The organism is Burkholderia sp. MR1-5-21 (assembly GCF_053427715.1).
Genome location: NZ_JBSAXD010000047.1, coordinates 1 through 50,818, shown reverse-complemented (window position 1 = coordinate 50,818; position 50,818 = coordinate 1). Strand labels below are relative to the sequence as shown.

At 67.2% G+C, this 50,818-nt stretch carries 47 protein-coding genes and 1 other RNA gene; 35 read left to right on the top strand and 13 right to left on the bottom strand.

Translation table 11 applies throughout. From position 1 onward, the window contains the following. Nucleotides 1–51: 51 nt before the first annotated feature. The gene (locus ACV229_RS37735) at nt 52–483 is read right to left on the bottom strand and encodes a YidB family protein (RefSeq protein ID WP_448088134.1); all 432 of its coding nucleotides are present in this window, start codon (nt 481–483) and stop codon (nt 52–54) included. An 82-nt stretch (nt 484–565) separates the two neighbouring features. Beyond that, nucleotides 566–1,180 carry a ComEA family DNA-binding protein gene (locus ACV229_RS37730; RefSeq protein WP_448088133.1) on the bottom strand — a complete coding sequence of 205 codons (615 nt, stop codon included), beginning with the start codon at nt 1,178–1,180 and terminating at the stop codon, nt 566–568. 274 nt (nt 1,181–1,454) lie between these two features. On the opposite strand from ACV229_RS37730, the gene ACV229_RS37725 reads away from it, so the two are divergent. Both ACV229_RS37725 and ACV229_RS37720 read left to right on the top strand, forming a co-directional pair. Then, on the top strand, nt 1,455–1,943 hold the full coding sequence (locus ACV229_RS37725; RefSeq protein ID WP_448088132.1) for a MerR family transcriptional regulator: 489 nt from the start codon (nt 1,455–1,457) through the stop codon (nt 1,941–1,943). Beyond that, on the top strand, nt 1,895–2,302 hold the full coding sequence (locus ACV229_RS37720) for a carboxymuconolactone decarboxylase family protein (protein WP_448088131.1): 408 nt from the start codon (nt 1,895–1,897) through the stop codon (nt 2,300–2,302). The genes ACV229_RS37725 and ACV229_RS37720 overlap by 49 nt, the downstream gene beginning before the upstream one ends. 28 nt (nt 2,303–2,330) lie before the next feature. Here ACV229_RS37720 and ACV229_RS37715 read toward each other — a convergent pair whose 3' ends face one another. Then, a complete protein-coding gene (locus ACV229_RS37715; protein WP_448088130.1) occupies nt 2,331–4,247 on the bottom strand; it encodes a sigma-54-dependent Fis family transcriptional regulator in 1,917 nt (638 codons plus the stop codon). Between the two features lie 578 nt (nt 4,248–4,825). Here ACV229_RS37715 and ACV229_RS37710 point away from each other — a divergent pair. From ACV229_RS37710 to lipA, 5 genes are all read left to right on the top strand, one after another. Beyond that, nucleotides 4,826–5,884, top strand: coding sequence for an ATP-NAD kinase family protein (locus tag ACV229_RS37710; protein WP_448088129.1), 1,059 nt, complete (start codon nt 4,826–4,828; stop codon nt 5,882–5,884). Nucleotides 5,885–5,941: 57 nt separating this feature from the next. Then, nucleotides 5,942–6,925 carry a thiamine pyrophosphate-dependent dehydrogenase E1 component subunit alpha gene (locus tag ACV229_RS37705; RefSeq protein ID WP_448088128.1) on the top strand — a complete coding sequence of 328 codons (984 nt, stop codon included), beginning with the start codon at nt 5,942–5,944 and terminating at the stop codon, nt 6,923–6,925. 96 nt (nt 6,926–7,021) lie between these two features. After that, nucleotides 7,022–8,026 (top strand): alpha-ketoacid dehydrogenase subunit beta, encoded by a 1,005-nt coding sequence (locus ACV229_RS37700; protein WP_448088127.1) that lies wholly within the window; start codon nt 7,022–7,024, stop codon nt 8,024–8,026. Between the two features lie 4 nt (nt 8,027–8,030). Then, nucleotides 8,031–9,146, top strand: coding sequence for an acetoin dehydrogenase dihydrolipoyllysine-residue acetyltransferase subunit (locus ACV229_RS37695; protein ID WP_448088126.1), 1,116 nt, complete (start codon nt 8,031–8,033; stop codon nt 9,144–9,146). A gap of 2 nt (nt 9,147–9,148) precedes the next feature. After that, the gene (lipA, locus tag ACV229_RS37690; protein WP_448088125.1) at nt 9,149–10,114 is read left to right on the top strand and encodes a lipoyl synthase; all 966 of its coding nucleotides are present in this window, start codon (nt 9,149–9,151) and stop codon (nt 10,112–10,114) included. Between the two features lie 20 nt (nt 10,115–10,134). Here lipA and ACV229_RS37685 read toward each other — a convergent pair whose 3' ends face one another. The 8 genes from ACV229_RS37685 to trxA form a co-directional block, all read right to left on the bottom strand. Beyond that, the gene (locus ACV229_RS37685) at nt 10,135–11,490 is read right to left on the bottom strand and encodes an MATE family efflux transporter (protein ID WP_448088124.1); all 1,356 of its coding nucleotides are present in this window, start codon (nt 11,488–11,490) and stop codon (nt 10,135–10,137) included. A gap of 2 nt (nt 11,491–11,492) precedes the next feature. Then, complete coding sequence (locus tag ACV229_RS37680; RefSeq protein ID WP_448088123.1) at nt 11,493–13,322, bottom strand: ArnT family glycosyltransferase; 1,830 nt, start codon at nt 13,320–13,322, stop codon at nt 11,493–11,495. A gap of 157 nt (nt 13,323–13,479) precedes the next feature. Further along, a complete protein-coding gene (locus ACV229_RS37675) occupies nt 13,480–13,743 on the bottom strand; it encodes a type B 50S ribosomal protein L31 (RefSeq protein ID WP_448088122.1) in 264 nt (87 codons plus the stop codon). Between the two features lie 157 nt (nt 13,744–13,900). Further along, nucleotides 13,901–14,734, bottom strand: coding sequence for a M90 family metallopeptidase (locus ACV229_RS37670; protein WP_448088121.1), 834 nt, complete (start codon nt 14,732–14,734; stop codon nt 13,901–13,903). A gap of 38 nt (nt 14,735–14,772) precedes the next feature. Beyond that, nucleotides 14,773–16,329, bottom strand: coding sequence for an MFS transporter (locus ACV229_RS37665; protein WP_448088120.1), 1,557 nt, complete (start codon nt 16,327–16,329; stop codon nt 14,773–14,775). Then, nucleotides 16,326–16,826 carry a MerR family transcriptional regulator gene (locus ACV229_RS37660; RefSeq protein ID WP_448088119.1) on the bottom strand — a complete coding sequence of 167 codons (501 nt, stop codon included), beginning with the start codon at nt 16,824–16,826 and terminating at the stop codon, nt 16,326–16,328. The genes ACV229_RS37665 and ACV229_RS37660 overlap by 4 nt, the downstream gene beginning before the upstream one ends. 137 nt (nt 16,827–16,963) lie before the next feature. Further along, the gene (rho, locus tag ACV229_RS37655; protein ID WP_006478662.1) at nt 16,964–18,226 is read right to left on the bottom strand and encodes a transcription termination factor Rho; all 1,263 of its coding nucleotides are present in this window, start codon (nt 18,224–18,226) and stop codon (nt 16,964–16,966) included. Between the two features lie 208 nt (nt 18,227–18,434). Continuing rightward, nucleotides 18,435–18,761: a thioredoxin TrxA gene (gene trxA, locus ACV229_RS37650; RefSeq protein ID WP_006402348.1), complete on the bottom strand. Its 327-nt coding sequence runs from the start codon at nt 18,759–18,761 to the stop codon at nt 18,435–18,437. A gap of 371 nt (nt 18,762–19,132) precedes the next feature. On the opposite strand from trxA, the gene ffs reads away from it, so the two are divergent. From ffs to ACV229_RS37600, 10 genes are all read left to right on the top strand, one after another. Continuing rightward, an RNA gene (ffs, locus tag ACV229_RS37645) (signal recognition particle sRNA small type) lies at nt 19,133–19,231 on the top strand. 126 nt (nt 19,232–19,357) lie between these two features. Beyond that, nucleotides 19,358–21,688 carry a DNA polymerase III subunit gamma/tau gene (dnaX, locus tag ACV229_RS37640; RefSeq protein WP_448088118.1) on the top strand — a complete coding sequence of 777 codons (2,331 nt, stop codon included), beginning with the start codon at nt 19,358–19,360 and terminating at the stop codon, nt 21,686–21,688. Nucleotides 21,689–21,782: 94 nt separating this feature from the next. Further along, entirely contained in the window at nt 21,783–22,109 is a 327-nt protein-coding gene (locus tag ACV229_RS37635) for a YbaB/EbfC family nucleoid-associated protein (RefSeq protein WP_017332240.1), read from the top strand. 31 nt (nt 22,110–22,140) lie between these two features. After that, nucleotides 22,141–22,737, top strand: a complete 597-nt coding sequence (gene recR, locus ACV229_RS37630; RefSeq protein ID WP_010092235.1) for a recombination mediator RecR — start codon at nt 22,141–22,143, stop codon at nt 22,735–22,737. Between the two features lie 49 nt (nt 22,738–22,786). Next, nucleotides 22,787–23,992 carry a CaiB/BaiF CoA transferase family protein gene (locus ACV229_RS37625; protein ID WP_448088117.1) on the top strand — a complete coding sequence of 402 codons (1,206 nt, stop codon included), beginning with the start codon at nt 22,787–22,789 and terminating at the stop codon, nt 23,990–23,992. Nucleotides 23,993–24,106: 114 nt separating this feature from the next. Then, on the top strand, nt 24,107–24,868 hold the full coding sequence (surE, locus tag ACV229_RS37620) for a 5'/3'-nucleotidase SurE (RefSeq protein ID WP_448088116.1): 762 nt from the start codon (nt 24,107–24,109) through the stop codon (nt 24,866–24,868). Then, entirely contained in the window at nt 24,865–25,848 is a 984-nt protein-coding gene (locus ACV229_RS37615; RefSeq protein ID WP_448088115.1) for a protein-L-isoaspartate(D-aspartate) O-methyltransferase, read from the top strand. The genes surE and ACV229_RS37615 overlap by 4 nt, the downstream gene beginning before the upstream one ends. 5 nt (nt 25,849–25,853) lie before the next feature. After that, nucleotides 25,854–26,732 (top strand): peptidoglycan DD-metalloendopeptidase family protein, encoded by an 879-nt coding sequence (locus ACV229_RS37610; protein WP_448088114.1) that lies wholly within the window; start codon nt 25,854–25,856, stop codon nt 26,730–26,732. A gap of 11 nt (nt 26,733–26,743) precedes the next feature. After that, the gene (gene rpoS / locus ACV229_RS37605; protein ID WP_448088113.1) at nt 26,744–27,823 is read left to right on the top strand and encodes an RNA polymerase sigma factor RpoS; all 1,080 of its coding nucleotides are present in this window, start codon (nt 26,744–26,746) and stop codon (nt 27,821–27,823) included. A gap of 3 nt (nt 27,824–27,826) precedes the next feature. Then, nucleotides 27,827–28,603 carry a 3'-5' exonuclease gene (locus tag ACV229_RS37600; protein WP_448088112.1) on the top strand — a complete coding sequence of 259 codons (777 nt, stop codon included), beginning with the start codon at nt 27,827–27,829 and terminating at the stop codon, nt 28,601–28,603. 15 nt (nt 28,604–28,618) lie between these two features. Here ACV229_RS37600 and ACV229_RS37595 read toward each other — a convergent pair whose 3' ends face one another. Beyond that, a complete protein-coding gene (locus tag ACV229_RS37595) occupies nt 28,619–29,473 on the bottom strand; it encodes an endonuclease/exonuclease/phosphatase family protein (protein WP_448088111.1) in 855 nt (284 codons plus the stop codon). A gap of 312 nt (nt 29,474–29,785) precedes the next feature. Here ACV229_RS37595 and rlmD point away from each other — a divergent pair, with 312 nt between their 5' ends. Next, the gene (gene rlmD / locus ACV229_RS37590) at nt 29,786–31,090 is read left to right on the top strand and encodes a 23S rRNA (uracil(1939)-C(5))-methyltransferase RlmD (protein WP_448088136.1); all 1,305 of its coding nucleotides are present in this window, start codon (nt 29,786–29,788) and stop codon (nt 31,088–31,090) included. 64 nt (nt 31,091–31,154) lie between these two features. On the opposite strand, the gene ACV229_RS37585 is transcribed toward rlmD, so the two are convergent. Beyond that, a complete protein-coding gene (locus ACV229_RS37585; protein WP_448076302.1) occupies nt 31,155–31,850 on the bottom strand; it encodes a Bax inhibitor-1/YccA family protein in 696 nt (231 codons plus the stop codon). Between the two features lie 249 nt (nt 31,851–32,099). On the opposite strand from ACV229_RS37585, the gene ndk reads away from it, so the two are divergent. From ndk to ACV229_RS37500, 17 genes are all read left to right on the top strand, one after another. Further along, nucleotides 32,100–32,525 (top strand): nucleoside-diphosphate kinase, encoded by a 426-nt coding sequence (gene ndk / locus ACV229_RS37580; protein WP_011352265.1) that lies wholly within the window; start codon nt 32,100–32,102, stop codon nt 32,523–32,525. Nucleotides 32,526–32,581: 56 nt separating this feature from the next. Further along, complete coding sequence (gene rlmN / locus ACV229_RS37575) at nt 32,582–33,721, top strand: 23S rRNA (adenine(2503)-C(2))-methyltransferase RlmN (protein ID WP_448088110.1); 1,140 nt, start codon at nt 32,582–32,584, stop codon at nt 33,719–33,721. Nucleotides 33,722–33,889: 168 nt separating this feature from the next. Further along, nucleotides 33,890–34,933, top strand: a complete 1,044-nt coding sequence (locus ACV229_RS37570; protein WP_448088109.1) for a helix-turn-helix domain-containing protein — start codon at nt 33,890–33,892, stop codon at nt 34,931–34,933. 76 nt (nt 34,934–35,009) lie between these two features. Beyond that, nucleotides 35,010–36,314, top strand: a complete 1,305-nt coding sequence (gene ispG / locus ACV229_RS37565) for a flavodoxin-dependent (E)-4-hydroxy-3-methylbut-2-enyl-diphosphate synthase (RefSeq protein ID WP_448088108.1) — start codon at nt 35,010–35,012, stop codon at nt 36,312–36,314. A gap of 16 nt (nt 36,315–36,330) precedes the next feature. Continuing rightward, nucleotides 36,331–37,671, top strand: coding sequence for a histidine--tRNA ligase (gene hisS, locus ACV229_RS37560; RefSeq protein WP_448088107.1), 1,341 nt, complete (start codon nt 36,331–36,333; stop codon nt 37,669–37,671). Nucleotides 37,672–37,726: 55 nt separating this feature from the next. Continuing rightward, on the top strand, nt 37,727–38,356 hold the full coding sequence (locus ACV229_RS37555) for a YfgM family protein (protein WP_448088106.1): 630 nt from the start codon (nt 37,727–37,729) through the stop codon (nt 38,354–38,356). 41 nt (nt 38,357–38,397) lie between these two features. Next, the gene (gene bamB, locus ACV229_RS37550; RefSeq protein ID WP_448088105.1) at nt 38,398–39,543 is read left to right on the top strand and encodes an outer membrane protein assembly factor BamB; all 1,146 of its coding nucleotides are present in this window, start codon (nt 38,398–38,400) and stop codon (nt 39,541–39,543) included. A gap of 245 nt (nt 39,544–39,788) precedes the next feature. Beyond that, nucleotides 39,789–41,126 carry a ribosome biogenesis GTPase Der gene (der, locus tag ACV229_RS37545; protein ID WP_448088104.1) on the top strand — a complete coding sequence of 446 codons (1,338 nt, stop codon included), beginning with the start codon at nt 39,789–39,791 and terminating at the stop codon, nt 41,124–41,126. A 142-nt stretch (nt 41,127–41,268) separates the two neighbouring features. Further along, a complete protein-coding gene (gene hfq, locus ACV229_RS37540; RefSeq protein WP_006399927.1) occupies nt 41,269–41,508 on the top strand; it encodes an RNA chaperone Hfq in 240 nt (79 codons plus the stop codon). A 72-nt stretch (nt 41,509–41,580) separates the two neighbouring features. Further along, a complete protein-coding gene (gene hflX / locus ACV229_RS37535; protein ID WP_448088135.1) occupies nt 41,581–42,744 on the top strand; it encodes a GTPase HflX in 1,164 nt (387 codons plus the stop codon). A gap of 47 nt (nt 42,745–42,791) precedes the next feature. After that, nucleotides 42,792–44,138, top strand: coding sequence for an FtsH protease activity modulator HflK (gene hflK / locus ACV229_RS37530; RefSeq protein ID WP_448088103.1), 1,347 nt, complete (start codon nt 42,792–42,794; stop codon nt 44,136–44,138). Between the two features lie 15 nt (nt 44,139–44,153). Further along, the gene (hflC, locus tag ACV229_RS37525) at nt 44,154–45,053 is read left to right on the top strand and encodes a protease modulator HflC (protein ID WP_448088102.1); all 900 of its coding nucleotides are present in this window, start codon (nt 44,154–44,156) and stop codon (nt 45,051–45,053) included. 36 nt (nt 45,054–45,089) lie between these two features. After that, nucleotides 45,090–45,281, top strand: coding sequence for a DUF2065 domain-containing protein (locus ACV229_RS37520; RefSeq protein ID WP_448076313.1), 192 nt, complete (start codon nt 45,090–45,092; stop codon nt 45,279–45,281). Nucleotides 45,282–45,378: 97 nt separating this feature from the next. Continuing rightward, on the top strand, nt 45,379–46,527 hold the full coding sequence (locus ACV229_RS37515; protein ID WP_448088101.1) for an ATP phosphoribosyltransferase regulatory subunit: 1,149 nt from the start codon (nt 45,379–45,381) through the stop codon (nt 46,525–46,527). A gap of 112 nt (nt 46,528–46,639) precedes the next feature. After that, nucleotides 46,640–47,986, top strand: a complete 1,347-nt coding sequence (locus ACV229_RS37510; RefSeq protein ID WP_448088100.1) for an adenylosuccinate synthase — start codon at nt 46,640–46,642, stop codon at nt 47,984–47,986. 6 nt (nt 47,987–47,992) lie between these two features. Beyond that, nucleotides 47,993–48,583 carry a phosphoribosyltransferase gene (locus ACV229_RS37505; RefSeq protein ID WP_448076316.1) on the top strand — a complete coding sequence of 197 codons (591 nt, stop codon included), beginning with the start codon at nt 47,993–47,995 and terminating at the stop codon, nt 48,581–48,583. Nucleotides 48,584–48,838: 255 nt separating this feature from the next. Next, nucleotides 48,839–50,758: a potassium transporter Kup gene (locus tag ACV229_RS37500; protein WP_448088099.1), complete on the top strand. Its 1,920-nt coding sequence runs from the start codon at nt 48,839–48,841 to the stop codon at nt 50,756–50,758. Nucleotides 50,759–50,818 lie beyond the last annotated feature (60 nt).

The following is a 50,818-nucleotide window of genomic DNA, read 5'->3' as shown; positions in this document are numbered from 1 at the left end:
CCGCCGATGGCGGGGTGTTTCTTTATGCGGCCCGGAAATGCCGAGTTGGGCTCAGCCCTGCTTGTTGCCGCCGAACAGGCCCGCGAGCTGCGTCAGCGTGCCGAGCACGTTCGACGTGTCGACCTGGCCGTCTGCCGGCACTTCGCCGTTCGGCGTCGCGTGGTTGACGACGTGCGGCAGCACCTGCGCGAGGATGCCCGACGCCTGCTGCGGGTCGATGCCGACCTTGCTCGCCAGCGCGCCGATCGCGTCCGAGCCGAGCACGTTCTGCAGCGTATCGGCCGAGATCGGCTGGTTCTCGCCGTTGCCGACCCACGAACCGATGACATCGCCGGCGCCGCCTGCGTTGAACTTCTCGATCAGGCCGTTCAGGCCGCCCGGCTGGTTGTTGATGAATTCGAGCGCCGCGGACAGCAGCGCGCTTTGCGAGTTGCCGCCGGCCTCGCCGCCGATCAGACCACCGACGATATCAAGTAGACCCATGATTCTTCACCTTCACTGAAACGGCGCCGCGATGGCGGCGCCCGTTGAACGAAGCCGCGCGCGCAGTCGCGCGCGGCGCGCATCAGGCGCCCGACGCCGCGGCGGCGGAGGCAGCCTTGTCCTTCTTGCTCTTCTTCTTCGAATCCTTCGTCGCCTTCGCGGACGACGCATCGGCCGGCGCTGCAGCCGCGGCGGTCGTCGCCGAAGCCGCCGCGGTCGTCACCGCAGCCGACGCCGCCTTGTCCTTCTTCGACGCACGCTTGGTCTTGGCCGGCTTGGCCGCCGCTTCCGGCGCGCTCGCGGCCGGTGCCGCGGTCGTTGCCGGGGCCGTCGTGGCAGCAGTGGCCGTCGTAGCAGCCGTGGTCGCCGGTTTCGTCGCCGGCGCCGTTGCGGCCGGCTTCGCTGCCTTCGCGCCCGTCGGCGGCGTCGACGAGCCGCCGATCGTCAGGCCGTTTTCCTCGAGGTGCGCAACCGATTTCGTGCCGAGACCCTTCACGCGGCTCGCGAGGTCGTCGGCGTCCTTGAACGGGCCGTTCCTGGTGCGTTCGTCGATGATCGCCTTGGACTTCACGGGCCCGAGACCCTTCACGGATTCGAGCGCGGCCTGGTCGGCCGTGTTGACTTCGACCGCCGCGGCAAAGGCCGCGGTCAGCGACAGCGATAGCGCGACGAACAGCAACAGCAGCTTCTTCAGCATGGCATAGGTTCCCTGGTTCCGGCGGATGAATGACTGTTGCAGCAGATGGCGGGCGACGCGCGGCCAAGCGTCGCCGTTAAGCATAGGACAAATGCGTGCCCTTTTTAAGACAGGCCGCCCGAATCTTGCTGAAGGCTTGCGCTGCTGTAAAGGCCGCACGGGCTGCAGGCCGGCGGTTTTGACGATTCTTTACGTAGTCGTCGTGCGCCGCAGCACTGGTTGCCGGACGGCGCTTGACTTAGAGTGCACTCTAACTCCTAACCTCGAGCGTGCCATGTCAATCACCGTATCGAAACCCTCCACTGCCGGTCCGCTGACGATCGGCCAGGTCGCCGACCGGATGGCCGTGTCGACGCACACGCTGCGCTACTACGAGCAGGCGGGCCTGCTGCGTGCGATTTCGCGCACGCCGGCCGGTCACCGGCTCTATGCGCCGGCCGATCTCGACTGGCTCGCTTTCGTGATGCGCCTGAAGGCGACCGGCATGCCGATCGCACAGATGCAGCAGTTCGCGGCATTGCGCGCCGAAGGCGAGCCGACGATCGGCGCGCGGCGCGCGTTGCTCGTCGCGCATCGCGACGCGGTGCGCGCGCATATCGCGGAGCTGCAGGCGAACCTCGACGCGATCGGCGACAAGATCGCGTACTACGAGGCGGCGGAGCGCGATGCGGGACGACGGGCAGACCCATCACAACCGGATCAAGGACACTCGCAATGGAACGACTCGTTGAAGACCGCTACACGCGCGGCTGGAACAAACTGAAGGAAATCGACGGCGAAGTGGGCGAACGCGTGATCGCGGCGCTCGAGCCGATCGCGCCGGACTTCGGGCGGCTGTTGATCGAGTTCGGCTTCGGCGATATCTACGGCCGGCCCCAACTCGACCTGCGCGCGCGAGAGATCGCGACGATCGCGGCGCTGGCCGCGCTCGGCAATGCGCAGCCGCAGCTCAAGGTGCACATCGAGGCGGCGCTGAACGTCGGCTGCACGCGCGACGAAATCGTCGAGGTATTCATGCAGATGGCGCTCTACGCGGGCTTTCCTGCTGCGCTGAATGCGCTGTTCGCCGCACACGAGGTGTTCCGGCAGCGCGACGGCGAGCCTGCGGCGCAGGCCGCATGATGCGAGACGCGCCAGATCGTCACACGCGTCACATGCGGTGCGGCGCGACGATCCGGTGTTTCGCGATGCGCCGGTACAGCGTCGCGCGCGAGATGCCGAGTGCCTGCGCGGCCGCGTCGGGCCGCCAGCGGTGCGCGGTGAGCGCGGCGACGATGCGGCTGCGCTCGTCGTCGGGCAGCGCGCCGGCCGTGCCCGGCGCAAGCTGCGCGGCCAGATCGGCGGGCAGGTCGCGCAGCGTTACACGCGTGCTGTCGCAAACCGCGCACGCATAGCGCAGCACGTTGCGCAATTGCCGGACATTGCCGGGCCACGGATACGCGGCAAGCTGTTCCGCCAGCGCGCCGTCGAGCGTCAGCACGTGGCCCGTCGCATGCGCTTCCTCGGCGAACACCGCGGCGATCACGTCGCGCACGTCCGCGCGTTCGCGCAATGGCGGCAGTTCGAACACCGCGCCGCTCAGCCGGTAATACAGGTCTTCGCGGAACGTGCCGGCCGCGACCATCCTGGCGAGATCGCGGTGTGTCGCGCAGATTACGTCGAGATCGACGCGCACCGGCGTGTCGGTGCCGAGCGGCACGACTTCGCCGTCGGCGAGCACGCGCAACAGGCGCGTCTGCAGCGCGACGGGCATGTCGCCGATTTCGTCGAGAAACAGCGTGCCGCCGTCGGCGAGCGAGATCTTGCCGCGCGCACCATGCTTGCGCGCGCCGGTGAACGCACCGGCCGCGTAGCCGAACAGCTCGCTTTCGATCAGCGCTTCCGGCAGCGCACCGCAATTGACCGCGACGAACGGCCGCGCGCGCCGCGCGCCCGCGTCGTGGATCGCCCGTGCATACACTTCCTTGCCCGCACCCGTCTCGCCGAGCACGAGGATCGGCAGCCGCTTGCTCGCGACCCGCAGCGCGAGTTCCGCCTGTTGCGCGATGCGCGCGTCGCTGCTGTGCAGGAATGGCGTGAGCGCGCCGACGTGACGCGCGGGTGCGCAGGGGCGGCGCGACGCGGTGCCCGGCTCGCGCGCGGGGCGCCGCAGCGGCGCGCGCAGCCGTGCGTACAGCGGTGCGCCGGTCGCGCGCACACGCAGCGCGACGATCGCGTCGATCCGTGCGGCGTCGCGCAGCGGCATGTCGGTGGAATCGAAGATTTCGTCGATGTGACGCGGCTCGCGCAACGCGGGCAGCGCATCGCGCGCCTGCCGGTTCGCGGCGACGATGTTGCCGCACTCGTCGAACGCGATCAGCCATTCGGGCTGCGCCTCGACGTAGTGACGGTTCGGATGACCGAACAATATCCAGTGCTGGGCCATGCTGTGCAGGAAATAGCCGTCCTCGATCAGCGACGCGCTTTGCCGCACGAGCTGATAGACGAGGCGCTGGCTGTCGCGGTTGTCGGGAGACTGCACGGCCGACGCGTCGAGCACGCCGATCAGTTCGCCCGCCGGCGCGAAGATCGGCGCCGCGCTGCAGGTGAGCGTCGTGAACGCGGCGCGGAAATGATCGGTCTTGTGCACGGTGATCGGCGCGAGATCGGTCAGCACGCTCGCGACGCCGCAAGTGCCTTCCTCGCTCTCCGACCAGCACGAGCCGATGTGGAGCCCCGCGTGGCGGAAATCGGTGCGGCGCTCGCGATCGATCCGGTAGTCGATCGTCACGCCGTGCGCGTCGGTCAGCATCACGCAGTAGTCGGCGACGCGGACCATGTCGTGCAGGCGCGTCAGGCACTGGCCGGACGCGCGCAGGAATGCCTCTTCCTTGTCGCGCACGTCGCGCAGTTCCGCGGCGGTCAGCACGCGCGGCCCGATCGACGACGCCGGGTCCAGCCGGTAGCGCTCGAGCGAGCGCTGCCACGACGATACGAGACGCGTCGAATCGGCGGGCGCGGGCAGGCGCCCGGCAAGCGCGCCGAGCACCCGGTCCGCGTGCTGGGTCTGGGGAACGACGTAGGGCATGGTCGGCTCCGGCTCAGGAGGACAGGGATGTCGACGTTCTTGTAGCACATCCGTTTCGCCCGATCACATTGCATCGCAGCACGAAACGCGCGTGAGACGTTCGTCTCACCGGGATCTCACGCCGCTGAGACGCGCGGCGGCGCGCTGCGCTATCCGGGTGCGGACGGGCCCGGGCCGCGCAGCGACTGAATGCGCGCGGGTTGGCGGGGGAGCGTTGCGCGGGGTGTGCGGACGACTCGGCCATCGCGATTCGGCGCCGAAGTCTGAGACGCACGGGCGATGTCCCGGTGTCTGACGGCGTCGCTTCGATCGGAACCCATTGCGCACAGGCCCGTCACGCCGGCGTTTGTGCGCAATCGAAGCGCGTTTCGAACACGGTGGCACGCGGCTTGCAGATATGTCGGGCAAGACCGGCAAATTCGTGCCGATGACAACGACGTAGGCGCCGAAGCGCCAACTGCGCTCGACCGCAAAGCATGGAACCGGAGCAAGCGCTATAGCGCCAACTCCGGCCGACCGCGAAGCATGGGGCCGGAGTAAGCGCTAAAGCGCTAACTCCGGCCGACAGGAGACAAGCTGTGGCAACGCCCGTAACCGTCGGCGTGATCGCGAATCCCGCATCGGGACGCGACATCCGCCGCCTCACCACGCATGCATCGGTGTTCCCGACCGCCGAGAAAGCGAACATGATCGTGCGCCTCCTGGCCGGCCTCGGCGCGATGGGCGTCGAGCGGGTACTGACGCTGCGCGACCGCACGGGGATCGCGACACTGCTGCTGCGCGCAATCGACGCGCATCGCGCGATCGCGCCGCACGAGCGCTGGCCGGCCGTCGAATTCGTCGATCTGCCGATCACCGACAGTGTCGCCGACACGCACGCCGGCGCCGCATACATGCGCCGGATGGAAGTCGCGCTGATCGCCGTGCTCGGCGGCGACGGCACCCATCGCGCGGTCGCCGCGCATTGCGGCACGACGCCGCTCGTCGCGCTGTCCACCGGCACCAACAACGCGTTTCCCGAACATCGCGAGGCGACCGTCGCCGGCGTCGCGGCAGGGCTCGCCGCAACGGGCGCGGTGCCGCCCGAGGTCGCGTTCACGCGCAACAAGCGGCTCGTCGTGCGCTGTGCCGACGGCCCGCAGCCAGGCCGTGAGGACATCGCGCTCGTCGACGTCTGCGCGGCACGGCAGCGCTTCGTCGGCGCGCGCGCGATCTCCGGCCCCGACGACATCGATGCGCTCTACCTGACCTTTGCCGAACCGGACGGCATCGGCCTGTCCGCGCTCGGCGGCGCATGGGCGCCGCTCGAGCGCAGCGCGCCGCACGGTCTCGCGATGCGCTTTGACGCGCAAGGCAAGTCGGCCGGCACGCCGCTCGTCGCGCCGATCGCGCCGGGGCGCGTCGACCGGGTCGTGATGCGCAGTTGCGAACGGCTCGAGCCGGGTGACTGGCAGCCGATTCCGTTCGAGCACGGGACGCTCGCGTTCGACGGCGAGCGCGAGATCGAAGTCGCGCGCGGCGACCGCTACGAGATCGCGCTCGACTGGCGCGGGCCGCTGACGCTCGACGTCGGCCGCACGCTGCGCTACGCGGCATCGCGCCAGCTGTTGCGCGATGCCGCGGCGCACCGGCGCTGACCCCATGCAGCACACCGCCGCGAGGCGGCATTTCAACGAGGAAACAAGGAGACACACATGACCGTTTCGACTCAGCTCAGCAGGGACACGCTGCTGGACGCGTATCGGCTGATGCGCACGATCCGCGAATTCGAGGAGCGCCTGCACGTCGAGTTCGCGACCGGCGAAATTCCCGGCTTCGTGCATCTGTATGCGGGCGAAGAAGCATCCGCCGTCGGCACGATGATGCATCTCGGCGTTGCCGACTACGTCGCGACCACGCACCGTGGCCACGGCCACTGCATCGCGAAGGGCGTCGACGTGCGCGGAATGATGGCCGAGATCTACGGCAAGAAGACGGGCGTCTGCCACGGCAAGGGCGGCTCGATGCACATCGCCGACCTGTCGATGGGGATGCTCGGCGCGAACGGGATCGTCGGCGCGGGCGGTCCGCTCGTGTGCGGTGCGGCGCTCGCCGCGAAGCACAGGAAAACGGGCGGCGTCGGCGTGTGCTTCTTCGGCGACGGCGCATCTAACCAGGGCGTGATCTTCGAATCGATGAACCTCGCATCGGTGTGGCGGTTGCCCGCGATCTTCGTCGCCGAGAACAACGGCTATGCGGAAGCGACGTCGTCGAGCTGGTCGGTCGCGACCGACAACATCGCCGACCGAGCGAACGGCTTCGGGATGCCCGGCGTGATCGTCGACGGCTTCGATTTCTTCGCGGTGCACGAGGCGCTGGGCGAAGCGGTCGAGCGGGCGCGCGGCGGCGGCGGGCCGACGCTCGTCGAAGTGAAGTTCTCGCGTTACTTCGGGCACTTCGAGGGCGACGCGCAGACCTATCGCGCGCCCGGCGAGGTGCAGAAGCTGCGCGACGAGAAGGATTGCCTGAAGCACTTCGAAGCGCGCGTCGTGCGCGCGGAGGTGCTCACGGTCGACGAATTGCGCGCGGTCGACGCGCAGGTGAGGCAGCTGATCGACGACGCGGTCGCGCAAGCAAAGGCGGCGCCGCTGCCCGATGCGGCCGACCTGCTGACCGACGTGTACGTGTCGTACGCGTGAGCGCGGGCCAGCCGAACCGAACGTAGCGGCGAGCCGTCGCCACAAGCAATAGCGGCAGGCCGTAGCGGCAAGCCGGAAAAATTCCAGGAGACAGACATGGCAAGAAAGATCACTTATTCGCAGGCGATCAACGAAGCGCTCGCGCAGGAGATGGCGCGCGACGACAGCGTGATCGTGATGGGCGAGGACAACGCGGGCGGCGCGGGTGCGCCGGGCGAGGACGACGCCTGGGGCGGCGTGCTCGGCGTGACGAAAGGGCTGTTCCACAAGTTCCCGGGCCGGGTGCTCGACACGCCGCTGTCCGAGGGCGGCTACATCGGCGCGGCGGTCGGCGCGGCCGCGTGCGGGATGCGGCCCGTCGCGGAGCTGATGTTCGTCGACTTCATGGGCGTGTGCTTCGACCAGATCTTCAACCAGGCCGCGAAGTTCCGCTACATGTTCGGCGGCAAGGCCGTCACGCCGGTCGTGATCCGCGCGATGTACGGCGCGGGCCTGCGCGCGGCCGCGCAGCATTCGCAGATGCTGACGTCGCTGTTTACGCACATCCCGGGGCTGAAGGTCGTGTGCCCGTCGACGCCGTATGACGCGAAAGGGCTGCTGATCCAGGCGATCCGCGACAACGATCCGGTGATCTTCCTCGAGCACAAGCTGCTGTACACGCGCGAGGGTGACGTGCCTGAGGAATCCTATGCAATCCCGTTCGGCGAGGCGAACCTCGTGCGCGACGGCGACGACGTGACGATCGTCACCTACGGACGCATGGTGCATCTCGCAATCGATGCGGCGGCGAAACTCGCGAAGGACGGCATCCAGGCCGACGTGATCGACCTGCGCACGACGTCGCCGCTCGACGAGGACACGATCCTCGAAAGCGCGGAGCGCACCGGGCGCGTGGTCGTCGTCGACGAGGCGAATCCGCGCTGCTCGATCGCGACCGACATCGCCGCGCTGGTCGCGCGGCGCGCGTTCCATTCGCTGAAGGCGCCGATCGAGCTCGTGACCGCGCCGCACACGCCGGCGCCGTTCGCGGGCGTGCTTGAGGACCTGTATATCCCGTCCGCCGACGCGATCGCGCTGGCGGTGCTGAAGACGAGGAGCTGACACGATGTCGATTCACATGATCACGATGCCCAAGTGGGGCCTGTCGATGGAGCAGGGGCAGGTCAACGGCTGGCTGAAGGCCGTCGGCGAGCGGGTGACGAAAGGCGACGAGGTGCTCGACGTCGAGACCGACAAGATCTCGTCGGGCGTCGAATGCGCGTTCGACGGCACGCTGCGCCGGCAGGTCGCACAGGAAGGCGACACGCTACCGGTCGGCGCGCTGCTCGGCGTCGTCGCGGCGACGGACGCGAGCGACGCGGACATCGACACGGCGATCGCCGAATTCCAGCGCGATTTCACGCCGAGCGCGGCTGCCGACGACGCGGCCGGCCCGCAGCCCGAAAAGGCGCAGATCGGCGGGCGCACGGTGCGCTTCCTCAAGCTCGGCGATGGCGCGGGCATACCGGCGGTGCTGATCCACGGCTTCGGCGGCGACCTGAACAACTGGCTGTTCAATCACGCGGAGCTGGCCGCGCACCGGCCCGTCTGGGCGCTCGACCTGCCGGGCCACGGCGAGTCGGCGAAGGCGGTCGAGACGGGCAGCCTCGACGAACTGGCCGACGCGGTGCTGGCGCTGCTCGACGCGCAGGGCATCGCGCGCGCGCACCTGGTCGGGCATTCGATGGGCGGCGCGGTCGCGATGACGGCGGCGGAGCGTGCGCCCGAGCGCGTTGCATCGCTGACGCTGATCGCGAGCGCGGGCCTCGGCAGCGACATCGACCGCGGCTACATCGACGGCTTCGTCGCCGGCAGCAGCCGCAACACGCTGAAGCCGCATCTCGGCAAGCTGTTCGCGGACAGCGCGCTCGTCACGCGGCAGCTGGTCGAGGATCTCGTCAAGTACAAGCGGCTCGAAGGCGTGCAGGCGACGCTCGAGAAGATCGCTTCGTCCGCGTTCGACGGCGCGACGCAGCGGCGCATCTTCCGCGAGCGGCTCCCGGCGCTTGCGCCGCGCACGCTCGTGATCTGGGGCGAGCGCGACCAGGTGATCCCCGCGCATCACGCGCAGGGGCTGCCTGCCGGCGTGCGCGCGGAAGTGCTCGCGGGCCGCGGGCACATGGTGCAGATGGAGGCGGCTGCCGACGTGAACCGCCTGATCGTCGCGTTCCTCGGAGACTGACGATGACGGCCGCGCTCGAACGACCCAGCCTGACGGCGCTCGGCCAGCCGGGTGCGCGCAGCCGCGACAAGCTCGCGCGCATTCCGGTGCGCGTCGAGCCCGCGGCCGGCGCGGCGCTGCCGAAGCCGGCATGGCTGCGCGCGCGGCCGATGATGAGCGACACCGTCGCCGCGATGGCGGCGGTGCTGCGCGATCATCGGCTGCATTCCGTCTGCGAGGAGGCGATGTGCCCGAACATCGGCGAGTGCTTCGCGCAGCGCACGGCGACGTTCATGATCATGGGCGGGCTGTGCACGCGGCGCTGCCCGTTCTGCGACGTCGCGCACGGACGGCCGGATCCGCTCGATCCCGACGAGCCCGCGCGGCTCGCAGACGCGGTCGCCGCGCTCGGGCTGCGCTACGTCGTGATCACGTCGGTCGACCGCGACGACCTGCGCGACGGCGGCGCCGCGCATTTCGCCGCGTGCATCGCGGCGGTGCGTGTGCGCGTGCCGGGCATCGGCGTCGAGGTGCTGACGCCGGATTTCCGCGGCCGCGTCGCGCGCGCGCTCAATGCGCTGTCGGCCGCATGGCCGGACGTGTTCAACCACAACATCGAGACCGTGCCGTCGCTGTACCGGGCGGCCCGGCCGGGCGCCGACTATCGCGGCTCGCTCGATCTGCTCGCGCGTGCAAAAGGCGCGCGGCCGTCGCTCGTGACGAAGTCGGGCCTGATGCTCGGGCTCGGCGAGCGCGACGACGAGGTGCGCGAGACGCTGCGCGACCTGCGTGCGCACGGTGTCGACGTGCTGACGCTCGGCCAGTATCTCGCGCCGTCCGTGCATCACCTGCCGGTGCGCCGTTATGTGAGTCCGGAAGCGTTCGCGGGATGGCGCGACGAGGGGTTGTCGCTCGGTTTCGCGGAGGTTGTCGCCGGTCCGCTCGTGCGTTCGTCGTATCACGCGGCGGAGGTGCTGCAGCCGGTGTGACGGGCGGCCGGCGCGGGGGCTCAGGCCGCGTCGGGCAGCGGCCCGCGGCTCACGTGCCGCAGGTAGAGCGCGAGTCCGGTGCCCGCGAGCATCAGGCTCGTCATGTTCGCGAACCAGAAGCCGCGCGCGCCGGTCAGCCACGCGGGTGCGAGCCCGCCGACGTCGAAGCCGAGCACGTAGCCGCCGCAGAGCCCGACGCCCCACAGCGCGACCGCGTAGATCACGGTCGGCACGACCGCGACCTTGTATGCGCGCAGCACGAACGCGGACGTGATCTGCAGCGCGTCGAAGAAGTGATAGCAGGTGACGATCGCGACGAGCGGCATTGCGGCCGCGGCGACCGCCGGATTCGGCGTATAGCCGCCGATGATCAGCGGGCGCAGCGCGAACACGAGCACGCCGTACAGCGCCGCGATCCCGCACGCAAGCATCACGCTGTGCCGGCCGAGCAGCCTCGCTTCGTCGAGGCGCCCGGCGCCGAGCGCGCGGGCGACGAGCGTCGACGCGGCGACGCCGATCGACAGCGGCGTCATGTACAGCACCGCGCCGATGTTGCCGGCGATCTGGTGCCCGGCGAGCGTCGTCGTGCCGAACTGCGCGATGAAGAGCGCCATGCAGGTGTACGACGTGACTTCGATCAGGTACGACAGGCCCATCGGCACGCCGAGCTTCAGGATCGCCTTCTGGCGTGCCCAGACCGGCCAGCAGAAGCGCGAGAAGATCGCGAGGGGCGCGAACACGTCGAGCTTCGCGAGCAGCGTGAAGCCGGTCAGCGCGAGCGCCCAGTTGATCAGCGTGCTCGCGAGCCCGCAGCCGGGGCCACCGAGCGCCGGCACGCCGACGCCGCCGAAGATGAACCACACGTTCAGCGGAAATTTGAGCGCGAGCGCGCCGACCTGCAGGATCATCGCGAGGCGCGGCTTGCCGGCGGCGTTGGTCAGCGCGTTGTAGATGCGGAATACGAGGCTTGCCGGCAGGCCGAACGACAGGATGCGCAGGTACGCGACGGTGCGGTCGTGCAGCGCGGCCGGCGCGTGCGCGACGCGCAACAGCGGCTCGGGAAAGTGCAGCAGCAGGAAGCCGGGGATGGCAAGCAGCACGGCGAGCCACAGCGCCTGGCGGACTTCCTCGCCGATCTCCGCATAGCGCCGCGCGCCGTAGAGCTGGCCCGTGATCGGCTGCAGCGCGGACAGGATGCCCGTGAGACCGATGAACACCGACACGTAGATCGACGAGCCGAGCCCGAGCGCGGCGAGGTCGACGGCGGAAAAGCGGCCGACCATCGCGGTGTCGATCACGCCGAACGCGATGATCGCGAGCTGGCCGACGAGCACCGGCCACGCGAGGCCGACGATCCGGCGGATGTCGGCGAACATCGTCAATCGTCCGTCTGTTGGCGCGGCTGGCGGCGCTTGACCGGCGTCTTCGGCCGCTCGATGCGTTCGTAGAGGCGGAAGCGCTCGTCGCGGTCGGCGACGCGGCGCCCTTCCCAGACGAGACGCCACACGTACTGCGACATCGAGCTTGGCTCGCCGAAATCGGCGCGGTCCTGGCGCAGGATCACGTCGCAGTCGCCGGAGAAGTCGAAATGCATGTTGCCGAAATACGCGAACGTCGCGATCTGCGCGTCGCCGAGCCGCACCGGCGAGATGCATTCGTAGTCGGCCGGCAGGTGCGTGGCGATCTGCTGCGCGACGTCGCGGTAGGTGCGGCCGTAGTTGACGATCGGCAGCCACAGCGTCATCAGCAGCACCCACATCAGCGTCGTGCCGGCGCCCGACAGCACGACGCTGCGCCACAGCACCTTCGGCTGCCGCGACACGCGCCATCTCGCGAGCATGAACCAGCAGACCGTGACCGCGACCGCGCAGACGAACGACAGCAGTTTGAAGTGCGGCTCGTAGCCGGGCACGAGCCGCGCGAGGTTGCGCGCGAGCGGATGCGGGAAGCCGGTGAGCGACGCGAGCCAGACGAGCCAGACGAAGCTGCCGAGGATCGTGAAGCTCAGCACCGCGAACCAGTCGATCGCGTTGATCGCGCCGCGCTTGAGCGTCGGCAGCGCGAACGTCGCGAGGACCGCGAGCGGCGGTAGCAGCAGCATGTACATGCGGTTCGACTGCTGGCTCTGCAGGATCACGAGCGCGACGAGCGGTACGGCGACCGACAGCGGGATCGCGACGTGCGCGCGCCGGCGCATGCCGGCCCAGCTCCACCACGCCCAGATCGCGAGGGGCCATGCGGGCCACGTGAAGAGCGGCAGGTTCTTCGCCGCGTACGCGAGCACGGCGGTCGGCGGGCCCGAGAAACGCATCAGGCTGCCGTGCACCCACTGGTTGAAGAACCACGCGGCGTCGTCGGGTGCCGCGACGAACGCGGCGAGCGGCCACAGCGCGAAGATCGCGGCGGCGACCAGCAGGCCGATCGCGGGCAGGCGCAGGTTGCGCATCTCCGGCGCGACGAGCCACAGCGCGGCGGTGCCGGCGATCAGCGCGACGACGAGCACCGGGTTGCCCGACAGCGCGACGAGGCCGATCGCGAGCCCCCACCACAGCGCGCCCTGCACGGGCTTGTCGATGCTGCGCACGATGCCGTACACGAGCATCGCGATCCACGCGAACTGCGCGAGCTGCGGCGTCGTTTCGTGTCCGCGTTCCGCGAGGCCGAAGCAGGCGAGCAGGATCAGCAGCGCGCCGTCGGCGAGCGTGCGGCCGTAGTCGCGCGGCTCGGGCTCGCCACCGAATGCATATTTGAACGGCTGGACCTCGGCGCGGCGGCCGAGCAGATACGCGGCATACCAGACGAATGCACACGCGACGCAGAACAGGATTCCCGTGTCGAGCCGCGACGCGTTGCTCGCGTCGACCCAAGGCCCAAGCGCGCGGATCCACAGCGCGCCGAGCCAGTATCCGAGCGGCCCGTCCGTCGTGATGAACTTGCCGACGAGATTCGGCAGCAGCCAGTCGTGCCAGCCGCCCGTGGCCATCGTCCACATCACGCCGAAGCCTGCCGCGTCCTCGTTCTTCCACGGATCGCGGCCGAACAGGCCGAACGCCGCGTATATGAGGCAGAGCGTGAGCAGCAGCCAGCGCGGCAGCGCGCGCGTGGCGGAGGCGGTGAGACGAACGACTGGCTTCATGCAGATCAGCGATTTGTTATGGGCGTGGCCCGCGCGATGCCGCGCGGCGAGCCGGTTTTGAGCATCCGGCATTGTAGACGTGCCGGCCGGTGCGCGTCAGCGGCGTCGTCCGACTGCTGGCCGTGGCGATCCGACGAGCAGAGACAAAAAGCGGAGACAAAAAAGGGCAGCCTGGGCTGCCCTTTGGTGCGGTACCGGTGCGATGCGACCACCGGATGCGGTGCGAAGCTTACTTCGCGACCTTGCCGCTGGCGCGTGCGCCGAACTTGTTCTTGAACTTCTCGACACGGCCGGCCGTGTCCATGATCTTCTGCTGGCCGGTGTAGAACGAGTGCGATTCCGACGACACTTCGATCTTGGCGAGCGGGTAGGTCTGGCCTTCGAATTCGATGGTTTCACGCGTCTGGATCGTCGAGCGCGTGATGAACTTGAAGCCGTTCGACATGTCTTGGAAGACGACTTCGCGGTAATTCGGGTGGATGCCTTCTTTCATGGTCTTTCCTTGGTGAGAGCGGTAGCCAACCCGCCGCTTGCCGCTCCGAATCGCGCGTTTTGCGCGAGTCGGCTGGCGTCAAGCCCGGCGCGAGCCACTTGCCTAAGGTCGAAAAACGGCGATTATGCCAGAAAATCAGACGGTTGGCGATTAATTTTCAGCTCGCGTCGAGCGCGCCGGTCCTGGCCGGATCCTGCCGGTAGTAGCGCGCGAGCAGCCGGTACAGCTCCGGAAATTCGGACTCGAATGCGCGCGGGCGCACGAACAGCGCCTCGCTGCAGACCGCGAAGAACTCGGACGGGTGGTCGGCCGCATACGGATCGATCAGCGAGTCCCGCTCGAAGCGCGCCCACGCCCGGTCCGGCACCGCATCGACGCGTGTGCAGAACTGGTCGTACGCGTTGTCGAACACGTCGGCCCATGCCTGCGCGTCGAGGTGCGGCGCATGCCAGCGGCGAAAAAGGGGCGGATAGCCGTCGGCCGCGCCGTTGATCATGTCGATCTTGTGCGCGAACTCGTGGATCACGACGTTGTACGCGTCGCGGCCGTCGGTCATCTGCGCGTCCTCCCACGACAGGATCACCGGGCCGCCTTCCCAGGCCTCGCCGCTCGCGTCCTGCTCGATCTCGTGGACGACGCCGTCCTCGTCCTGCACGGTCTTGCGGATCACGAACTCGCCCGGATACACGACGATGCCGACCCAGCCGTCGTACAGCGACAGGTCGAGATTGAGCACCGGGACGCAGGCCTGCACCGCGATGCCGACGATCATCGCGTCGGTCAGCTCGAGGCCGTGCGCGGTCGTGAACGACTTCTGCGCGAGGAACAGGCTCGTCAGCTCGCGCAGCCGGCCGAGTTCGTCCGGTGCCAGGTAGTCGAGGAACGGCAGCCGGTCGACCGTGTCGCGCCAAAGCGCATCGGGGATCGGGTGGCTGCGCAGCGCGCGGTCGCGGCGGCGGTGGTCGAGCCAGCGGGTCAGTTTCGAAAGCATGGAGGCGGCAAGCGGGAGCCCAAAGCCTGTCTTTTAACTCAATCGATGTCTTTTTGCCATGCCGCGAAGAGCCCGCCGCACACGGCGACGCCCGCGAGGAAATAGAATCCGTCGAGCGTCGCGAGGAACGACGCCTGTTGCGCGACCATCCGGGCGATCGACCCGATCGCGAGCGCGTGCGCATCTTGCAGCACGTGTCCGGCGGCCGCATAGCTGCGGGTCAGCGCGTCGACCGTCTGCTGGAACAGCGGATCGAACACGTTCGCACGCTCGACGAGGCGGGTCTGATGCACGGCAAGCCGATGCTGTTCGATGATGATCACCGACGCGGTCGCGAACGAGATCGTCAGCTGGCGCACGATGTTCTTGAGCCGGTAACCGTGCGTGTATTCGTCGAGCTCGAAGATCCGGAACGTCAGGTTCGCGACCGGCAGCACGATGAACAGCAACAGCAGGCCACGCAACAGCAGTGGCAGGATCAGTGCCGCTTCGCCGACCTGCGGCGTCATGCGCGTCATCCATAGCGCGGCGTACGCGGCGACCGCGAAGCCCGGCACGATGATCCACTTCTTGTGCGTGATCAGCTTCGCGTAGCGCAGGTACGCGAACAGCGCGGTCGCGGAGACGAGCGACATCGTGCCGACGAGGCGCCCGGCGTTCTCGACCGGGTAGCCGAGGCCCGTTTCGAGAAAGCGCGAGGTCAGGTAGCTGAAGCCTGTCGACTCGTAGTAATAGAACATGTAGAGCAGGAGGCCGACCTGGAAGGTGCGCTGGCGGAGCGCGTGCAGGCGCACGAGCGGCGTCGGGTGGTGCCACTGGTGATACGCGAACCACACGAGCGCGCCGAGGCCCGCGACCGTCAGCAGGATCAGCATCGGCGAGCCGCTGTAGAGCTGGTAGCGCACCTGCTGCATCACGACCTGCAGCGCACCCTGCGCGAGCGCGAACACGACGTATGGCCAGAAGTGTCCGGTGCCGCGTTCGTCGTCGGGCGTGTTGCCGGTGTCGGGCAGCGTGAGCAGCGCGAGGATCGCGAACGCGATGCCGGCGGGCGCCGTGCACGCGAACAGCGCGCGCCACGTCGAATGCGCGACGAGCAGGCCGCCGACGATCGGCGCGAGCGCGCTGCCGAGCAGGATCAGGATCAGGAACGCGCGCGTTGCGGGCGGCCGCTCCTGAGGCTTGAAGCTGACCTGGATCAGGATCCGGCACGCGCCCATCATCGGGCCGATGAAGTAACCCTGGAAGCCGCGCGCGAATGCGAGCTGCAGCGACGTATCGGCCAGTGCGGACGCAATCGCGCCGAACGAGAACATCAGCATGCAGCCGGCGACGTAACGGCGGTGCCCGAGTCGATCGATCCACCATTGCTGCTGCAGGATGCCGAGCACGGCTGCGACCGCATACGCGCTCGACGACCACACGAGCTCGTCGGGCGACGCGTTGATCCCGCCAGCGATGTAGCTTGCGAAGAACGAGAACGTCGCATTGTCGAAGTAATCGATGCCGGTGACGAGCGCGAGCGCCCACGGGAACAGGTCGGCGCGCAGGTTCGCGCGGCTCCACAGCGGCGTGCGGCCCGGCGGTGTATTCATGCGCGGCCCTTGCGCGAGCGGCGCCCGCTCGCTTCGGCCTGCCGCTGCGCGATCAGCGCATCCGCGTTTTCGCCGGTGAGGCGCCGCTCCACGTAGTCGATGTCGTGCTGCAGTTCCTTGCGCAGCGCGATCGCTTCCTTCAGTTCGCGCTCGACCGCCGCGATGCGCCGGTCGAGCGTGTCGACCTGCGCGGCGAGGCCGGTGCGGATATCCCGCAGCGATGCGTCGGAATAGCGGCGACGGCCGTCGCCCGTTTCTTCCAGCGGGCGCTTCAGCATTTCGGTGATGCCGTGCAGCGAGAAGCCGAGCGCGCGCAGCCGCAGGATGCGTGCGAAGCGTTCGAGGTCGGCTTCGTCGTAGAGCCGGTAGCGGCCCTCGCTGCGCGACGGCGTGACGAGCCCGCGCTCCTCGTAATACTTCAGCGTGCGCGGCGTGACGCCGAGCCGCGCGGCGGCGTCGCTTACGGTCAGCAGCGGGGCGGGGTTGTCGGTGGGCATCGGGGCAGTCGGTCAGTGGGGTTGTCTGTCGGTCGGGCGCATTGTAGATCAACGTGTACGTTCACGTTCAGGTTGGCGCGAAAAAACGGCCGCCGGCAAACTGCGCGGGCGGCCGTCGTATCCGCTGCGAGGGGCGATCAGCCGCCGCGGCGCATCAGGTCGAAGAACTCGGAATTGCTCTTCGTCTGGCGGATTTTGTCGAGCAGGAATTCCATCGCCTCGACTTCGTCCATGTCGTGGATGAATTTGCGCAGCACCCAGATCTTCTGCAGGATCTCGGGCTTGATCAGCATTTCTTCGCGGCGCGTGCCCGACTTGTTCAGGTTGATCGACGGGTACACGCGCTTTTCCGCGAGTCGGCGCTCGAGGTGCACTTCCATGTTGCCGGTGCCCTTGAACTCTTCGTAGATCACGTCGTCCATGCGGCTGCCGGTTTCGATCAGCGCGGTGCCGATGATCGTCAGCGAGCCGCCTTCCTCGATGTTGCGCGCCGCGCCGAAGAAGCGCTTCGGACGCTGCAGCGCGTTTGCGTCGACACCGCCCGTCAGCACCTTGCCCGATGCGGGGATCACGGTGTTGTACGCACGCGCGAGACGCGTGATCGAGTCGAGCAGGATCACGACATCGTGCTTCATCTCGACGAGGCGCTTGGCCTTCTCGATCACCATTTCGGCGACCTGCACGTGGCGCGTGGCCGGTTCGTCGAACGTCGACGCGATCACTTCGCCCGCAACCGAGCGCTGCATTTCGGTCACTTCTTCAGGACGCTCGTCGATCAGCAGCACGAACAGGATCACGTCCGGGTGGTTCTGCTTGATCGCGTGCGCGATGTGCTGGAGCATCACGGTCTTGCCCGACTTCGGCGACGCGACGAGCAGGCCGCGCTGGCCCTTGCCGATCGGCGCGATCATGTCGATGATGCGGCCCGTGACGTTTTCCTCGCCGCGCATCTCGCGTTCGAGCGAAAGCGGCTTGTTCGGGTGCAGCGGCGTGAGGTTCTCGAACATGATCTTGTGTTTCGAGGCCTCGGGCGGCTGCCCGTTGACTTTGTCGACCTTGACGAGTGCGAAGTAGCGCTCGCCGTCCTTCGGCGTGCGGACTTCACCTTCGATCGTGTCGCCGGTGTGCAGGTTAAAGCGGCGGATCTGCGACGGGCTGATGTAGATGTCGTCGGTGCTCGCGAGGTACGACATTTCCGGCGAGCGCAGGAAGCCGAAGCCGTCCGGCAGCACTTCGAGCGTACCGTCGCCGAAGATCGTCTCTCCCGTCTTGGCGCGCTTTTTGAGAATGGCGAACATCAACTCCTGCTTGCGCAGGCGGTTCGCGTTTTCGATCTCCAGGCCGTTGGCCATTTCGATCAATTCGGACACGTGCAGAGACTTGAGCTCGGATAAATGCATACGGAGATCCCGCCAGGGAGGAGAAGCGACGAAAGAAAAAAGGGAGGAGGGCGAGCGGAAGCGCTCTGAGGCTTAATGCGTCTTGTAGACGTTTTTTGATTCTAGCATACGCCGATTCGCGCTTGAGCGGCCGATCGGCGGCTTTGCGGCGGACGTGTTGCCGGTTGACAACACGTCCGCGAACTTGCCGGAATGGTCCTGGCCTGGATTACAGGTGGCTGTCCAGGAACGCGGTGAGCTGCGACTTCGACAGCGCGCCGACCTTCTGCGCAGCAGCGGCGCCGTTCTTGAACAGGATCAGCGTCGGGATGCCGCGCACGCCGAACTTCGCGGGCGTCGCCTGGTTGTCATCGACGTTGATCTTCGCGATCTGCAGCTTGTCGCCGTAATCCTTCGCGACTTCGTCGAGGATCGGGGCAATCATCTTGCACGGGCCGCACCATTCGGCCCAGAAATCGACGAGCACGGGCTTGTCGGATTTGACGACGTCCTGTTCGAACGATGCGTCGCTGATGTGTTTGATCTGTTCGCTCATTTGGTCAATACCTCTTTCGGTTCGGGGACTGCCTGCTTGGCGCCTTCCGGCGCGCCGGCCGCCCGGCGGGCTGCCGGCCGCTGCGGCAGGTAGCTCCGCACTCCGGAAAAGAAGGGCGTAAGCGCTGCGTACCGCGGCTCGCGGGTCATTCGGGCGTCATATTAGCCTAAATTGCTATCTGCTGCGGGCGGCGATAGTAGCCGCTATGCAAGTAGGGGTACGACGCGCCGACGACCGTTGCGCGATGCAGATGGAGGCCGCCACGCAAAATACAAGAGGGCGGGTGCGCCGGCAATCGCGTGTGCCGGTGTCCGCACATTCGTGCGAATAAACGGTCGCATTCGGCGGCGAGCGATGATAGAATGCGACGTGACGGGCCTCCTCGCATGGTGGGCCGGTGAACCTGGTCAGGTCGGGAACGAAGCAGCCACAGCCGTTTTCCGCCAGTGCCGAGGGTCGGGCTCGTCACCTTCCTTCTCGCCCCATTCGCCGGGCGTTTTTTATTTCCCGCCCATTCGCCTTCACTCGTTTCCGCATCCGTGTTCCGTACCGTTTCGCGTGTCGGCGCGACGCAGTGTTGCTGATACAATTTCCCGATGACCTATCAAGTTCTCGCACGCAAGTGGCGTCCGAAGGATTTCGCTTCGCTCGTCGGCCAGGAGCACGTCGTCAGAGCGCTCACGCACGCGCTCGACGGCGGGCGTCTGCATCACGCCTATCTGTTCACCGGGACCCGCGGCGTCGGCAAGACGACGCTGTCGCGGATCTTCGCGAAGGCGCTCAACTGTGAAACCGGCGTCACGTCGCAGCCGTGCGGCGTGTGCCGCGCGTGCCGCGAGATCGACGAAGGCCGCTTCGTCGATTACGTCGAAATGGACGCCGCGAGCAACCGCGGCGTCGACGAAATGGCCGCGCTGCTCGAGCGCGCGGTGTATGCGCCCGTCGATGCGCGCTTCAAGGTCTACATGATCGACGAAGTGCACATGCTGACGAACCACGCGTTCAACGCGATGCTGAAGACGCTCGAAGAGCCGCCGCCGCACGTCAAGTTCATTCTCGCGACGACCGATCCGCAGAAGATCCCGGTCACGGTGCTGTCGCGCTGCCTGCAGTTCAACCTGAAGCAGATGCCAGCCGGGCACATCGTGTCGCACCTCGAGCGCATTCTCGGCGAAGAGAAGATTGCATTCGAGCCGCAGGCGCTGCGCCTGCTCGCGCGCGCCGCGCAAGGCAGCATGCGCGACGCGCTGTCGCTGACCGACCAGGCGATCGCCTACTCGGCGAACGAGGTGACGGAGTCGGCCGTGTCGGGGATGCTCGGCGCGCTCGACCAGACCTACATGGTGCGCCTGCTCGACGCGCTCGCGGCCGGCGACGGCACCGAAGTCCTCGCGATCGCCGACGAGATGTCGCTGCGCAGCCTGTCGTTCTCGACCGCGCTGCAGGATCTCGCAAGCCTGTTGCACCGGATCGCATGGGCGCAGTTCGCACCGGGTTCGGTGCTCGATGAATGGCCGGAGGCGGCCGACCTGCGGCGTTTCGCGGACACGCTGAGTCCGGAGCAGGTGCAGCTGTTCTACCAGATCGCGACGGTCGGACGCGCGGAACTCGGCCTCGCGCCGGACGAATACGCGGGCTTCACGATGACGCTGCTGCGGATGCTCGCGTTCGAGCCGGCCGCGAGCGTCGGCAGCGCGCCGGTCGGCCAGCCGTCGGCGGCGCGCGCCGTGCCGGGGCCGCGGGCGGCAATGCCGGCCGCGGCTGTGAAGCCGGCTTCGGCCGCGCCGTCCGAGACGATGCGTGCGCCTGCCGCCGCTGCACCGGCCGTTACAGTTGCTCCTGCACCCGTCGCGCGTCCGGCTGCCGCGAGTTCGCCGCAACCGGACGACGGTGCCGGCAAGCCGCCAGCCACCACCCCGGCGGCCATGCCGGCTAGCGGAAGCGGTGCGCCGCAAGCCGTTGCCGGGATCGACGCTGCCGAAGGCGGCGCGCGAGCACCCGCCGTGCCCGTTGCCGCCAAGGATGACGAACCCGCGCCGCCGGCCGAGCCCGCGCCGCGTGCCGCGGCGGCAGAGCCCGCCGCGCGCGCCGCATCGCGCACGGGCGGTGCGGCCGCCGCGCTCGACGTGTTGCGCAACGCCGGCATGCGCGTATCGACCGATCGCGCGCGCGCGCCCGCGGCAGCAGCGAAACCGGCAGCGGCCCAGCCGGCTGCCGCGAAGCCTGCCGCGTCGCGCCCGGCCGTACAGGTGCCGACGCCGCGCGCCGCGGACCGCGCGCCGCAGGCCGACACGCGCCAGGCGCCGCCCCCATGGGAAGACATTCCGCCGGACGAGTACGTGCCGCTCAGCGCGGACGAGATGTTCGGCGGGCCGCCTGACGACGGTTTCGTCCCGGTGTTCGACAGCGGGCCGGACGACGTGCGCGTCGCGCCGAAGCCGGCGGAGTCGCGGCCGGCCGCGCCGGTCGACGCGCGTCCGCTGCCGCCCGCGATCACGCTCGATCCGATCGGCTTCGACGGCGAATGGCCGGCGCTCGCCGCGCGGCTGCCGCTCAAGGGCGTTGCATACCAGCTTGCTTTCAACAGCGAGCTGACGGCCGTCGACGCGACGACGCTCAAGCTGTCCGTGCCGGTGCCGCAGTATGCGGACGCCGCGCAGGTTGCGAAACTGAAGGCCGCGCTCGCGGATGCGCTCGGCAAGCCGGTCGACGTCGCCGTCGAAGTCGGGCCGGCGCGGCGCACGGCGGCGGCGCTCGACGCGGCTGCCCGCGCGGCGCGCCAGCGCGACGCGGAGCAGGAGATCCATGCGGATCCGTTCGTCCAGCAGCTCGTGCGCGAGTTCGGCGCGCGCATCGTCGAAGGCTCGGTGCGGCCGCTCGCGGATGCAGCCGCGCCGGCGGACGGCGTGCCGCCGACGCTGCATTGAACGGACCGCGTAGCGACACGCTCAACCCCATTCACCTACACAGGCCGGCACGCGCCGCGTGCCGGTGTTCACACGATCAAGAAGGAGTATTCCCATGTTGAAAGGCAACATCGCCGGACTGATGAAGCAAGCGCAGCAAATGCAGGAAAACATGAAGAAGATGCAGGAGCAGCTTGCGCAGATCGAGGTCGAAGGGCAGTCGGGCGCGGGCCTCGTCAAGGTCACGATGACCTGCCGCAACGAAGTGCGCCGCGTGTCGATCGACCCGAGCCTGCTCGCGGACGACAAGGACATGCTCGAGGATCTCGTCGCCGCCGCGGTCAACGATGCGGTGCGCAAGGCCGAAGCGACGTCGCAGGAAAAGATGAGCGGCATGACGGCCGGCCTGCCGCTGCCGCCGGGCTTCAAGCTGCCGTTCTGAGCGCAGCGCCCGTTTCCCCTTTCGTCGAAGTATGAAACAGCCGTCCGCCTTGTCCGCCCTCGTCGAAGCGCTGCGCGTGCTGCCCGGGGTCGGCCCGAAATCCGCGCAACGCATGGCGTACCACCTGATGCAGCACGATCGGGAGGGCGCGGAGCGGCTCGGCCGGTCGCTGCTGTTCGCGACCGAGCACCTGCAGCACTGCGAGAAGTGCAACACGTTCACGGAAGCCCAGATCTGCGAGGTCTGCAGCGACACGGAGCGTGACCCGACGCTGCTGTGCGTCGTCGAGACGCCCGCCGACCAGATCATGCTCGAGCAGACGATGACCTATCGCGGGCTATATTTCGTGCTGATGGGGCGGCTGAGCCCGCTCGACGGCATCGGCCCGAAGGAAATCCATTTCGACCGCCTGGTGCGGCGCGCGTCCGACGGCATCGTCAAGGAGGTCGTGCTCGCGACCAACTTCACGAACGAAGGCGAGGCCACCGCGCACTATCTCGGCCAGACGCTGAAGGCGCGCGGGCTCGCGGTCACGCGCCTCGCGCGCGGCGTGCCGGTCGGCGGCGAACTCGAATACGTCGACGCGGGCACGATCGCGCGCGCGATGCTCGACCGCCGCACGATGTAATGTCGGCCGCCGCCATGCCGGCGAGCCGTTCCTCATGCCAGGGAGACACATGAGCACCAGCCAGGGCCCGCTCGCGGGCGTCAAAGTGCTCGAATTCGGTACGCTGATCGCGGGGCCCTTCGCGTCGCGGCTCTTTGCCGAATTCGGCGCGGAAGTCATCAAGATCGAGGATCCGAAAGGCGGCGACCCGCTGCGCAAGTGGCGCAAGCTGCATCCGGAAACGGGCGGCACGTCGCTGTGGTGGTCGGTCCAGGCGCGCAACAAGAAATCCGTCACGCTGAACCTGAAATCGGACGCCGGCAAGACGATCGCGCGCCAGCTCGCGCGCGAGGCCGACATCGTGATCGAGAATTTCCGCCCGGGCCTGCTCGAGAAGCTCGGGCTCGGCTACGACGTGCTGTCGGCCGACAATCCGGGCCTCGTGATGGTGCGCCTGTCCGGCTACGGACAGACGGGCCCGTATCGCGACCGGCCGGGCTTCGGCGCGATCGCCGAGTCGATGGGCGGGCTGCGCCACATCACCGGCTATCCGGACCTCCCGCCGCCGCGCATCGGCATCTCGATCGGCGATTCGATCGCCGCACTGCACGGCGTGATCGGCGCGATGATGGCGCTGCATCACCGCAACGTGAACGGCGGCGCGGGGCAGGTGGTCGACGTCGCACTGTATGAAGCCGTGTTCAACATGATGGAAAGCGTCGTGCCGGAGTACGGCGTGTACGGGATGGTGCGCGAGCGTACCGGCGCGTCGCTGCCCGGCATCGTGCCGTCGAACACCTATGCGTGCCGCGACGGCAGCATCGTGATCGGCGGCAACAGCGACCCGATCTTCAAGCGGCTGATGAAGGCGATCGAACGCGACGACCTCGCCGACGATCCGGCGCTCGCGCACAACGACGGACGCGTGCCGCGCACGCGGGAAATCGACGACGCGATCGCCGCATGGCTCGCGCCGCGCACGATCGACGCCGCGCTCGAGGTGCTCAATGCGGCGGACGTGCCGGCCGGGCGGATCTACAGCGTGGCCGACATGTTCACCGATCCGCAGTTCGTCGCGCGGCAGATGATCCAGCGCTTCAAGCTCGCCGACGGCGCCGAGATCCCGCTGCCGAACATCACGCCGAAACTGTCCGGCACGCCGGGCGACACACGCTGGCTCGGCCCGGAACTCGGCGAGCATACCGACGAGGTGCTGCACGGTCTCGGCTACGACGCGCAGGCGATTGCAGCGCTGCGCGACGCGGGCGCGATCTGACCGGAAGGCCGCGGCACGCCGTCGCATTGTGCGGCGGCGCGCGGCGCGCGAATGCACGTTCCGGCACGCCGGACTGTCGCTCTCGCGCCATCTTTCCTCGGTTACAATCGCCGGATGCGAATCCTACTCAGCAACGACGACGGCTATCTCGCCCCCGGTCTCGCGGCGCTTCACGACGCGCTGCAGCCGCTGGCCGAGCTCACGGTGACGGCGCCCGAGCAGAATTGCAGCGCCGCATCGAACTCACTGACCTTGTCGCGGCCGCTGTCGGTTCAGCGCTCCGCGAGTACGGGTTTCTTCTATGTGAACGGCACGCCGACCGATTCCGTCCACATCGCGCTGACCGGCATGCTCGACGCGAAGCCGGATCTCGTCGTGTCGGGGATCAACAACGGCCAGAACATGGGCGAGGACACGCTCTATTCGGGGACAGTTGCGGCGGCGACCGAAGGCATCATGTTCGGCGTGCCCGCGATCGCGTTCTCGCTGGTCGACAAGGACTGGGCGTATCTCGCCGATGCGGCGCGCGTCGCCGCCGAGATCGTGCAGCACTATCTCGCGCATCCGCTGCCCGGTCATCCGTTGCTGAACGTCAATATTCCGAACCTGCCGTATGACGCGCTGAAAGGCTGGAAGGTCACGCGTCTCGGCAAGCGTCATCCGTCGCAGCCGGTAATCCGCCAGACCAACCCGCGCGGCGAGCCGATCTACTGGATCGGGCCGGCGGGCGCGGCGCTCGATGCGAGCGAAGGCACCGATTTTCATGCGGTCGCAAACGGTTTCGTATCGATCACGCCGCTGCAGCTCGATCTCACGCACACGCAAATGCTGTCCGCGACGCAAGACTGGGCGCGCGCCGGAGGGCGCGCTTCATGAGCGGCCAGCGCGCGAAGCGGTTCCCGCTCGCGCTCGAGGACCTCAAGCGAGCGCCGCGCAAGACCGAAGGACGGACAGGCGAGCGCCACGCGGCAGGCGAGAGCGCCCGCCAGCGTGTGTCCGCCGGTGCGCCGGCGAACGCGCAGGACGGTCGGCCGTCGCGCGGCGGCGTGGCGGTACTCGCGTCGACCGCGGACAAGTCGGGCGCGTCCAGGTCGACCGCGCCGACACCACTCGTGCCGAAACCGGTTGCATCGAAGCCGGCTGCAGGCGCATCGAAGTCCGCCGCGCCGAAGCCCGCCGCCGCGCCGAACGTCGCGCTCACGGGAACCTTCGCGCTGACGTCGGAACGCGTGCGCGAGCGGATGGTCGAACGACTGCGCGCGAACGGCGTGACCGACGCGCGCGTGCTGGAGGCAATGGCCGCGGTGCCGCGCCACATGTTCGTGGATCCGGGGCTCGCGACGCAGGCCTACGAAGATTCCGCGTTGCCGATCGGCCACCAGCAGACGATTTCGAAGCCGTCGGTCGTCGCGCGAATGATCGAGCTTGCGATGGCCGGCCGGACCCTCGAGCGCGTCCTGGAAATCGGCACGGGTTGCGGCTACCAGGCCGCCGTGCTGAGTCACGTGGCGCGCGACGTGTATTCGATTGAACGCATCAAGCCGCTCTACGAGCGCGCGAAGCTGAACCTGCGGCCGCTGCGTGTGCCGAACATCCGTCTGCATTACGGCGACGGGCGCGTGGGCCTGCCGTCTGCGGCGCCGTTCGACGCGATCGTGATTGCCGCGGCGGGGCTCGACGTGCCGCAAGCGCTGCTCGAGCAGTTGACGATCGGCGGGCGGCTCGTCGCGCCGGTCGGCGCGCAAAGTGGACAGCACCAGGTGCTCACGCTCGTCGAGCGCGTCGCGCACGCGCAATGGCGGGAGTCGCGGCTTGATCGCGTTTTCTTTGTCCCTTTAAAATCCGGAGTGATTTGAAACCGATGAGTATGTTGCGCGCGATGCAAAACAACCGTTCCAAGGAACCGCTCACGCTCGCCCAGCGCGCGATCTGTGTGGCTGCGTTCACCACGCTACTGGCCGCCTGTGCAACGCGGCTCGATAACGCGCCCGTCGTCGACCGCTCCGGTTCGCTCGGCACGACGCCGGCCGCGCAGCCGGCGGTGCCGCTCGGCCCGCCGCCTCCGGGTTATTACCGTGTGAAGCCGGGCGACACGCTGTACCGGATCGCCCTCGAGAACGGGCAGAACTACCGCGACATCGCCGCGTGGAACAATCTGGCGAATCCGAATCAGATCGAGGTCGATCAACTGCTGCGCGTCGCGCCGCCGGGCGGCGCGGCGGTCGCGGGTGCGCCGGCCACCGCGCCGGTGATGGGCGGCGCCGTCGCGACCGCGCCGCTCAGCAGCGGCCCGGCCACGCCGGCTGGCGCTTCGGCCGGCACGCCGCCGGCTGCCGCGGCTGCATCGAGCGACACGACGGCGGCACCGAGCGGCCCCGTGACGTTCGCGTGGCCCGCACGCGGCCCCGTGCTGAACAATTTCGACGACGCGAAGAACAAGGGCGTCAACATCGGCGGCTCCGCCGGCGAGTCCGTGAAGGCGGCCGCGGACGGCCGCGTCGTCTACGCGGGCAATGGCCTGCGCGGCTACGGCAACCTCATTATCATCAAACACGATGCAACTTACCTCACGGCATATGCACACAATCGCGCTTTGATGGTAAAAGAGGGGGACGCGGTGACGAAGGGGCAGAAGATCGCCGAAATGGGTAACAGCGATGCCGACCGCGTGATGCTGCATTTCGAGGTTCGCCGTCAGGGTAAACCTGTCGATCCGCTGAAGTACTTGCCGCCTCAATAACCGAGACGAACATGCCGAAATCGAAGCGCCACGATCCGCAAGCCGAGTCTGAGAAAGTCAGTCGCGCCACGCAGGTGGAGCGGGCTGGCGCTTCGACCGACGACGAAGACGACGTCGCGGACAACGAACGCGAATTCGAGGCGCGCGACGCCGATTCGGATGGCGACGACGAGCGCGAAGGCAACGCGACCGCGGCGCCCGATCTCGACGATTTTCGGGCGTTGCTGCAGGCGGAACTGACCGCCGACACGATCCAGCACTACCTGAACCGCATCAGCGTCAAGCCGCTCCTGACCGTCGAGGAAGAGCAGCGCTATTCCCGCCTGGCGAAGGCCGGCGAATTCGAGGCGCGGCAGGTGATGATCGAGCGCAATCTGCGGCTCGTCGTCAGCATCGCGAAGGGCTACCTGAATCGCGGCGTGCCGCTGCTCGACCTGATCGAGGAGGGCAATCTCGGGCTGATGCACGCAATCGAGAAGTTCGATCCGACGCGCGGCTTCCGCTTCTCGACCTACGCGACGTGGTGGATCCGGCAGAGCATCGAGCGGGCGATCATGAACCAGGCCCGCACCGTGCGCCTGCCGGTGCACGTGATCCGCGAACTGAACCAGGTGCTGCGCGCGAAGCGCCACCTCGAAAAGAACTCGATGTCGACGGGCGAGGCGGCCGAGCGCCGCGAAGCCAGCATCGACGACATCGCCTACCTCACCGGCAAGACCGCCGAGGAAGTCACCGACATCCTCGCGCTCAACGAACATACGGCGTCGCTCGACGCGCCGCTCGATCTCGACCCGGCGAGCAGTCTGCTCGATCTGCTGCCGGACGACCAGAGCCAGTCGCCGGACGCCGAAGTGCAGCACCGCGAGCTCGAGACGCTCACGCGCGCATGGCTGTCGCGTCTGTCCGACAAGCACCGTCACGTGATCGAGCGCCGCTTCGGCCTGAACCACATCGAGCCTGCAACGCTCGAGGAACTCGCCGACGAGATGGGATTGACGCGCGAGCGCGTGCGGCAGATCCAGCAGGAAGCGCTGGTGCGCCTCAAGCGGTTCTTCGCCTCCAACGGCGTTCGCAAGGACGCCGTCCTGTAACTGATGACTCCGATTCTTGTTTTTGACATCGAGACGATTCCCGATGTCGACGGCATTCGCCGTCTCGAAGATTTGCCTGCGACGCTCGACGATGCGGCGGTGGCCGAGCATGCGTTCGCCGCGCGCCGCGAGAAGACGGGCAGCGATTTCCTGCCGCACCACCTGCAGCGCGTCGCGGCGATCTCGTGCGTGTTTCGCGACAACAACGGCTTTCGCGTCCGCTCGCTCGGTACGCCGCAGGATGATGAAGCGACGCTGATCCAGTCGTTCTACCGCGTGATCGAGAAATACACGCCGCAGCTCGTGTCGTGGAACGGCGGCGGCTTCGACCTGCCGGTGCTCCATTACCGCGCGCTCGTGCACGGAATCACCGCGACCCGCTACTGGGATCTCGGCGAGGACGACCGCGACTTCAAGTGGAACAACTACATCTCGCGCTATCACTCGCGGCACACCGACCTGATGGACGTGCTCGCGATGTACCAGGCGCGCGCGAACGCGCCGCTCGACGCGCTCGCGAAGCTGTGCGGGTTTCCCGGCAAGCTCGGGATGGACGGCAGCCAGGTCTGGACGGCGTTCCGCGACGGGCGCATCGAAGAGATCTGCAACTACTGCGAAACCGACGTCGTCAACACGTACCTGCTCTATTGCCGGTTCCTGCTGATGCGCGGCGGCCTGACGCCGAGCGAATACGCGGACGAGATCCTGCTCGTCAAGAACGCACTCGCGCAGGAGCCCGCGGCGCACTGGGCCGAGTATCTGGCCGCATTCGACGCATAGCGCCGGTCAAGCCGGTCAATCCAGTTCGAGCACGATCGGCTGGTGATCGGACGCGCGCGTGTCGCCGTCGATCTCGCATCGCGTGACGCGTGGCAGCAGCGTGTCCGTGACGAACACGAAATCGCACGCGAGCGGCCCTTCGGACCATTGCACGGTGTCGTATACGCCGGCCGTCGGCGGCGGCGTGAGCCCCGGATGGCGCGCGGTCCACGCGTCGACGAAGCACGGCGCGTCGTCGAGCGGTTCGATGAGGCGCCGATATGCGTCGCTGCCGTATGCGCTGTTGAAGTCGCCGCAGACGATCGCATCGCGCGGCTGCGCGGTTCCGCTGAACGGGCCATTCTCATTCTCGGCCCGCGCGGGGCGATCGGCGTGCGCGCAGGCTTCGCGATGCCGGTCGCGAAGTGCGTCGACCTGTGCGCGCCGCTGCCGCGCGGAATAATATTCGAGATGGGTGGTCGTCACGCGCAGCGGGCCGGACGCGGTCGTCAGCTCGACCTCGAGCGCGACGCGCGGCATCGACGGTGTGGCATCGTCCGCCGGCCATGGCAGCAACTGGCGCATCACGCGTCCGACCGGCAGGCGGGCGGCGATGGCGTTGCCGAACTGGCGGCGCGGTGCGCCGGGCGCGGCGGGCGGCAAGTCGGCGCCGATCGCCTCGACGATCGTGTAGCCGGGCAGCAGCGCGGCGAGTTCCGCGAACTGGTCGGGGCCAGGGTGGCCGGCCAGCGCGCCGAATCCGCGGGTGACTTCCTGCAGGCACAGCACGTCGAAATCGCCGAGCTGGCGCGCGGCGGCGATCGTGCGGGGCAGGTCGACGGCGCCATCCGCGTCCCGACCCCATTGAATGTTCCAGTCGATCAGTCGCATGCTCGAATCTCCTGTGTCGATCGGAGTTGGCGCTTCAGCGCTTACTCCGATCCCATGCTTCGCGGTCGATCGGAGTCGGCGCTTCAGCGCTTACTCCGATTCATGCTTCGCGGTCGATCGGAGTTGGCGCTTCAGCGCTTACTCGGGTCCCATGCAGAGCCGGCGAGGCGGTCCATCGTCTACAATCTCGCCTTCTTCAACGTTTGTCAGGAAAAGCTGGTGTCTGAAGCCGCCCCCACTTCTGCGCGCAAGTTGAAAAGCGTGCCCGCCGCGCCCGATAGCGCCCCGGTTCTCGAGATCGAATCGCTCGACATGGAAGCGCGCGGTGTCGGCCGCGTGACGACCGAGGATGGCGAGCCGGGCAAGGTCATCTTCGTCGAGGGCGCGCTGCCCGGCGAACGCGTGACCTATTCGAGCTACCGCCGCAAGCCGAGCTACGAGCAGGCGCAGGTTGTGGATATCCTGCGCCCGAGCGTGATGCGCACGCAGCCGAAATGCAAGTTCTTCGGCACCTGCGGCGGCTGCTCGATGCAGCATCTCGACATGCGTGCGCAGGTGGCGATCAAGCAGCGCGTGCTCGAGGACAACCTGTGGCATCTCGCGAAGCTGCGGGCGGAGACGGTGTTCTCGCCGATCCACGGCCCGTCGTGGGGCTATCGCTACCGCGCGCGCCTCACGGTGCGCAACGTCGTGAAGAAGGGCGGCGTGCTGGTCGGCTTCCACGAGAAGAAGAGCAGCTACGTCGCCGACATGACGAGCTGCGAGGTGCTGCCGCCGCACGTGTCGGCGATGCTCGTGCCGCTGCGCCGGCTGGTCGAGGGGTTGTCGATTCGCGACCGGATGCCGCAGATCGAACTGGCGGTCGGCTCCCAGGTCACGGCGCTCGTGCTGCGCGTGCTGGAGCCGATCAACGCGGACGACGAAGCGCTGCTGCGTGCGTTTGCGGACGAGCACAATGTGCAGTTCTGGCTGCAGCCGAAGGGGCCGGACACGGTGACGCCGTTCTATCCGCTCGACGTGCCGCTCGACTACACGCTGCCCGAGTTCGGCATCCGCATGCCGTTCAAGCCGACCGACTTCACGCAGGTGAACCACCAGATCAACCGGGTGCTGGTCGGCCGCGCGCTGCGCCTGCTCGCGCCGTCGCGCGACGACCGCGTGCTCGACCTGTTCTGCGGGATCGGCAACTTCACATTGCCGCTCGCGCGTCTCGCGCGCGAGGTGATGGGCATCGAGGGCAGCGACACGCTGACGACGCGCGCGCTCGCGAATGCGCGCGAAAACGGCGTCGACGGCCACACGACGTTCGCTTGCCGGAACCTGTTCGAAGTGACGGCCGACGACATCCGTGCGCTCGGTGCGTTCGACAAGTTCCTGATCGATCCGCCGCGCGAGGGTGCGCTCGCGGTATCGAAGGCGCTGGCGGACATCGCGCAGAGCGGCGAAGGGCCGCTGCCGCGCCGGATCGTCTACGTATCGTGCAACCCGTCGACGCTCGCGCGCGATGCGGGCCTGCTCGTGCACGAGGCCGGCTACCGGCTGAAGGGCGCAGGCGTCGTCAACATGTTTCCGCATACGTCGCACGTCGAATCGATCGCGCTGTTCGAGCGCGACTGACCGCGCGGGCGGCGGGCATGAAAAAACCGGCCCTTGGGCCGGTTTTTTTGCAACGGAGGAAACGTCAGTTGCGGTTGCCGCCGAAGATGCCGAGCAGCGCGAGCAGGTTCGTGAACACGTTGTAGAGGTCGAGGTAGATTGCGAGCGTCGCGGTGATGTAGTTCGTCTCGCCGCCGTTCACGACGCGCTGGACGTCGAACAGCATGTACGCGGAGAAGATCGCGATCGCGAGCACCGACACGGTCAGCATCAGTGCGGGCAGCTGCAGGAAGATGTTCGCGACGGAAGCCAGCAGGATCACGATCACGCCCATGAACAGCCACTTGCCGAGCCCGGAGAAGTCGCGCTTGCTGACGGTGGCGATCGTCGCCATCGCGGCGAAGATGATGCCGGTGCCGCCGAACGCGAGCATGATCAGCGACGGGCCGTTCGAGAAACCGAGGATGAAGCTGAGCAGGCGCGACAGCATCAGGCCCATGAAGAACGTGAAGCCGAGCAGCACGAACACGCCGGCTGCGCTGTTCTTCGTGCGCTCGATCGCGAACATGAAGCCGAACGCGATCGCGAAGAACGCGAGGAGGCTCATCGTCGGGCTGGTGGCGGCGAACAGCGAGAAGCCGGTTGCGACGCCGACCCACGCGCCCAGCACCGTCGGCACCATCGATAGCGCGAGCAGCCAGTAGGTGTTCCGCAGCACGCGATTGCGAACCTCGACGGTGCTGACGGTACCGCCGCGGCCGAAATTGTACGAGTCGTTCATGGTTTCTCCTAACATTGAACGCGTGGGCGTCCGGGGCCGGTCTGGCGCGCGCGGTGTGCGGCGCAGCAAACCGGTGCAGCTATGGCTAAGATACGTTCCGCGCCGGGAGGTTTCAATGGTCGGCCGGCGCAAAACTTATGGATTTTGAACCTTTCATGCGTGTAAGGGTTCAATCGCAATGATACACGGGATCGTGCTACAATAGCGGATTCATTTGGAAGTGTAACTTCTTAATTTCTTGGAGTTTTTATGGCAATCGAGCGCACCCTGTCGATCATCAAGCCGGATGCGGTGGCAAAGAACGTGATCGGCCAGATCTACAGCCGTTTCGAAGGCGCCGGCCTGAAGATCGTCGCATCGCGCATGGCGCACCTGTCGCGTGCCGACGCTGAGAAGTTCTACGCGGTCCACGCAGCGCGTCCGTTCTTCAAGGACCTCGTCGATTTCATGATCTCGGGTCCGGTGATGATCCAGGTTCTGGAAGGCGAAGGCGCGATCCTGAAGAACCGCGACCTGATGGGCGCGACGGATCCGAAGAAGGCCGAAAAGGGCACGATCCGCGCAGACTTCGCCGACAGCATCGACGCAAACGCGGTGCACGGCTCGGACGCTGCGGAAACGGCAGCCGTCGAAGTCGCGTTCTTCTTCCCGGAAATGAACGTCTACTCGCGTTAAGCACTGACTGACATTCAGGCAGGCAGGATTCAGCGCACGCGGCAAGGCAGGGCACCATGACGAGCGAAACTTCCGTCAATCTTCTCGACTTCGACGCCGAGGGCCTTGTCGCGTACTGCGGCAGCCTTGGCGAGAAGCCGTTCCGCGCCAAGCAGTTGCAGCGCTGGATCCACCAATACAACGCCGGCGATTTCGACGGCATGACCGATCTCGCGAAGTCCCTGAGGGAAAAGCTCAAGGGCCGCGCCACGATCGCGATGCCGGATATCGCCAGCGATCACGTTTCCGCCGACGGCACGCGCAAGTGGCTGATCGACGTCGGAAACGGCAATGCGGTCGAAACCGTGTTCATCCCGGAAGAGACGCGCGGCACGCTGTGCGTGTCGTCGCAGGCGGGGTGCGCGGTCAACTGCCGCTTCTGCTCGACGGGCAAGCAGGGCTTCTCCCGCAACCTGTCGACGGGTGAAATCATCGGCCAGCTGCGGATGGCCGAATTTGCATTGCGTGCGTCGCTCGGTCGCGCGCCCGGCCCGAACGGCAAGGCTGAACGGGTGATCACCAACGTGGTGATGATGGGCATGGGCGAGCCGCTTCTGAACTACAGCGCGGTCGTGCCCGCGATGCGGCTGATGCTCGACGACAACGCGTACGGCCTGTCGCGCCGCCGCGTCACGCTGTCGACGTCCGGCGTGGTGCCGATGATGGACCGCCTCGGGGCCGAACTGCCGGTCGCGCTGGCCGTGTCGCTGCATGCGCCGAACGATGCGCTGCGCGACGAACTGGTGCCGCTCAACAAGAAGCATCCGCTTCGCGAACTGATGGCCGCGTGCCAGCGCTATCTGAAAGTGGCGCCGCGCGACTTCATCACGTTCGAATACTGCATGCTCGACGGCGTCAACGACACCGAAGCGCATGCGCGCGAACTGCTCGCGGTCACGCGAGACGTCCCGTGCAAGTTCAATCTGATCCCGTTCAATCCGTTTCCGGAGTCGGGGCTCATTCGTTCCAAGCCGGAACAGATCAAGCGCTTCGCGCAAGTGCTCATCGATGCGGGCGTCGTCACGACGGTGCGCAAGACGCGCGGCGACGACATCGACGCCGCGTGCGGCCAGCTGGCCGGCGCCGTGAAGGATCGCACGCGCCTCGCGGAACGGACGGGGACAGCAGGGAAAATTATCGAGGTCCGGGCGGTATAACGGGGATACCCGGCGGGGATGCCCGGGCTTTTTGGCGGTACAACACGCGAATAGCGATCGGTCGCGGCGCCAGGTGCGCCGCGCATGGTGTATGGACGGCGCGCGGGCGCCGCACCGGCAGGAGCCGGCAACGCCCGCCAGTGAAGAAGAATCGACGCGAGGACAAGGATGAGTGAGCCGCAGCCGTCAAACGGTGCAGAGACGAACGCCGGCAAGCCGGCAACGGCCGGGCTGGAGTCGCTGGCGGCCGTCGGGAGCCGGTTGGCGCAGCTTCGGGAGGCGAAGGGCTGGACGGTCGATGACGTGTCGGCGCGGCTCAAGGTCGCACCGCCGAAGCTGCGGGCGCTCGAGGCGGGCGACATCAGCCATCTGCCCGGCGTGACGTTTGCGCTCGGCGTCGTGCGCAGCTACGCGAAGATGCTCGGCGTCGATCCGGAGCCGTTCGCGCAGGCGCTGCGCCGCGAGCGCGGCGTGCAGGAAGTGGATCTGTCGATGCCGGCGTCGTCGGGGACGGATCTGCCGCGCGGGCGCGTGTCGATTCCGCTCGGCGGCTCGTCGCGCCATCGGCCGTGGATGTGGGGAACGGCTGCCGCCGTCGTCGCGGTGATCGCCGCGGCGATGTGGCACACTGGCGGCGATTCGTCGAACTGGCTCGCGCGCTTCAAGGGTGGCGATGCGCAAGGCGCCTCCGCTGCGCAGGCGCCGGTTGCGGCGGCGTCGTCCACTGGCGAAGCGAGTGCGGCCGCCGCATCGTCGGTCATCGCCAATCAGGTTTCGGCTCCGGTCGGGACGTCGGGTGCGGCGTCCGGTGCCGCCGCGGCAGCGCCGCAAACGGTGGCGTCGGCTGCGCCGGCGCCGGCCGCGCCGGTGTCGCAGCCCGCTGCGGCGGCGCCGGCGGCGAGCATGGCAATGGCGGCCGCGAGCGCGGCAGTCGCCGAGCCGGCGAGCGTCGTGGTCGCGGCAGGCCAGTCGGTCGTCGAACTGAAGGTCAAGCAGGACTGCTGGTTCAGCGTGCGCGACAAGAGCGGCAAGGAGCTGTTCTCGGCGCTGGTACGCGCCGGCGAAACGAAGCAGGTTGCGGGCGACGGCCCGCTCAAGGTCACGATCGGCAACAAGGCGGGCCTCGACACGATCGCGTTCGACGGCAAACCCGTCGATCCGGCAAAATATTCGGCAGCGCGGGGGAACGTGGCTCGGTTCACGTTGCCCTGACGTCAAGCGCCGTGGCACGGCGCTTTTTCAATTCATGTGCTGCGTTGCGGCGCATTCCGCGTAAATGGATCTATCGATGCAATCCGAAGCTCAATCCCCACGCAGCAGTCAGATTTGTTCAACCGAGCCGGTGTTCGGCGGGCATGCGCCGCGTCGCGTGTCGCATGCGGTGAATGTCCGTTGGGGCGGGCAGCTCGTGACGATCGGCGGCAACTCGCCGGTGCGCGTGCAGTCGATGACGAATACCGATACCGCGGACGCGATCGGTACCGCGATCCAGATCAAGGAACTCGCGAACGCGGGCTCCGAGCTGGTGCGCATCACGGTCAACACGCCAGAGGCAGCGGCAGCCGTGCCGGCGATCCGCGAGCAGCTCGACCGGATGGGCGTGACGGTGCCGCTCGTCGGCGATTTCCATTACAACGGTCATCTGCTGCTGCGCGACTATCCCGGCTGCGCGGAAGCCCTGTCGAAGTACCGGATCAACCCCGGCAACGTCGGCCAGGGCGCGAAGCGCGATACGCAGTTCGCGCAGATGATCGAAGCGGCGATCAAGTACGACAAGCCGGTGCGGATCGGCGTGAACTGGGGTAGCCTCGACCAGGACCTGCTCGCCCGCATGATGGACGAGAACGGCGCGCGCACGGAACCGTGGGACGCGCAGAGCGTGATGTACGAAGCGCTGATCCAGTCGGCGATCGGCTCGGCCGAGCGCGCGGTCGAACTGGGCCTCGGCCGCGACCGCATCGTGCTGTCGTGCAAGGTGAGCGGCGTGCAGGACCTGATCGCCGTATACCGCGAACTCGCGCGCCGCTGCGGCTTCGCGCTGCACCTCGGGCTGACCGAGGCGGGCATGGGTTCGAAGGGTATCGTCGCATCGACGGCAGCGCTCGGCGTGCTGCTGCAGGAAGGCATTGGCGACACGATCCGCATCTCGCTGACGCCGGAGCCGGGCGCGCCGCGCACGGGTGAAGTGGTCGTCGGCCAGGAGATCCTGCAGACGATGGGCATGCGTTCGTTCGCGCCGATGGTGATTGCTTGTCCGGGCTGCGGCCGCACGACGAGCACGCTGTTCCAGGAACTCGCGATGCAGATCCAGACCTACCTGCGCGAGCAGATGCCGGTCTGGCGCAAGACCTATCCGGGCGTCGAGACGATGAACGTCGCGGTGATGGGCTGCATCGTCAACGGCCCGGGCGAATCGAAGCACGCGAACATCGGCATCAGCCTGCCGGGTTCGGGCGAGAACCCGGCCGCGCCTGTCTTCATCGACGGCGTGAAGGCCAAGACGTTGCGCGGCGAACGCATCGCCGAAGAATTCCAGCAGATCGTCAGCGATTACGTCGAACGCACCTACGGCCGCGCTGCGGCACTGAACTAATTCGTCAACACACACGATGACTGAACAAAAACGCAAGATCGAGAAGCTCGCGGGCGTCAAGGGTATGAACGACATCCTCCCGCAGGATGCCGGCCTGTGGGAATTCTTCGAAGCCACCGTGAAGTCGCTGTTGCGCGCCTACGGCTACCAGAACATCCGCACGCCGATCGTCGAGCACACGCAGCTCTTCACGCGCGGCATCGGCGAGGTCACGGACATCGTCGAGAAGGAGATGTACAGCTTCACCGACGCGCTGAACGGCGAGCACCTGACGATGCGTCCGGAAAACACCGCGGCCGTCGTGCGCGCGGCGATCGAGCACAACATGCTGTACGACGGCCCGAAGCGCCTGTGGTACATCGGGCCGATGTTCCGCCACGAGCGTCCGCAGCGCGGCCGCTACCGCCAGTTCCACCAGGTCGGCGTCGAGGCGCTCGGCTTCGCGGGCCCGGACGCGGATGCGGAAATCATCATGATGTGCCAGCGCCTGTGGGATGACCTCGGCCTGACCGGCATCAAGCTCGAGATCAACTCGCTGGGCCTCGCGGAAGAACGCGCGGCGCACCGCGTCGAGCTGATCAAGTACCTCGAGCAGCACGTCGACGCGCTGGACGCCGACGCGCAGCGCCGCCTGTATACGAACCCGCTGCGCGTGCTCGACACGAAGAATCCCGCGCTGCAGGAAATCGCGCAGAACGCGCCGAAGCTGATCGACTTCCTCGGCGACGAGTCGCGCGCGCACTTCGACGGGCTGCAGCGCCTGCTGAAGGCGAACAACATTCCGTTCACGATCAACCCGCGTCTCGTGCGCGGTCTCGATTACTACAATCTGACCGTGTTCGAGTGGGTCACCGACAAGCTCGGCGCGCAGGGCACGGTGGCGGCCGGCGGCCGCTACGATCCGCTGATCGAGCAGCTCGGCGGCAAGCCGACCGCCGCGTGCGGCTGGGCGATGGGCATCGAGCGCATTCTCGAGCTGCTGAAGGAGGAGGAGCTCGCACCGGATCAGGACGGCGTCGACGTCTACATCGTGCACCAGGGCGAAGCGGCGCGCGAGCAGGCGTTCATCGCGGCCGAGCGTCTGCGCGACACGGGCCTCGACGTGATCTTCCACTGCAGCGCTGACGGCGCGCCGGCGAGCTTCAAGTCGCAGATGAAGCGTGCCGACGCAAGCGGCGCTGCATTCGCGGTGATCTTCGGCGAAGAAGAGATCGCGAACGGCACGGCGGGCGTGAAAGCGCTGCGCGGCACGGGCGACGATGGGGAAAAGAACGTTCAGCAGACCGTACCGGTCGAAAGCTTGACCGAATTCCTAATCAATGCGATGGTTGCATCCGCCGAAGACGGCGACGACTGATCGCGCCGGCGTTCGCTCGACAACAAAGGCCTGAACAGGAAGGAATCGCTCGCCGATGAGTTATCACGACGAACAAGAATCGATTGAAAGCCTCAAGGCGTGGTGGGCCCGCTGGGGCAACCTCACCACGTGGATCGTCCTCGCGGCGCTCGTCGTCGCAGCCGGTTTCAACGGCTGGAACTTCTGGCAGCGTCGCCAGGCCGTGCAGGCGTCCGGGCTGTACGAGCAGGTGCAGAAGGCCGCCGCGGCAAACGACAAGGCGACGATGGCCCGCGCCGCCGCCGACATGGAAGACAAGTACGGCGGTACGCCGTATGCGCAGATGACGGCGCTCGCGGCCGCGAAGGTGCTGTACGCCGCGGGTGATACCGCCGGTGCAAAGGCGCAGCTGCAATGGGCGGCCGATCACGCGAAGGACGACGAGTACAAGCAGATCGCGAAGCTGCGCCTCGCGTCGCTGCTGCTCGACGAGAAGGCGTACGACGCGGGGCTCGCGCTGCTGTCGGGCACGCCGGTCGATGCGTTCAAGGGCCTCGTGGCCGATCGCCGCGGCGATCTGCTCGCGGCACAAGGCAAGGCCGACGACGCGCGCAGCGCGTACAAGCTCGCGCTCGACAGCCTGCCCAAGGAAGACCAGTCGGCGCGCCAGCTCGTGCAGTTCAAGCTGGACGCGCTCGGCGGCTGAGTGCCGGCCCCCTCAACCTCTTAACTTTGCTTCGCTAACCGATGAATTTGCTGAAACGTTACGCTGTGCCCGTTGCCTGCGCGGCGGCCGTCCTGGCATTGGCGGCCTGCTCGTCAACGAAGGACGCGCGTCGCGTGCCGACGCCGCTCACCGAGTTCAAATCTGTCCTCGACGTGCAACAGGTCTGGAAGGCGAGCGTCGGCAAGGGCGGTCGCTACCTGTTCTCGCCGGTGGCGGTGGGCGATGCCGTGTATGCGGCCGGCGCGAACGGCTCGGTCGAGAAGATCGACGCGAAGACCGGCCAGACGCTGTGGCGCACCAAGCTCGATTCGGACCTGTCGGCCGGCGTCGGCAGCGACGGCAACCTGACCGCGGTCGGCGCGCTGAAGGGCGGCGTGTTCGTGCTCGGCCAGGACGGCAAGCTGCTGTGGAAGACGTCCGTGCAGGGCGAGATCTTCTCGCCGCCGCTCGTCGGCAACGGTCTCGTGGTGGTCCGCACGATCGACGGCCAGGTGATCGCGTTCGATTCGCAGACGGGCGAACAGAAGTGGAACTACCGCAACCGCGCGGTGCCGCTCAACCTGCGCGTATCGGCGGGCATGACGTTCGCGGGCGATGCCGCGGTGCTGGCGGGTTTCCCGGGCGGCGGCCTCGTCGCGATCAACGTGCAGACGGGCGAGCCGTACTGGCAGACGCCCGTGTCGTTCCCGAAGGGCGTGACGGAAGTCGAGCGCATCAACGACGTCAGCGGTCCGCCGACGCTCGTCGGCGCCGAAACCTGCGCGGTGACGTTCCAGGGTCAGCTCGGCTGCTTCGACGCGAACTCGGGCCGTCCGCTGTGGGAAAAGTCGTTCTCGAGCCGCAGCGGCCTCGCGCAGGACGATTCGGTCGTCGCGGGTGGCGACGACTGGTCGGTCGTGACGGCATACGATGCGGCGAGCGGCAACCAGCTCTGGCGCAACGAGAAGCTGAAGAGCCGTGACGTCGGCGTCCCGTACCTGCTCGGCCATGCTGTCGTGATGGGCGACTACCAGGGTTACGTGCATTTCCTGTCGCGCGAAGACGGCACGTTCATCGCGCGATTGAAGACCGACGGCAGCCCGATCACGGCGGCGCCGGTCCTCGCGGGCAACACGCTCGTCGTGCAGACGAAGGACGGCGGCCTGTACGGCTTCCGTCCGCGCTGACGCGCAACGACGCGCGGGTCGCGGCGCGGGCAGGTCCCGTATGCCGTGCCCGCGCGTCACACGAAGGCGGCCGGTGTCCCCGGCCGCTCGGTATTTGAAAGGCAGTTCGAAACGAAAGCATGACGGCGCGCAGTGCGCGCCTGGCGCGCGCATCCGGCGCGGCGCGAATTCGTGATATTTTCATTCAGCGCAGCCGCCCGCAGCAGCGGGCCTCCCGCTGCTGCGCCTCACCGTAGACTACACAGATGAAACCGGTCATTGCCCTCGTTGGGCGCCCCAATGTGGGGAAATCCACGCTGTTCAACCGGCTCACGCGCTCGCGCGATGCGCTGGTGGCCGACTTGCCGGGCCTGACGCGCGATCGCCATTACGGCGAAGGGCGCGTCGGCGCGCGGCCGTATCTCGTCGTCGACACGGGCGGCTTCGAGCCGGTCGCGAAGGACGGCATCCTGCACGAGATGGCGCGCCAGACGCGGCAGGCGGTCGAGGAGGCCGACGTCGTCGTATTCATCGTCGACGGCCGCAACGGGCTCGCGCCGCAGGACAAGTCGATCGCCGACTACCTGCGCAAGACCGGCCGGCCGATCTTCCTCGTCGTCAACAAGGCCGAGGGGATGAAGTACACGGCGGTCGCGACCGACTTCTACGAGCTCGGGCTCGGCGATCCGCGTGCGATCTCGGCCGCGCACGGCGACGGCGTGACCGACATGATCAACGAGGCGCTCGAAGTCGCCTACGCGGACCAGCCGGAAGAAGCGGACGAGGACGATCCGTCGCGCGGCATCAAGATCGCGATCGTCGGGCGGCCGAACGTCGGCAAGTCGACGCTCGTCAACGCGCTGATCGGCGAAGACCGCGTGATCGCATTCGACATGCCGGGCACGACGCGCGACTCGATCTATGTCGACTTCGAGCGTAACGGCAAGAAATACACGCTGATCGACACGGCTGGCCTGCGCCGCCGCGGCAAGGTGTTCGAGGCGATCGAGAAGTTCTCGGTCGTGAAGACGCTGCAGTCGATTTCCGACGCGAACGTCGTCATTCTTCTGCTGGATGCGCAGCAGGACATTTCCGACCAGGACGCGCACATCGCGGGCTTCGTCGTCGAGCAGGGCCGTGCGCTCGTGATCGGCGTCAACAAATGGGACGGGCTCGACGAGCACGCGCGCGAGCGCGCGAAAGCGGATTTGACCCGCAAGCTGAAGTTCCTCGACTTCGCGAAGTCGCACTTCATTTCCGCGGCGAAGAAGACCGGCATCGGCACGCTGATGCGCTCGGTCGACGACGCGTACGCGGCGGCGATGGCGAAGCTGCCGACGCCGAAGCTCACGCGCGCGCTGATCGAGGCAGTCGAGTTCCAGCAGCCGCGCCGCCGCGGTCCGGTACGTCCGAAGCTGCGCTACGCGCACCAGGGTGGCCAGAATCCGCCGATCATCGTGATCCACGGCAACGCGCTCGATGCCGTGACCGAAACCTACAAGCGCTACCTGGAGAACCGTTTCCGCGAAACTTTCTCCCTGATCGGGACTCCATTGCGCATAGAGTTCCGTTCGTCGAACAACCCGTACGCGGACAAGAGCTGAACGCACGTCCCGCAAGGGGTAGGCCGTATGGCCTAGGCCCGGGCGGGGCAGGCAAAATCGGCTATAGTGTAGCGATTGGCGGCGGATCTCTTTTTCTTCGTCGCCAATCCAGATCAACCTGCAAAAAAAGATGGAGTACGCCATGAGCAACAAAGGGCAATTGTTACAAGACCCGTTTCTGAACGCACTGCGCAAGGAGCATGTCCCCGTTTCGATTTATCTCGTCAACGGCATCAAGCTCCAAGGGAACATCGAATCGTTCGACCAGTACGTCGTGTTGCTCCGTAATACGGTGACCCAGATGGTCTACAAGCATGCCATCTCGACGGTCGTGCCGGCGCGCCCGGTGAATTTCCACCCGGACGCGGAAGCTTCGTCCTAACCTATCGCCGCGGCCGGCATCCGGTCGCCGCGTGCGACCGATGCCAGCCGCCAAATCTTGACACCCGATAATTTGATCAACGCAGCGCTCGTCGGCATCGATTTCGGCAAGACCGATTTCGAAGCCAGTCTCGAAGAACTCAGTCTTCTCGCATCCAGCGCGGGTGCGCATCCCGCCGTCACCCTGACCGGCCGCCGGTCCAGTCCCGATGCCGCGATGTTCGTCGGCAGCGGCAAAGCCGAGGAATTGCGGCTTGCCTGCGAAGCCAACGACGTCGAAATCGTCATCTTCAACCACGCCCTTGCGCCAGCCCAGCAACGCAATCTGGAGCGCGCGCTTAACAGGCGGGTGGTCGACCGCACGAGTCTCATCCTCGACATCTTCGCGCAGCGCGCGCGCAGCCACGAAGGCAAGCTGCAGGTCGAACTCGCGCAGCTGCAATACCTGTCGACCCGGCTGATCCGCGCGTGGACCCACCTCGAGCGGCAAAAGGGCGGTATCGGCCTGCGCGGCCCTGGCGAAACGCAGCTCGAAACCGACCGCCGGCTGATCGGCGAACGCATCAAGATGCTGAAGGCGCGGCTCGATCGGCTGCGCCGGCAGCATCACACGCAGCGCCGCCAGCGCGCGCGCAGCGGCATGATGTCGGTGTCGCTCGTCGGCTACACGAACGCGGGCAAATCGACGCTCTTCAATGCGCTGACGAAAGCGCAGGCCTATGCGGCCGACCAGCTGTTCGCGACGCTCGATACGACGTCGCGGCGCGTGTACCTCGGCGACGACGTCGGTCAGATCGTCGTGTCGGACACGGTCGGTTTCATTCGCGAACTGCCGCACCAGCTCGTGGCAGCTTTCCGGGCAACGCTCGAGGAAACGATCCACGCGGACCTGCTGCTGCACGTCGTCGATGCGTCGAGCGCGGTGCGTCTCGAGCAGATCGAACAGGTCAACGGCGTGCTGCACGAGATCGGCGCGGACACGGTCCGGCAGATTCTGGTGTTCAACAAGATCGACAACGTGCCCGAGCTGGCAGCCCGTGGCGACGCGGTCGAGCGGGACGAGTATGGTAATATTTCGCGCGTCTTTTTGAGCGCGCGCACCGGTCAGGGTCTGGACGCGCTGCGCGCCGCCATCGCCGAGATCGCTTCCGCGGAACACCTTTCGGGCGCGATGCCGTTCGACGGCACGCCCGCAGAATCACACGAAGACCACACGCTTTCCGAACACGGGCGCTAACCGGTCCCGGCCGGTTCGCCGGCGTCCAATCTGGTGAACAAACTCTGGTGAACGAATACAACGAGCGGAGTAACGGGCGGCGGATGCGCGCCTTGCTGTCGATCAACGATCCCCGCTGGGGACGTGGCGAAGGCAATGGCGGGACCCAGCCCCGCGCGAACGAATCGAAGCGCCCCCCAGGCGGAGACGGCGAGGGCCCACCCGATCTCGATGAAATGTGGCGCAACTTCAACCGGCGCCTGAGCGGCCTGTTCGGCGGCAAGGGCGGCAACGGTTTCCGTCCGGACAACGGCCGCGCGGCACGGGTCGGCGTCGGCATCGTGATCGGCGTGCTCGCCGCGGTCTACGCGGGCAGCGGCCTGTTCGTCGTGCAGGAAGGCCAGACGGGCGTCGTACTGCGGCTCGGCCGCGTTGCCGACACCGTCGGCCAGGGCGTGCACTGGCGCGCGCCGTATCCGTTCGGATCGCATGAAATCGTCGACACGTCGCAGGTCCGTTCGATCGAGGTGGGCCGCAACAACGTCGTGCGTCTCGCGAACGTCAAGGAGGCGTCGATGCTCACGCGCGACGCCGACATCGTCGACGTGCGCTTTTCCGTCCAGTACCGGATCCGCTCGGCCACCGACTACCTGTTCCGCAGCGTCGATCCCGAGCGCAGCGTGTCGCAGGCCGCGCAGGCCGCAGTGCGTGCGATCGTCGGCACGCGCAGTGCGACGGACATCCTGAGCCAGGATCGCGACGCGCTGCGTCAGCAGCTGACCGAAGCGATCCAGCGTGATCTCGACCGCTACCAGACGGGCCTCGAGGTAACCGGCGTGACGATGCAGAGCATCGCCGCACCGGAGCAGACGCAGGCTGCCTACGCCGAAGTGGCGAAGGCGCGGGATGAGCGCGAAGCGGCGAAGCGTGTCGCGCAGGCGTATGCGAACGACCTGCTGCCGAAGGCGCAGGGCGATGCCGCGAAGCTTGTCGACGACGCGAAAGCGTATGCGGATCGCGTCGTCACGCAGGCCGAAGGCGACGCAGAGCGGTTCAAGCAGGTCTATGCGCAGTATTCGAAGGCGCCGGCCGTGATCCGCGAACGGATGTACCTGGAGACCATGCAGGAAATCTATTCGAATTCGACGAAGGTCTTCGTCGGCAGCAAGGGCGGCAACAACGTGCTGTACCTCCCGCTCGACAAGCTGGTCGAGCAGGGCCGTCAGGGCGCGGCGAACGCCGCGCCGGCGGCCGGCGCATCCGCGGCTGATGCCGCTTCCGCCGCGGCTGCAAGCCCGGCGCCCGCGGCCGTTGCGCCTGCGAGCGCGGCGGCGGCCGCACCGGCGCCCGGCAGCGATGTGCTGCGATCGCGCGAGGCGTTCCGCAGCCGGTCGCGCGAAGACGATCTGAAGTAACGGGGAGCGCGTGTCATGAATCGAATCATTGCGCTTGTCGTCGCGATCGTGATCGCCGCGTTTGCCGCGTCCTCGACCGTGCTGACCGTCGATCCGCGCCACATGGCCGTGTTGTCCGGCCGTTCGGGCGCGGAGCCGTCGCTGGCCGGTCCGGGCGTCCATTTCAAGCTGCCGCCGCCGTTGCAGACGGCGACGCTGGTCGACACCCGCCTGCAGACGCTCGAGTCGGCCGATCCGTTGCAGTTCGCGACCGCCGACAAGCACGACCTGCTCGTCGGCTACGCGGTCAAGTACCGGATTGCCGATCCGATGAAGTATTTCGTCACGACGGGCGGCGAGCCGTCCGAGGCGGCCGACCGGCTGACCGCCGCGATGAAGGCGGCGCTGGGCGACGCGGTCGGCCAGCACGCGCTCGACGATGCGATCGGCGGGCAGCGCGTGATCGCCGATGCGGCCCGCGGCGCGCTGCAGGCAAAGGCGTCCGCGTTCGGCGTCGACGTGGTCGACGTGCAGCTCACGCGTGTCGATCTGCCTGCTGCGCAGGCCGATGCCGCATATCAGCGGATGATCGCGGCGCTGCATGGCCAGGCCGAGCAGGTTCGCGCCGAAGGTGCGGCGGACGTCGAGCAGATCAAGGCCGACGCGGAGCGCGAGCAGCAGGCCGTGCTCGCGAATGCATACAAGTCCGCCCAGACGATCAAGGGCGAGGGCGATGCGAAGGCCGCGACGATCGCCGCCGACGCATTCGGCCGCGATCCGCAGTTCTACCAGTTCTACGCGAGCCTGCAGGCCTACCGGAACACCTTCAAGCGCAACGACATCATCGTCGTCGATCCCGACAGCGAGTTCTTCCGCTTCATGCGCAGCCCGACCGGCGGTACCGCACCGGCGGCGTCCGCTCCCCGCAAACACTGACCTTGGGGCGCCGCATCGCGCGGCGCCGTCGCTCGCATGGACCTGGCTGGCTCGTTGTTGCTCGCAGTTGCGCTGATGCTGATCATCGAGGGTGCGTTCCCCTTCGTTTTTCCCGTCGCCTGGCGGGACACGTTTCGTAGAATAGCGGAGCGGCCGCCGCATCATATCCGGATCGGCGGGCTGATCGTGATGGTGCTCGGGCTCACGCTGCTGCTGCTCGCCACCTGATCCGGACGGCGTACCGGCCCGTCCGCTTCCACTCGAATCCGATTCAACCCGCGGTGCGCGTGTCGCGCACCATGTTTCCTGTCGTAGGACCGTAACGATGTCGACCTGGTTACTTCCCGAGAATATCGCCGACGTATTGCCGTCGGAAGCGCGCAAGATCGAGGAGCTGCGCCGCAGGCTGCTCGACCGCTTCCGTTCGTACGGCTACGAAATGGTGATGCCGCCGCTGCTCGAATACCTCGAGTCGCTGCTGACGAGCGGCGGCAACGATCTGCGCCTGCGCACCTTCAAGCTCGTCGATCAGCTGTCGGGGCGCACGCTCGGCCTGCGCGCGGACATCACGCCGCAGGTCGCCCGCATCGACGCGCACCTGCTGAACCGCCAGGGCGTGACGCGCCTCTGCTACGCGGGCAACGTGCTGCATACGCGTCCGCGCGGCCTGCATGCGACGCGCGAGCAGATCCAGATCGGTGCGGAGATCTACGGACACGCGGGCCTCGAAGCCGATCTCGAGATCCAGCAGCTGATGCTCGACGCGCTCCACCTGACCGGCCTGTCGAAGATCCGTCTCGATCTGTGCCACGCCGGCGTGCTCGCGGCGCTGTTTGCGCGCGACGCGCAGGCGGCCGAGCGCGGCGAGGCGCTCTACGATGCGCTGGCGGGCAAGGACGTGCCGTTGCTGAACGAGCTGACCGACGATCTCGGCGCCGACACGCGCGCCGCGCTGCGCGCGCTGCCGCACCTGTACGGCGATGCGAGCGTGCTCGACGAGGCGCGCGCGAAGCTGCCGGCGCTGCCGGAAATCACCCGCGCGCTCGACGATCTCGCGCAGCTCGCGGCGCAAGTGAAGGACGCCGAAGTGGCGATCGACCTGGCCGACCTGCGCGGCTATGCGTACCACAGCGGCGCGATGTTCTCGGCGTACGTCGACGGCGTGCCGAACGCGGTTGCCCGCGGCGGCCGTTACGACCACGTGGGGCAGGCGTACGGCCGCGCGCGTCCGGCGACCGGCTTCTCGCTCGACCTGCGCGAAATCGCGCGGATCTCGCCCGTCGAGGCGCGCGGCACCGCGATCCTCGCGCCGTGGGCGCAGGACGACGCGCTGCGCGCAGCCGTCGCCGCGTTGCGCGACGCCGGCGAGGTCGTGATCCAGGCGCTGCCGGGGCACGACCATGTGCTCGACGAGTTCGCGTGCGACCGCTCGCTCGTCGAGCGCAGCGGCGCATGGGTGGTCGAACCCCGTTAAAAGGCGTTCGCGGGCCGTGGTTTGGCGTCCATATCGTTGAAGCGAAACGGAAAAATTCGGAATCGCCCGCGAACATAGGTAGAATACGTTTTTAACCAGCTAACGAATCAACATGTCTGCCAGCGCAGTGAATGTGACTCCCGGGCGCAATGTCGTCGTCGTGGGGACTCAATGGGGTGATGAAGGCAAAGGCAAGATCGTCGACTGGCTGACGGACCACGCTCAAGGCGTCGTGCGTTTCCAGGGCGGCCACAACGCCGGCCACACCCTCATCATCGGCGGCAAGAAGACCATCTTGCGCCTCATCCCGTCGGGCATCATGCGTGAAGGCGTCGCCTGCTACATCGGCAACGGCGTCGTCCTGTCTCCCGAGGCACTGTTCAAGGAAATCGGCGAACTCGAAGAGGCCGGCCTGAACGTGCGCGAGCGTCTGTTCATTTCCGAAGCGACCACGCTGATCCTGCCGTATCACATCGCGATCGATCAGGCGCGTGAAGCGCGCAAGGGCGCGGGCAAGATCGGCACGACCGGCCGCGGCATCGGCCCGGCCTACGAAGACAAGGTCGGCCGCCGCGCGCTGCGCGTGCAGGACCTGTTCGACGCCAAGACCTTCGCCGATCGCCTGCGCGAAAACCTCGACTTCCACAACTTCGTGCTGACCCAGTACCTGGGCGGTGCGGCGGTCGACTTCCAGGCCACGCTCGACACGATGCTCGGCTATGCAGACCGCCTGAAGCCGATGGTGGCCGACGTGTCGCGCCGCCTGTACGACGCGAACAACGCGGGCGAGAACCTGCTGTTCGAAGGCGCGCAAGGCACGCTGCTCGATATCGATCACGGTACCTATCCGTTCGTCACGTCGAGCAACTGCGTTGCGGGTGCGGCGGCGGCTGGCGCGGGCGTCGGCCCGCAGAAGCTCAACTACATCCTCGGCATCACGAAGGCGTATTGCACGCGTGTCGGTTCGGGCCCGTTCCCGAGCGAGCTGTACGATGCGGACAACCCGAAGCGCCAGGACCAGATCGGCATCACGCTCGCGAACGTCGGCAAGGAATTCGGTTCGGTCACGGGCCGTCCGCGCCGCACCGGCTGGCTCGATGCCGCTGCGCTGCGCCGTTCGATCCAGATCAACGGCGTGTCGGGCCTGTGCATGACGAAGCTCGACGTGCTCGACGGCCTCGACGAGGTCAAGCTGTGCGTCGGCTACAAGATCGACGGCAACGATGCGGACATCCTGCCGCGCGGCGCGGCCGATGTCGCACGCTGCGAGCCCGTGTACGAGACGTTCGCCGGCTGGAAGGAAAGCACCGTCGGCATCAATTCGTGGGATGCGCTCCCGGCGAATGCCCGTGCGTACCTGACCCGCGTTCAGGAAGTGGCCGGCGTGCCGATCGACATGGTGTCGACCGGTCCGGATCGCGACGAGACGATTCTGCTCCGCCATCCGTTCAAGGTGTAACGCTTGATGACGCAGCAAATTACGACTTCGCTTGTCATGTCCGATCCGCGCAACGACGACAAGAACCTCTGGGTGGGTTGGGACGAGTACCACCGCCTGATCGAGCTGCTCGCACTCCAGGTGCATGAATCGGGCTGGAAGTTCGACCAGATCCTGTGTCTCGCACGCGGCGGTTTGCGCGTTGGCGACCAGTTGTCGCGCATCTACGACGTGCCGCTCGCGATCCTCGCGACCAGCTCGTATCGGGAAGCGGCCGGCCGCGAGCAGGGCGATCTCGACATCGCGCAGTACATCACGATGACGCGCGGCCACCTCGCGGGCAACGTGCTGCTGGTCGACGACCTCGTCGATTCCGGCGTCACGCTCGCGCGCGTGCAGGAGCACCTGAAGGAGCGCTATCCGGCCGTCACGGCCGTGCGCTCGGCGGTGCTCTGGTACAAGGGTTGCTCGAAAGTGAAGCCGGACTATCACGTGCAGTTTCTGCCGACGAATCCGTGGATCCATCAGCCGTTCGAAGAGTGGGACACGGTTCGCCCGCACAATCTCGAGGCCTGGATCAAGCGCGGCAACGCGCAGCGTAATGGCGGCGGCGCATAAGCGCCTGTCTGCCGATCGCTGGAGACCCTTTCACGGCGCCGCTTGCGGCGCCGTTTTTTATGGGTGGGCCGCGGCCGAGGGTAGGCAGATACCGCTGCCGCGGCTATGATGGCAGCCCTGCCACAGCTCGCGCCGCGTTGCATGCGCGGTGTGGGTCACGTGGCTTCGCGGCAACAGGACAGGGCGGCGTTTCCGGCATGTGTGGGTAGAATAGCGCTCGTTTTGTCCGAATCGGACCCGATTATTTCGCTTCATATGAACGACACGACCCACGCGCCCAACGCGATCCACGCGCCGCACTCAACGACGCAACAACATTCGATGCAGGCACTCGCGATCGCTGCCATCGGCGTGGTGTTCGGCGACATCGGCACGAGTCCGCTGTATTCGCTGAAGGAGGCATTCAGCCCCGCGCATGGCATTCCGCTCACGGAAGGCTCGATCCTCGGCGTGATCTCGCTGCTCTTCTGGGCCATCATCCTGGTGGTCGGCATCAAGTACCTGCTGTTCGTGATGCGCGCCGACAACAACGGCGAAGGCGGCGTGCTGGCGCTGATGGCGCTGTCGCTGCGGCCGCTCGACTCGAAGACCCGCGTCGCGGGCGCGCTGATGGCGCTCGGGATCTTCGGCGCGTGCATGTTCTACGGCGACGCGGTGATCACGCCGGCGATCTCGGTGATGTCGGCGGTCGAAGGTCTCGAGATCGCGACCCCGCATCTGTCGCATCTCGTGCTGCCGATCACGATCGTGATCCTTATCGCGCTGTTCTGGATCCAGCGTCACGGCACCGCGACGGTCGGCAAGCTGTTCGGCCCGATCATGGTGCTGTGGTTCGTCGTGATCGCGGCGCTCGGCGTGTACCACATCGTGCGCGTGCCGGGCATCATCGCGGCGATCAACCCGTATTACGCGGTGTCGTTCATGTCGGCGCACCTGCTGCAGGCCTACGTCGTGCTCGGTTCCGTCGTGCTGGTGCTGACCGGCGCGGAAGCACTCTACGCGGACATGGGGCATTTCGGTGCGAAGCCGATCCGCCTCGCCGCCTACGGGCTCGTGATGCCGTCGCTCGTGCTCAACTATTTCGGGCAGGGTGCGCTGCTGATCCAGGATCCGAAGGCGATCGAGAACCCGTTCTTCCTGCTGGCGCCCGACTGGGGGCTGCTGCCGCTCGTCGTGCTGTCGACGGTCGCGACCGTGATCGCGTCGCAGGCGGTGATTTCCGGCGCCTATTCGCTGACGTCGCAGGCGATCCAGCTCGGCTACGTGCCGCGCATGAAAGTGTTGCATACGTCCGAACTGGCGATCGGCCAGATCTACGTGCCGGTCGTGAACTGGCTGCTGCTGTTCGTGATCCTCTGCATCGTGATCGGCTTCAAGAGCTCGGACAACCTGGCGGCGGCCTACGGCATCGCAGTGACCGCGACGATGGTGATCACGACCGTGCTCGCGGCCGTCGTGATGGTGAAGGTGTGGAACTGGAACAAGCTGCTGGTCGGCGCAATCATTACCGTGTTCCTCGCGGTCGACCTCGGCTTCTTCGGCGCGAACCTGCTGAAGGTCGCGCAGGGCGGCTGGCTGCCGCTCGGCATCGGTGCGCTGCTGTTCTTCCTGCTGATGACCTGGTACAAGGGGCGCCACATCGTCAAGGAGCGCACGGCGGCCGACGGTATTCCGCTCGACCCCTTCCTGCAGGGGCTGCTCGCGCATCCGCCGCACCGCGTGTCGGGCACCGCGATCTACCTGACCGGCAACGACAAGCTCGTGCCCGTCAGCCTGCTGCACAACCTGAAGCACAACAAGGTGCTGCACGAGCGGACCATCTTCCTCACGTTCGTCACGCGCGACATCCCGTACGTGCGCGACGACAAGCGGCTGAGTTCGCGCGATGCGGGCGGCGGCCTGTACGTCGTGAAGGCGGAATACGGTTTCAACGAAACGCCCGATGTAAAGGCGGTACTGGAAGAATTCGGCCGCACGCACGACATGACGTTCGAGCTGATGGATACGTCGTTCTTCCTCGCGCGCGAAACGGTCGTGCCGACGCAATTGCCGGGCATGTCGATCTGGCGTGAGCGCGTGTTCGCGTGGATGCACCAGAACGCCGCGAAGCCGACCGACTTCTTCGCGATTCCGGCGAACCGCGTGGTCGAGCTCGGCACGAAGATCGAAATCTGACGCGACGGCGGGGCGAGCGTCCCGCCCGCCGCCGGAACGAAAAAAAGCCCGCCGTCAGGC

What these genes read in the sequence shown, in the direction of transcription:
- ACV229_RS37735 (WP_448088134.1), bottom strand. Translation starts at nt 483, where the DNA reads ATGGGTCTACTTGATATCGTCGGTGGTCTGATCGGCGGCGAGGCCGGC.
- ACV229_RS37730 (WP_448088133.1), bottom strand. Translation starts at nt 1,180, where the DNA reads ATGCTGAAGAAGCTGCTGTTGCTGTTCGTCGCGCTATCGCTGTCGCTG.
- ACV229_RS37725 (WP_448088132.1), top strand. Translation starts at nt 1,455, where the DNA reads ATGTCAATCACCGTATCGAAACCCTCCACTGCCGGTCCGCTGACGATC.
- ACV229_RS37720 (WP_448088131.1), top strand. Translation starts at nt 1,895, where the DNA reads ATGGAACGACTCGTTGAAGACCGCTACACGCGCGGCTGGAACAAACTG.
- ACV229_RS37715 (WP_448088130.1), bottom strand. Translation starts at nt 4,247, where the DNA reads ATGCCCTACGTCGTTCCCCAGACCCAGCACGCGGACCGGGTGCTCGGC.
- ACV229_RS37705 (WP_448088128.1), top strand. Translation starts at nt 5,942, where the DNA reads ATGACCGTTTCGACTCAGCTCAGCAGGGACACGCTGCTGGACGCGTAT.
- ACV229_RS37700 (WP_448088127.1), top strand. Translation starts at nt 7,022, where the DNA reads ATGGCAAGAAAGATCACTTATTCGCAGGCGATCAACGAAGCGCTCGCG.
- ACV229_RS37695 (WP_448088126.1), top strand. Translation starts at nt 8,031, where the DNA reads ATGTCGATTCACATGATCACGATGCCCAAGTGGGGCCTGTCGATGGAG.
- lipA (WP_448088125.1), top strand. Translation starts at nt 9,149, where the DNA reads ATGACGGCCGCGCTCGAACGACCCAGCCTGACGGCGCTCGGCCAGCCG.
- ACV229_RS37685 (WP_448088124.1), bottom strand. Translation starts at nt 11,490, where the DNA reads ATGTTCGCCGACATCCGCCGGATCGTCGGCCTCGCGTGGCCGGTGCTC.
- ACV229_RS37680 (WP_448088123.1), bottom strand. Translation starts at nt 13,322, where the DNA reads ATGCCGGATGCTCAAAACCGGCTCGCCGCGCGGCATCGCGCGGGCCAC.
- ACV229_RS37675 (WP_448088122.1), bottom strand. Translation starts at nt 13,743, where the DNA reads ATGAAAGAAGGCATCCACCCGAATTACCGCGAAGTCGTCTTCCAAGAC.
- ACV229_RS37670 (WP_448088121.1), bottom strand. Translation starts at nt 14,734, where the DNA reads ATGCTTTCGAAACTGACCCGCTGGCTCGACCACCGCCGCCGCGACCGC.
- ACV229_RS37665 (WP_448088120.1), bottom strand. Translation starts at nt 16,329, where the DNA reads ATGAATACACCGCCGGGCCGCACGCCGCTGTGGAGCCGCGCGAACCTG.
- ACV229_RS37660 (WP_448088119.1), bottom strand. Translation starts at nt 16,826, where the DNA reads ATGCCCACCGACAACCCCGCCCCGCTGCTGACCGTAAGCGACGCCGCC.
- rho (WP_006478662.1), bottom strand. Translation starts at nt 18,226, where the DNA reads ATGCATTTATCCGAGCTCAAGTCTCTGCACGTGTCCGAATTGATCGAA.
- trxA (WP_006402348.1), bottom strand. Translation starts at nt 18,761, where the DNA reads ATGAGCGAACAGATCAAACACATCAGCGACGCATCGTTCGAACAGGAC.
- dnaX (WP_448088118.1), top strand. Translation starts at nt 19,358, where the DNA reads ATGACCTATCAAGTTCTCGCACGCAAGTGGCGTCCGAAGGATTTCGCT.
- ACV229_RS37635 (WP_017332240.1), top strand. Translation starts at nt 21,783, where the DNA reads ATGTTGAAAGGCAACATCGCCGGACTGATGAAGCAAGCGCAGCAAATG.
- recR (WP_010092235.1), top strand. Translation starts at nt 22,141, where the DNA reads ATGAAACAGCCGTCCGCCTTGTCCGCCCTCGTCGAAGCGCTGCGCGTG.
- ACV229_RS37625 (WP_448088117.1), top strand. Translation starts at nt 22,787, where the DNA reads ATGAGCACCAGCCAGGGCCCGCTCGCGGGCGTCAAAGTGCTCGAATTC.
- surE (WP_448088116.1), top strand. Translation starts at nt 24,107, where the DNA reads ATGCGAATCCTACTCAGCAACGACGACGGCTATCTCGCCCCCGGTCTC.
- ACV229_RS37615 (WP_448088115.1), top strand. Translation starts at nt 24,865, where the DNA reads ATGAGCGGCCAGCGCGCGAAGCGGTTCCCGCTCGCGCTCGAGGACCTC.
- ACV229_RS37610 (WP_448088114.1), top strand. Translation starts at nt 25,854, where the DNA reads ATGAGTATGTTGCGCGCGATGCAAAACAACCGTTCCAAGGAACCGCTC.
- rpoS (WP_448088113.1), top strand. Translation starts at nt 26,744, where the DNA reads ATGCCGAAATCGAAGCGCCACGATCCGCAAGCCGAGTCTGAGAAAGTC.
- ACV229_RS37600 (WP_448088112.1), top strand. Translation starts at nt 27,827, where the DNA reads ATGACTCCGATTCTTGTTTTTGACATCGAGACGATTCCCGATGTCGAC.
- ACV229_RS37595 (WP_448088111.1), bottom strand. Translation starts at nt 29,473, where the DNA reads ATGCGACTGATCGACTGGAACATTCAATGGGGTCGGGACGCGGATGGC.
- rlmD (WP_448088136.1), top strand. Translation starts at nt 29,786, where the DNA reads ATGGAAGCGCGCGGTGTCGGCCGCGTGACGACCGAGGATGGCGAGCCG.
- ACV229_RS37585 (WP_448076302.1), bottom strand. Translation starts at nt 31,850, where the DNA reads ATGAACGACTCGTACAATTTCGGCCGCGGCGGTACCGTCAGCACCGTC.
- ndk (WP_011352265.1), top strand. Translation starts at nt 32,100, where the DNA reads ATGGCAATCGAGCGCACCCTGTCGATCATCAAGCCGGATGCGGTGGCA.
- rlmN (WP_448088110.1), top strand. Translation starts at nt 32,582, where the DNA reads ATGACGAGCGAAACTTCCGTCAATCTTCTCGACTTCGACGCCGAGGGC.
- ACV229_RS37570 (WP_448088109.1), top strand. Translation starts at nt 33,890, where the DNA reads ATGAGTGAGCCGCAGCCGTCAAACGGTGCAGAGACGAACGCCGGCAAG.
- ispG (WP_448088108.1), top strand. Translation starts at nt 35,010, where the DNA reads ATGCAATCCGAAGCTCAATCCCCACGCAGCAGTCAGATTTGTTCAACC.
- hisS (WP_448088107.1), top strand. Translation starts at nt 36,331, where the DNA reads ATGACTGAACAAAAACGCAAGATCGAGAAGCTCGCGGGCGTCAAGGGT.
- ACV229_RS37555 (WP_448088106.1), top strand. Translation starts at nt 37,727, where the DNA reads ATGAGTTATCACGACGAACAAGAATCGATTGAAAGCCTCAAGGCGTGG.
- bamB (WP_448088105.1), top strand. Translation starts at nt 38,398, where the DNA reads ATGAATTTGCTGAAACGTTACGCTGTGCCCGTTGCCTGCGCGGCGGCC.
- der (WP_448088104.1), top strand. Translation starts at nt 39,789, where the DNA reads ATGAAACCGGTCATTGCCCTCGTTGGGCGCCCCAATGTGGGGAAATCC.
- hfq (WP_006399927.1), top strand. Translation starts at nt 41,269, where the DNA reads ATGAGCAACAAAGGGCAATTGTTACAAGACCCGTTTCTGAACGCACTG.
- hflC (WP_448088102.1), top strand. Translation starts at nt 44,154, where the DNA reads ATGAATCGAATCATTGCGCTTGTCGTCGCGATCGTGATCGCCGCGTTT.
- ACV229_RS37520 (WP_448076313.1), top strand. Translation starts at nt 45,090, where the DNA reads ATGGACCTGGCTGGCTCGTTGTTGCTCGCAGTTGCGCTGATGCTGATC.
- ACV229_RS37515 (WP_448088101.1), top strand. Translation starts at nt 45,379, where the DNA reads ATGTCGACCTGGTTACTTCCCGAGAATATCGCCGACGTATTGCCGTCG.
- ACV229_RS37510 (WP_448088100.1), top strand. Translation starts at nt 46,640, where the DNA reads ATGTCTGCCAGCGCAGTGAATGTGACTCCCGGGCGCAATGTCGTCGTC.
- ACV229_RS37505 (WP_448076316.1), top strand. Translation starts at nt 47,993, where the DNA reads ATGACGCAGCAAATTACGACTTCGCTTGTCATGTCCGATCCGCGCAAC.
- ACV229_RS37500 (WP_448088099.1), top strand. Translation starts at nt 48,839, where the DNA reads ATGAACGACACGACCCACGCGCCCAACGCGATCCACGCGCCGCACTCA.